The organism is Planctomycetaceae bacterium (assembly GCA_039680605.1).
Taxonomy (GTDB): Bacteria; Planctomycetota; Phycisphaerae; order SM23-33; family SM23-33; genus JAJFUU01.
On sequence record JBDKTA010000063.1, the window covers coordinates 1 to 57,671 of the forward strand.

At 63.6% G+C, this 57,671-nt stretch carries 41 protein-coding genes (1 of these 41 running past the window's edge); 19 read left to right on the forward strand and 22 right to left on the reverse strand.

Translation table 11 applies throughout. The features are described from left to right. The first annotated feature begins 278 nt into the window (after window positions 1–278). Complete coding sequence (locus ABFD92_18510) at window positions 279–1,427, forward strand: prepilin-type N-terminal cleavage/methylation domain-containing protein (protein MEN6506533.1); 1,149 nt, start codon at window positions 279–281, stop codon at window positions 1,425–1,427. 209 nt (window positions 1,428–1,636) lie between these two features. Here ABFD92_18510 and ABFD92_18515 read toward each other — a convergent pair whose 3' ends face one another. Next, on the reverse strand, window positions 1,637–2,257 hold the full coding sequence (locus ABFD92_18515) for a HEAT repeat domain-containing protein (protein MEN6506534.1): 621 nt from the start codon (window positions 2,255–2,257) through the stop codon (window positions 1,637–1,639). Window positions 2,258–2,471: 214 nt separating this feature from the next. Between ABFD92_18515 and ABFD92_18520 the strand changes: the two genes are divergently transcribed. The 7 genes from ABFD92_18520 to ABFD92_18550 all read left to right on the forward strand — a co-directional run bounded on the left by ABFD92_18520 (window position 2,472) and on the right by ABFD92_18550 (window position 15,906). Next, on the forward strand, window positions 2,472–4,574 hold the full coding sequence (locus ABFD92_18520) for a GDSL-type esterase/lipase family protein (protein ID MEN6506535.1): 2,103 nt from the start codon (window positions 2,472–2,474) through the stop codon (window positions 4,572–4,574). 47 nt (window positions 4,575–4,621) lie between these two features. After that, window positions 4,622–6,709, forward strand: coding sequence for a hypothetical protein (locus ABFD92_18525; protein MEN6506536.1), 2,088 nt, complete (start codon window positions 4,622–4,624; stop codon window positions 6,707–6,709). A 343-nt stretch (window positions 6,710–7,052) separates the two neighbouring features. Continuing rightward, window positions 7,053–9,872, forward strand: coding sequence for an ankyrin repeat domain-containing protein (locus tag ABFD92_18530; GenBank protein ID MEN6506537.1), 2,820 nt, complete (start codon window positions 7,053–7,055; stop codon window positions 9,870–9,872). Window positions 9,873–10,492: 620 nt separating this feature from the next. After that, on the forward strand, window positions 10,493–11,668 hold the full coding sequence (locus ABFD92_18535) for a nucleoside-diphosphate kinase (GenBank protein MEN6506538.1): 1,176 nt from the start codon (window positions 10,493–10,495) through the stop codon (window positions 11,666–11,668). 144 nt (window positions 11,669–11,812) lie between these two features. After that, window positions 11,813–12,463, forward strand: a complete 651-nt coding sequence (locus ABFD92_18540) for an MBL fold metallo-hydrolase (protein ID MEN6506539.1) — start codon at window positions 11,813–11,815, stop codon at window positions 12,461–12,463. Window positions 12,464–12,692: 229 nt separating this feature from the next. Continuing rightward, entirely contained in the window at window positions 12,693–14,333 is a 1,641-nt protein-coding gene (locus tag ABFD92_18545) for an ATP-binding protein (protein ID MEN6506540.1), read from the forward strand. A 382-nt stretch (window positions 14,334–14,715) separates the two neighbouring features. Further along, window positions 14,716–15,906, forward strand: coding sequence for an aldo/keto reductase (locus tag ABFD92_18550; protein ID MEN6506541.1), 1,191 nt, complete (start codon window positions 14,716–14,718; stop codon window positions 15,904–15,906). A 72-nt stretch (window positions 15,907–15,978) separates the two neighbouring features. Here the strand turns inward: ABFD92_18550 and ABFD92_18555 are convergent, their stop codons facing one another. Next, complete coding sequence (locus ABFD92_18555) at window positions 15,979–16,881, reverse strand: thioredoxin family protein (protein MEN6506542.1); 903 nt, start codon at window positions 16,879–16,881, stop codon at window positions 15,979–15,981. A gap of 121 nt (window positions 16,882–17,002) precedes the next feature. Between ABFD92_18555 and ABFD92_18560 the strand changes: the two genes are divergently transcribed. After that, window positions 17,003–17,146: a hypothetical protein gene (locus ABFD92_18560; GenBank protein ID MEN6506543.1), complete on the forward strand. Its 144-nt coding sequence runs from the start codon at window positions 17,003–17,005 to the stop codon at window positions 17,144–17,146. A gap of 168 nt (window positions 17,147–17,314) precedes the next feature. Here the strand turns inward: ABFD92_18560 and ABFD92_18565 are convergent, their stop codons facing one another. Beyond that, a complete protein-coding gene (locus ABFD92_18565) occupies window positions 17,315–18,166 on the reverse strand; it encodes a sugar phosphate isomerase/epimerase (protein ID MEN6506544.1) in 852 nt (283 codons plus the stop codon). A gap of 188 nt (window positions 18,167–18,354) precedes the next feature. Between ABFD92_18565 and ABFD92_18570 the strand changes: the two genes are divergently transcribed. From ABFD92_18570 to ABFD92_18585, 4 genes are all read left to right on the forward strand, one after another. Beyond that, the gene (locus ABFD92_18570; protein ID MEN6506545.1) at window positions 18,355–20,667 is read left to right on the forward strand and encodes a HEAT repeat domain-containing protein; all 2,313 of its coding nucleotides are present in this window, start codon (window positions 18,355–18,357) and stop codon (window positions 20,665–20,667) included. 113 nt (window positions 20,668–20,780) lie between these two features. Further along, the gene (locus tag ABFD92_18575; protein ID MEN6506546.1) at window positions 20,781–23,141 is read left to right on the forward strand and encodes a HEAT repeat domain-containing protein; all 2,361 of its coding nucleotides are present in this window, start codon (window positions 20,781–20,783) and stop codon (window positions 23,139–23,141) included. A gap of 55 nt (window positions 23,142–23,196) precedes the next feature. Further along, window positions 23,197–23,544 (forward strand): 4a-hydroxytetrahydrobiopterin dehydratase, encoded by a 348-nt coding sequence (locus tag ABFD92_18580; protein MEN6506547.1) that lies wholly within the window; start codon window positions 23,197–23,199, stop codon window positions 23,542–23,544. Between the two features lie 242 nt (window positions 23,545–23,786). Beyond that, the gene (locus tag ABFD92_18585; protein ID MEN6506548.1) at window positions 23,787–25,112 is read left to right on the forward strand and encodes a 2-isopropylmalate synthase; all 1,326 of its coding nucleotides are present in this window, start codon (window positions 23,787–23,789) and stop codon (window positions 25,110–25,112) included. 51 nt (window positions 25,113–25,163) lie between these two features. On the opposite strand, the gene ABFD92_18590 is transcribed toward ABFD92_18585, so the two are convergent. Beyond that, window positions 25,164–26,231: a metallophosphoesterase gene (locus tag ABFD92_18590; GenBank protein ID MEN6506549.1), complete on the reverse strand. Its 1,068-nt coding sequence runs from the start codon at window positions 26,229–26,231 to the stop codon at window positions 25,164–25,166. Window positions 26,232–26,506: 275 nt separating this feature from the next. Beyond that, window positions 26,507–27,313, reverse strand: a complete 807-nt coding sequence (locus ABFD92_18595; protein ID MEN6506550.1) for a hypothetical protein — start codon at window positions 27,311–27,313, stop codon at window positions 26,507–26,509. Between the two features lie 222 nt (window positions 27,314–27,535). Between ABFD92_18595 and ABFD92_18600 the strand changes: the two genes are divergently transcribed. Next, window positions 27,536–28,792: a diguanylate cyclase gene (locus ABFD92_18600; protein ID MEN6506551.1), complete on the forward strand. Its 1,257-nt coding sequence runs from the start codon at window positions 27,536–27,538 to the stop codon at window positions 28,790–28,792. Window positions 28,793–28,799: 7 nt separating this feature from the next. Here the strand turns inward: ABFD92_18600 and ABFD92_18605 are convergent, their stop codons facing one another. The 4 genes from ABFD92_18605 to ABFD92_18620 form a co-directional block, all read right to left on the reverse strand. After that, the gene (locus ABFD92_18605; protein MEN6506552.1) at window positions 28,800–30,812 is read right to left on the reverse strand and encodes a right-handed parallel beta-helix repeat-containing protein; all 2,013 of its coding nucleotides are present in this window, start codon (window positions 30,810–30,812) and stop codon (window positions 28,800–28,802) included. A gap of 118 nt (window positions 30,813–30,930) precedes the next feature. Continuing rightward, window positions 30,931–33,303: a PQQ-binding-like beta-propeller repeat protein gene (locus ABFD92_18610; protein ID MEN6506553.1), complete on the reverse strand. Its 2,373-nt coding sequence runs from the start codon at window positions 33,301–33,303 to the stop codon at window positions 30,931–30,933. A 69-nt stretch (window positions 33,304–33,372) separates the two neighbouring features. Further along, window positions 33,373–34,809: a PA14 domain-containing protein gene (locus ABFD92_18615; GenBank protein ID MEN6506554.1), complete on the reverse strand. Its 1,437-nt coding sequence runs from the start codon at window positions 34,807–34,809 to the stop codon at window positions 33,373–33,375. Window positions 34,810–35,023: 214 nt separating this feature from the next. Then, window positions 35,024–36,445, reverse strand: a complete 1,422-nt coding sequence (locus ABFD92_18620; GenBank protein ID MEN6506555.1) for an autotransporter-associated beta strand repeat-containing protein — start codon at window positions 36,443–36,445, stop codon at window positions 35,024–35,026. A 437-nt stretch (window positions 36,446–36,882) separates the two neighbouring features. Between ABFD92_18620 and ABFD92_18625 the strand changes: the two genes are divergently transcribed. Then, complete coding sequence (locus ABFD92_18625; GenBank protein MEN6506556.1) at window positions 36,883–37,854, forward strand: substrate-binding domain-containing protein; 972 nt, start codon at window positions 36,883–36,885, stop codon at window positions 37,852–37,854. 11 nt (window positions 37,855–37,865) lie between these two features. On the opposite strand, the gene ABFD92_18630 is transcribed toward ABFD92_18625, so the two are convergent. Beyond that, the gene (locus ABFD92_18630) at window positions 37,866–39,374 is read right to left on the reverse strand and encodes a metallophosphoesterase (GenBank protein MEN6506557.1); all 1,509 of its coding nucleotides are present in this window, start codon (window positions 39,372–39,374) and stop codon (window positions 37,866–37,868) included. A gap of 358 nt (window positions 39,375–39,732) precedes the next feature. Here ABFD92_18630 and ABFD92_18635 point away from each other — a divergent pair, with 358 nt between their 5' ends. Further along, window positions 39,733–41,007: a sialidase family protein gene (locus tag ABFD92_18635; protein ID MEN6506558.1), complete on the forward strand. Its 1,275-nt coding sequence runs from the start codon at window positions 39,733–39,735 to the stop codon at window positions 41,005–41,007. 455 nt (window positions 41,008–41,462) lie between these two features. Then, window positions 41,463–42,929 (forward strand): IMP dehydrogenase, encoded by a 1,467-nt coding sequence (guaB, locus tag ABFD92_18640; protein ID MEN6506559.1) that lies wholly within the window; start codon window positions 41,463–41,465, stop codon window positions 42,927–42,929. Between the two features lie 7 nt (window positions 42,930–42,936). Here guaB and ABFD92_18645 read toward each other — a convergent pair whose 3' ends face one another. The 3 genes from ABFD92_18645 to ABFD92_18655 form a co-directional block, all read right to left on the reverse strand. Further along, complete coding sequence (locus ABFD92_18645; GenBank protein ID MEN6506560.1) at window positions 42,937–43,842, reverse strand: aldo/keto reductase; 906 nt, start codon at window positions 43,840–43,842, stop codon at window positions 42,937–42,939. A gap of 33 nt (window positions 43,843–43,875) precedes the next feature. Then, complete coding sequence (locus tag ABFD92_18650; GenBank protein ID MEN6506561.1) at window positions 43,876–46,062, reverse strand: PAS domain S-box protein; 2,187 nt, start codon at window positions 46,060–46,062, stop codon at window positions 43,876–43,878. Window positions 46,063–46,453: 391 nt separating this feature from the next. Then, window positions 46,454–47,206: a type II secretion system protein gene (locus ABFD92_18655; protein MEN6506562.1), complete on the reverse strand. Its 753-nt coding sequence runs from the start codon at window positions 47,204–47,206 to the stop codon at window positions 46,454–46,456. Between the two features lie 123 nt (window positions 47,207–47,329). Here ABFD92_18655 and ABFD92_18660 point away from each other — a divergent pair, with 123 nt between their 5' ends. After that, window positions 47,330–48,520, forward strand: a complete 1,191-nt coding sequence (locus ABFD92_18660; protein ID MEN6506563.1) for a hypothetical protein — start codon at window positions 47,330–47,332, stop codon at window positions 48,518–48,520. Further along, window positions 48,517–49,791: a phosphoribosylamine--glycine ligase gene (gene purD / locus ABFD92_18665; protein ID MEN6506564.1), complete on the forward strand. Its 1,275-nt coding sequence runs from the start codon at window positions 48,517–48,519 to the stop codon at window positions 49,789–49,791. The genes ABFD92_18660 and purD overlap by 4 nt, the downstream gene beginning before the upstream one ends. Before the next feature lie 191 nt (window positions 49,792–49,982). Here the strand turns inward: purD and ABFD92_18670 are convergent, their stop codons facing one another. From ABFD92_18670 to ABFD92_18710, 9 genes are all read right to left on the reverse strand, one after another. Next, complete coding sequence (locus tag ABFD92_18670) at window positions 49,983–51,209, reverse strand: GNAT family N-acetyltransferase (GenBank protein MEN6506565.1); 1,227 nt, start codon at window positions 51,207–51,209, stop codon at window positions 49,983–49,985. A 10-nt stretch (window positions 51,210–51,219) separates the two neighbouring features. Then, window positions 51,220–52,032, reverse strand: coding sequence for a DUF4886 domain-containing protein (locus ABFD92_18675; protein ID MEN6506566.1), 813 nt, complete (start codon window positions 52,030–52,032; stop codon window positions 51,220–51,222). Window positions 52,033–52,052: 20 nt separating this feature from the next. Beyond that, window positions 52,053–53,273 (reverse strand): 2,3-bisphosphoglycerate-independent phosphoglycerate mutase, encoded by a 1,221-nt coding sequence (locus ABFD92_18680; protein ID MEN6506567.1) that lies wholly within the window; start codon window positions 53,271–53,273, stop codon window positions 52,053–52,055. A 305-nt stretch (window positions 53,274–53,578) separates the two neighbouring features. Next, entirely contained in the window at window positions 53,579–53,959 is a 381-nt protein-coding gene (locus tag ABFD92_18685; protein ID MEN6506568.1) for a response regulator, read from the reverse strand. A 3-nt stretch (window positions 53,960–53,962) separates the two neighbouring features. Beyond that, window positions 53,963–54,481, reverse strand: a complete 519-nt coding sequence (locus tag ABFD92_18690) for a hydrogenase maturation protease (protein ID MEN6506569.1) — start codon at window positions 54,479–54,481, stop codon at window positions 53,963–53,965. Between the two features lie 174 nt (window positions 54,482–54,655). Continuing rightward, on the reverse strand, window positions 54,656–56,092 hold the full coding sequence (locus tag ABFD92_18695) for a Ni/Fe hydrogenase subunit alpha (GenBank protein MEN6506570.1): 1,437 nt from the start codon (window positions 56,090–56,092) through the stop codon (window positions 54,656–54,658). 18 nt (window positions 56,093–56,110) lie between these two features. Then, window positions 56,111–56,656, reverse strand: a complete 546-nt coding sequence (locus tag ABFD92_18700) for an NADP oxidoreductase (GenBank protein MEN6506571.1) — start codon at window positions 56,654–56,656, stop codon at window positions 56,111–56,113. Window positions 56,657–56,675: 19 nt separating this feature from the next. Beyond that, a complete protein-coding gene (locus ABFD92_18705; GenBank protein ID MEN6506572.1) occupies window positions 56,676–57,386 on the reverse strand; it encodes a 2Fe-2S iron-sulfur cluster-binding protein in 711 nt (236 codons plus the stop codon). A gap of 13 nt (window positions 57,387–57,399) precedes the next feature. Then, window positions 57,400–57,671, reverse strand: the final stretch of a protein-coding gene (locus tag ABFD92_18710) for an NAD(P)H-dependent oxidoreductase subunit E (protein ID MEN6506573.1). The gene runs 1,540 nt beyond the window's last position; 272 of the gene's 1,812 nt are visible here — the last part of the coding sequence; its start codon lies beyond the right edge, outside the window; it ends in the stop codon at window positions 57,400–57,402.

Below are 57,671 nucleotides of genomic sequence, written 5' to 3' on the forward strand. Positions count from 1 at the left end.
CAGACCTGCCATCGCGGCCTATCGCCCGGACTTCTCCCGCGGTCTACTCTCAACTTTCTACTCTCTGGCAGTCGTAACAGGTTGCAGATATATAAGCTGCGGTGTGCCAGAAAAGAATGTCGCTCACGAAGCGATCATCTTCTTTCTGCGCTTCTCGTCAGCCTCTTGAAGCCTCCAGCAGGGTCCGATAGAAATATGGGAACGTTTTCAGAAAGTCCAAGACACGGACGCCCGCGAGGCGGATAATACGATAGGTTATCGCCAAAGGAGTTCTCGACATGAGACCCGCACACCGCAGCCCTTCGCAGGGGATGACGTTGACGGAGTTGCTTATCGTAGTGGCCGTCATCGCGATACTGGTGACGCTACTGATTCCCGCCGGCGGGGCGTTCCTGGACCGCGTGGCCGATACGCGGTGCAAGTCCAACCTCAACAATATCTCGCAGGCCCTGCACGTTGGCGCCAAGGGCGTTCCGGCCGTGGCCAACTGGACATCGACCGTGGTGGCCAACGCCACGCCGGCAGTTCTGGCCTGCCCCAAGGGCGGCGACCGCTACACGTTCCAGGCCCCGGGCGAGCCGGGAGCCCCGCCGCCGGCGCAGGTTCCGCTGTCGGTTACCGCCACCGGCGGCACCCAGATGATCGCCACGCAGACCTACCTGAGCACGTACAGCGGCACCAAGTCGTTCATCTTTCCCGAGCGCAAGAACGTGACCCTGGCGGCGAACCTGGCCGTGGCGTTCACCGACGTCGATTTCGAATCGCGGATGGACTACATCCAGGCCAACAAGATCGTGCCGGCCGGCACGAAGGTCGACAGCTACTTCATGTACTACTGCGACCCGTGGGCGCCGTGGGGCCCGCACTGGGCCGACCGCCCGGCGACGATCAAGGTCGCCGGCGGCAAGGTCATTGGGATCATCGCCGGCGATTACGTCGCGGCCGCTCTCTATGCCAGCGATCCCATCGTGGGCAACCCGACGACCAATTACAGTTCCTATTATTGGGGATCGTGGATCAGCCTCAACGGCGACGACGCCCTGCGCCTCAGCAACAGCGGCACTGAACTGGAGATCGTCTCGACGGGCTGCTGGGGCGGATACATCGACAACTGGCGAATTCTGGTGACCGAAGTGCCCGCCAGCGGCGGCGGGGGCGGGCCTGTCATGGTCGATTGGCCCGGCAACTACGGTATGAACAACCAGGTGCCCGAAGGTTCGAGCGTACGCCCGGAACAACTGGTCGTGACCGACTACGACTCGGCCGTCATCGATCCCGACGGCAACCATCAGGACATCCTGAACACGATCGTCGACGAGGAACGCCTGCGTCACAGCGGCAAAATGAACGCCCTGATGGGCTGCGGCGCCGTGCGGGCGGTGACCGTCGAAGAACTTCAAAGCACGTCAGAATTGTGGAAGCCCTGATCGGCTTTGACATAGAAAAAACCGACGACGAGGACGAGGACGACGACGAGGACGAGTCGGGTGGCATGGCGACACGCGTTGTTGTTTCTGGCGGGTCGCCATGTTCGCGAATCACGGTCAGGGACATGGCGGGTGAGAAACGCCCGCCATGGCAACCATCCCTCCCTTCATCCACCCATCCATCCATCCATGCATGCATCCAACCTTCGCTACTCCGTCACCCGTCCGGGGGAAGATCCGATCGGTGGGGCGGGCGTGCGCTCGCCTTTGATCCTGCGGATGGACGCTTGTGCGACTTGGCCGGCCCTGCCGCCTTTTTTGGCGGCCTCTTCAAGCGCCGGCAGTGCCCCCGTGGCGCGAGGCCCCAGGAATCCCAGCAGGAAGGCCGACTGCCCACGGTCGGCCTCGACCGGGCTGGTCAGGGCCTCGGTCAGCGGCGCCAGGTCGGGCACCGCGTCCGGGTCGATCAGCACCTGCGCGAAGGCCGCGGCGATCTGCACCTGGCGGTCGGGGTCTTTCTTGGCGGTCTTGACGTCCTCCAAGACCGGTTTGGCCGCCGGTCCCATCTGCGAGAGCGTGATGGCGATCGCGCGGCGGACCTCCGGCTCGGGGTGCTTCAGAGCCGCGCTCAGTTGAGGCAGCGCCTCGACGGCCAGGCGGTTCTCCGCGATCGCCCGCGCGCCCTTGATCGCCGTCGGGACGTCGCGCGACTGCGTCTGCTCCACCGCCCGGCGAAGCTTGTTGCGCGATACGCGGTCTTCCTTGTTCTCACAGCCGCCGGCAGCGATTGCCAGCAGACTGACCGTCAACATGATCCAGTGCCTGAGCATGCGGCGCCACTCCCGCAGATATCATACGCGTCCGATTGGCCATAGGCGAGCGAGAAGTGACGCCGCATCGAAAACCCTCCCCGCGTGTGGGCTCTGCCCGTGCTCGACCCAGCCTCCGGCACTACTGGTCAGCCCAAGTCCATGCAAGGAATACTCACCCCACCTGGGGAATCCGGGGGTTACACTGGCGAACGCTCATTCCAGGGAGAACCGCGTGATCAAGAAAGCAACGTTGGCGTTGGCGGCTCTTGTGCTGATGTTTTTGTCGGCCTCGCCCGCCAGGGCGGAGAGCTGGACGTTCGTCGTGATGTCCGACAGCCAAGGCTCCGCCGGCGACAGCACCGGCGGCGTAGCGACACGAACGCTGGGCATCGTCATCAATGACATCGTCAAGAACGTCAAGCCCGAGTTGATCATGGTCACGGGCGATCTGGTGCAAGGCGCCGGCACGGCCGCGGAACTCGAGGGGCAGTTGATGCTTTTTCGCAAGACGATGGCGCCGGCGTACGACGCGAAGATTCCCGTGTACGCGATCCGCGGCAGCCACGACACCGGGCCTAACGAGACCCGCCCCTGGGCCGGCGGCGTGTGGAACAAGGTCTTTGCCGGTCCCTATGCCATGCCCGGCAACGGCCCTGCCGACGAGAAGGGTCTGACATATTCCTTCACGCACAAGAACGCGTTCTTTCTATGCATCGACGGGTACAAGACGCCCAACACGATGGATCTGACGATCGACCAGACGTGGGTCGACGCGCAGCTGGCAGCAAATAAGCAGCCGCACGTGCTGGCCTTTCAGCACACGCAGATCAAGAAGGTCACCGTGACTTCAAAGCTCATCGACAAGGAAGGCAAGACGCGCACCGACTATGTGCTGACCTTCACCGCCGGCGCCAAGCCCCAGCCGCAGGCGGCCCCTGCGGCGGCGGCGGCCGATAAGGTTCGCGTGGCGGTCCTGGGCGACAGTCTCTCGACGGACAAGCGTTGGCCCCCGGCGCTGGCCAAACACCTCGGCGAAGGATACGACGTGAAGTGCTTCGCCTCCGGCGGAGCGACGCTGCTGCGGAACATGGATCCGCGGAATGTCTGGCGCCGCCGCGAAGCGTCCCACGCACGGGAGTTCCGCGCGGACGTGGTGCTGATGATGTTCGGCGCGATCGAGGGCAGGCCCAAGGGATGGCCGGGCGATAAGGCGGGCTTCATCGCCGGGTACAAGGACCTGATCAAGATGTTCCAGGACCCCGCCGGCAAGCGGAAGATATACCTGCTGCTGCCCCCGGCGGCAAAACGCGACTCGTTCGGCGGCGACACGGCTTTCTTTCGCAGGGAAGTCGTACCGGTGATCCAGCAGATCGCCAAAGACATGAACGTTGGGTGCATAGATACGCACACGCCCTTCATCGGCCGCAAAGACGCCAACGAAGATTGGGACGGCCTGCATCCAACCGCCGTCGGCAACGAGATCATCGCCCGCACCGTCGCCAATGAGCTCACCGGCAGTACGCTGGCCCTTCCCGAAAGGCCCAAGGAGCCCACCGCGGAGGAACTGGCCGCCGAGCAGGCGCGACTGGCCGTCAAGGCCGCCCACGTGGTGACGCTGAAACCGGGCGATACGGTGGAGTTGACGCCGGCCGCCGTGGCCGACCCCAAGGGCGACGGCCCCGACGGCAAGGGCAACACCGAGGACGACACGTGGGGGTTCTGGTTCGGACTGATCTTCGGCGGCCATCACCGACTGACGCTGCCGACGGCGACGCTGTCTGCCAATCAGCGCGCCAACGGCATCGTCGACCTCAACTCCGCCGCCGGGCACCAGAAGAAAGTCACCGGCCCCGTTGCCGGCGAGCTGCCCAACCCGAATCAGACCAACGGCTGGATCTTCAACACAGACTGGAACGGAAAGTTCGAAGGCTTCTGGGGCGACCTGAAAGCCCCTCAGATCCTCGCCCACCCGTACGTCGAGAAGAGCAGCCACTCCTCAGTGTCGGTGACATTCCGCGTTGCGGCAGAGGGCACGTATGACATCGCCGGCAAGATCACGGACCTGCAGGTTTTCAAGGCGCCCAAGCATGACGGCGTGAGCTGGATCGTCGAGGTGGCGGCAGAACGCGTGGGCCAGTCGGTTCCAGAGCCGCGAGCGGTGCTCGGCAAGGGCGGCCCGGTGGGCGACAAGGTCGGCCCCGACAGCGCCGCGTTCGAAGTCAAAGCCGCTCCGTGCAAAAAGGGCGACCTGATCCGCCTGGTCATCAGCCCCAACGACTGGTGGGGCACGGATCTGACTCGCATCGACTACTTCCGCATCACCCGCGTCAAGTAGCGTCAAGTGGCGGCCTTGGACAGAGGCCATATGGGAAAGGCAAATCGATGAAGACGTACCTGAAAGAGCAACGTGGACGCATGCGCTTGGGCAACGGTAAGGTCGAACTGGTGATCGACCGCGCGAGCGGCTACTTCATAGAAATCCTGAACAGGAAGACCGGCCTGAGCCACAAGCTGCCCGGGACCGGCTCATGGCCTTTCGAGCTGACGCTGGGCCACGACTGGTGCCCGGACTTTCTGCGAGTCAGTATGCCCGTCGGGGGGAAGGGCATGCAGGCCATGCGTTACACGATCATGGGCGCCCGCGGCGGCAAGACGTTGCGGATGACCTACGCGAATCTTGTAACGGTGGCGGGCAACCGCACCGGCGTGCGCCTGGCGGTCCGGATCACGTTGGCCGACGACGCCGAGCATTTCCTCATTCGTGCATGCCTGACCAATGGCTCGCCCTACCGCGTGACAAAGCTGGCCTGCGGCGGCGGCGAGCTTGTAGCGGCCGCATCGCGCGATGCTGAAACGCTGGCCGTGCCGACGTGGTCGTATGGGCAGGTCTGGCCAAATCCACATGGGCATTTCACGCAACCTGCGACGTTCGGGTATCCGCTCTTTGGAACGCACTGCGGGCTGGACTGCGGTTGGATGGACCTCTACGGTCCGGCCGGCGGAATCGGCGTGGGCTACCTGAATCGCCAGGGCATGACCATGCTCTTTAACGTTCAGCAGGCAGGCGGGGGAATGCACGTCAACTGGCAGATGTTCAACCTTGCCGAGCATCCATTGCGGTTTGGTTCTGTGGGATGCGTGTGCGGGCTGGAGTCGGGCGCGTCTTTTGAGACCGACGCGTGGATCGTCGCCCCGCACGAGGGAGACTGGCACCGGATGGCGGACATCTATCGCCGCGAGTATGAGCAGGCCTTCCGCGGCGATTACAGGACCTGGGTGCAGACGTCGCCGGCGGTTCGCAAGATGGATTTCTTCGTGACGTCCGCCCTTGACAAGAAGACCTTCGCCGACGTGCCGCAAGGCATACGGCGCTACGCCAAAGAGATCGGACTTCTACCGGAGAATATGGGCCTGCTGCTGTGGGGCTCCGGTGCGAACTTCCCCAACTTCATGCCCGACCACCTGCCCTGCAAGAAGTCCCTGGGCGGCGACGCCGGGGCCGCCGCCATGTGCAGCGAGCTGCGGGGAATGGGGATGACGGGCATATGCTTCTATGCGCACCTGTTCTACAACCATCCCAAAGCCCGCGACTACGTGGCTCAGGCGGACACCGGCTGCGACACGCAAAACGCCAACTGGCTGGAAATCGGCAATGTGGCCTGCCCCGACTGCAAAGCCTGGCAGAAGCTGTGGGTCGAGAAGTACGCCGCCGGTTATGCAGCCCTTGGCGGCGGCGGGGTGACCCTGGACCAGGGACCGACGCAGTACCTGGTCTGCCCACGGGATGATCACCCGCACGGTTCCGACAGCGTCAAGCGCCTCTGCGCTCACGTCAACGGCATCGACCGGATGATCCGCGAGATTCGCGAGACCTTCGGCCCTGACGGGGGCATGGTAACCACTGAGGTCGGCAGTGACATACAGACACGCAACGCCGACCTCTGGCAGTCGGCCGGGATGGGCTTTTATTCGCCGGGAGGGCTGCCTCGACGCGAGATCGTGCGCTACAGCGTTCCCTACCGCCCTGCGATTCTCGGCGAGGACATCGCACGCCTGCTGGCGCCAGAACTCGTCAACGAGGCCTTGATCAATGGTTTCGTGGCGTATCTGGGCGTCCAGATGCTCACCGAGACGAGTATCGACGGCCGCGGCCGCGGACCGCTTCAGCGCGCCCTGCGGCAGTTTGCCAAGTTGCGCCGTGCCATGCGCGACGGCAGAGCCCCGGGCTATCCTGAGGGTTTTCGCGACAGGGAGGGGCTGAAGATTTCAAACGCCGCCATTGCTGCCCGCAGCTACCGCGGCGCCAAAGGCATAACGGTGGTATACTGCGCCGGCAAAGCGGCAAAAGGCACCATAACGGTCGATCCCTCGGCGCTGGGCTTTCCCCACCTGCCGCGACGGATCATCCGCCTGGATTTGGCCGCCGGCGAGGGCGGCTACGAGGCATTGGGCTGTGATGGCAAGGGATGAGACAAGGGATATTCGCCATGGCGACCGACAAAGTCCGATGGGAAGAGATGCTGCGGGAGGTTGGGTAATGCGGAACTCCGTAGTTGCAGCGACTGCACTTTGGGCTATAGGGCTGACAACATCATTCAGCAACGGGATATCCGCTGCGTCGCCCGCGTCACAGCCGAGTTCCGCTGCGGCTGATCTGGTTAGCTGCAGTTATGACATCTCCGAACTGCTTCAGGAATCGCCGGACTACGCGCTGCAACGGGCGCAGTGGCCGCCACCGAGCACGCAGCCCAAAACTGGGATTTACCTCATCAGCGGCGGGGGATGGGGCTATCGCGGCGAGGAGAGGCCAACCTTGGCCTCCATCATGGCAAAGCGAGCCGCTCCTCTGGTCCAAGAGCTGCGCAGCATCGATGAGTCCTCCTGGATGCCTGGCGGGCGTGGTCAAATCATATACAAAGATTGCACGCTGCAGGTCCTTCAGACAAAGGGAATTCAGGCTTTAATCGCCGCACGTCTCGAGCAATGGTGGGCACAATCGCCCCGTTCTTGCCAGCTCGCCGTTGAAGCTGTCTGGTTTATGGTCCCCGAAAAGGAGGATCAAGTCCTGCGCCGGCAGGCTGCAAAAGCGGCGACATCGCAGCCTGCGGATGTGGCGATGGTGCTAGATACCCAGCCGGCGCGTGAAGCACTGCGGGCGCTTCAGACGGCACAGGAAAGCCGGAAGGTCGGCAGTAGACAAAGGGTCTTCTGGAAGGATCGCTGGGGGAACCTTGACAACACTCTGGGTGTCCGAGCGACTACCTCGGCCGACGGCAAGAGCATCTCGGCCACATTGAACATTCAGCTGCCACTAGATAAGGAAAAGGGATTGCTTCAGCCAGGGGACTTTTGCGAGCGGGCTGAGGCGCCGGACCTGCGAGTGAGCCTTCAATCCGGCCAAAGCATCTACTGGATAGTTCCCGTGACCACATATCGGCTGGAAGCGCCAAAGACGCAGCCGGCATCCACCGGGGCGGTGGCATATTTGAGACCGCTGCCGCAGATCGCTGCGCCCAAACACTACCTGCATGTTCTTGTGCATCTGGAGGCCCTTCCGGCGGCGAAGGAGCATGTGGGGATGGGGGGAATTGCGCCGTACACCATGGATCGGGAGGAAAAGGAGTTCCTTGCTCAAGCGCTGAAAGATCCCAAGCCCGACAAGGGTGATCCCTTGGACAGGTCCAGCCTTCACACCGCCGCCGAACGTGGGTATGTCGGCGTGGTAAAAGCGCTGGCTGACCGCGGCGCGAATATTGACGCAGCACAGCCTTCGATGACGCTGAACTGGGGCGGCTACACGCCGCTATTCCTGGCGGCCCAGAAAGGGCATCTTGAGGTTGCCAAGTTCCTGGTCCGACGCGGCGCTGACGTGGAAGGATATCGGTTGACGCCGCTGTCCGGCGCGGCAGAGTGCGGAAACCTTGAACTGGCACGATACCTCATCCGCCATGGCGCACGGGTGGACAGCGAACATTGTTCCGCCGTTCGCCCTGCCGCGGAACAGGGACACGAGGAAATGGTGAAACTCCTGGTTGAAGCGGGCGCTGCCAGGCTTGACGGCGCTTTGACGGCCGCCCGAGCCAATCCCATCCTCTTTCAGTACCTGTTGGACCATGGAGCCAATATCCGCCAAAGCGATTGCCTGGCAGTCGAACTGTCGCAGGAGAAATACGACCAGGACGTAGTGTTCTTCTTACTCAGCGGAGGAGCCAGACTCACCGAGAGTCAAGCCGGTAAAGTGCTCACAGCGCTGGCCGATGCCGGCAACAGAGATATGATCCAGACGCTTCTGAAGAACGGCGCCAGACTCGATGCCAGGCGCTGGACTGATAGGCCATTGTTAATGTGTGGCACACTCTCGGCTGCCAGACTCCTGGTGGAACTTGGATCAGACATCCACTGTCCTGATGAGAATGGGTGGACGCCGCTGCATCATGCAGTCATGCGACCGACAACCGAACTGGCCGAGTTCTTCATTTCCAAGGGGGCCCGTGTCAACGACATGGATGAAAAAGGGCAGACGCCCCTTTTCTACGTACACCGACGGGAGATGGCCATGCTGCTCATCTCCAAAGGGGCAAAGGTTAACCATCGGGACCACGAAGGGCAAAGTGCCCTTCACGTGCTGGCTCAGAACGTGGCGCGGAAGGAGGATCTTCCTCGCGCCGAGCTCGCCGTCGAGTTGATCAAGGCCGGGGCCGAGGTGAACGCTCTGGACAACGACGGCTGGACGCCGTTGTGCTTCGCCGCCTTTTATGGCAGCTCGCCCATTTCCAAGGCGTTGCTGGCCAAAGGCGCGGATGTACGCTTGGCCCCCAAAGGCGGGGACTACTGCGGCCTGCTTGGACTTGCCGCCCACGGGGATGCACCAGGCCTGATCGAACTGCTGCTTGAGAAAGGCGCCGATCCGTCACGGATTGACAAGAACGGGAAGACGCTGCTGTTTCATGTGCATACAGCCGGCGAGGCCAAACTGCTGCTTGATCGCAGAGTGGACATTAATGCCCGCGATAAGACCGGCGCCACCGCATTGCACGAAGCCAGATTGCCGGTCATGGAGGTGCTGCTGGCGGCAGGGGCCGATCCAAATGCGCGTGACAACCAGAAATGTACACCGATGCATACGGCTGCCGCTTCGCTGTACGATCAACAGCGAGTTTTGACCTTGCACAAGCACGGCGGGAAGTTCGACGTGCGGGAGGAGTCGGGCAAGACGCCCCTGCACCTCGCAGCGGCCGTCATAGACACAGATATTTTCCGGGCTGACAGAAAGCCTGGGCCTGTAGCACAATTACTTTCCGTAGGTGCAGACGTAAACGCACGTGATTCCCTGGGCAGAACGCCGCTGCACTATGCCAGCGCACAAGCAGTGGCCCCGCTGTTGGCCGCCAAGGCTGATATCAACGCTCGCGACAACAACGGCCAGACCCCCCTTCATACTGCTCTTGATCGTTATGATACGATTCAGACGTTGATGGACGCCGGAGCCGACTGGAAACTGAAGGACAATCAGGGCAAGACAGTGCTGGATCTGGCAACCGCCGCCGCCCAGGACGGCAAAGGGCTGGCCAATCTGCCGGATCTGATTCGACTCTGGTCCACCGGCAAGGTGACTCCCTTGCAGCAACGCTAGGAGAGTTGGTTAAGCCCCCACCTTCCGGCGCCGCGCCGACCGGGGTAGAATATGTGGTCTGCGGTCCAGATTTTCTGCACAAATGGTGAATTGTTGAGATGCGACGCGGCGAGGGGCGAGCCCCGCCGCTAACGGATCTGTTGCTGCGTTGGGTTGCGGTGCCTTGGTAGAGTATGTATAACTTATTGTAGAGTAAAGAATTAACACCACGCCAAGCGGAGCTTCGATATAAGCCGTGTTGGCGTAAATGGTTATGTCCGTGGGAGCGACGACTTTATGGCGTGACGGGGGGGGCGGAAGGGTGGCTTCCCCGCAAATCGCTGTGAAAAGTACAACAAAGTGCAAGGAAGTGGAATTGCGGTATGGAGCGTACCGCTTTCGGGCCTGGCAAAGACCCTTGCGACACAGAGACGCAGAGAAAACAGTGACGGGAAAGGCTTTTTAGTTCTTCTTCAATACAGTTGCTTTTCTCTGTTTTCTCTGCGCCTCTGTGTCGCATATTCCCGGGCTTCTGTCCGTGCTGCTGGCGCATGCAAATTTGGAAATTGGAAATCGGATGAGGATTTGTTATCCTTCTGCGCTCGATTGCCCTGACAGCCAGAATCGATGGGAGAGACGCCGTGAGCGATGAACTGACCTACGCCCTGATCACGCCCTACAGCCTGCTCAAGAGCCGCACCGGCGGGATCATCAGCCGCCTGCTGGCCAACGCCCAGCTCGAGCTGGTCGCCACCCGCATGTACGTGTTCTCCGACGCCTTTGTCGACGCGTATAAAGAGATCATCTGTCCCGACGACACGCCGGCGGACTTCGCCCAGGCCTGGCGGCGGTACCTCGACGAAAACCTGCGCCGGCGGAACCAGTGGGGCCACGTGCCCCGCTGCATGCTGCTGCTGTTCCGCGGCGCCAACGCCGTGCGGCACCTCAAGGATGACGTCATCGGCAGCTTCACCGACCAGCCCGTCGGAAACACCATCCGCGGCACGTATGGCGACCTGATCCGCAACAAGGACGGATCGATCCGCCACTTCGAGCCGGCAGTCATCGCCTGCCCTTCGCCGGCGATGGCCGCGGCGCATCTGAAACTGCTGGCCGATTTCGCCGTCAGCGACGGCGGCCTGCTGACCAACCTCATCCAGTATGAACAGCCGCCGCAGGTCTCGCTGGTGATGCTCAAGCCCGACAACTTCTACACCCGCTCGCGCCGCCCGGGATACATCATCGACACGTTCAGCCTGACGGGTCTGCGCATCGTGGCGGCCAAGCTCTTCAACATGACCGTCGCCCAGGGCGAAGAGTTCTACGGGCCTCTCAAGGAGATCTTCGTCAGCAAGCTCAAGTTCCTGGTGACGAGGGCGGTGACGCAGCGCCTGTCCGGGGCGTTCGACTTCGAGGTCACCGAGGCCGACGCCGAGGTGCTGGCCAACCACCTCGCCCAGCGCAACGCCGAAACCGAGTTCAACAAGATCGTCGAGTACATGACCGGCGTGAACCCCATCACGGTCAGTCCGGACGAAAAGGCGGCCGCCAGCCGCACCAAGTGCCTGGCGCTGCTGTACGAAGGACCGCGGGCGATCGATTCGATCCGCGAGGTGCTGGGCTCGACCGATCCGAGCAAGGCCCAGCCGGGAACGGTCCGCAGCGACTTCGGTCGCGACCTGATGCGCAACGGCGCCCACGCCAGCGATTCGCCGGAAAGCGCCCTGCGCGAGCGAAAGATCGTCGGCCTGGCGCAGCGCGACCAGAAAGCCTGCGACGTCAGCGATATCATTAATGCGTATCTTTCGACGAAATAGGCTATAAGTTACAGAGGCCCGTACAACCTGCCACAGAGGCACAGAGGCCACTGAGGTAGAAGCAAGAAGCAACAGGCGTGGAGTTTTGTTTCTTATCTCTGAGCCCTCTGTGCCTCTGTGGTGAGTTTTACTTGGAGCAACGTTGTGAGCCTGCAGATTGAATGCGTCATCCTGGGTCCTCTCAAGACCAACACGTACCTGCTGGAATCGCAGGGGCAGTGGGCGGTGGTGGACCCGGCCATGGGCGCCGGCGGGCTGCCCGCGCTGCTTCAGAAGCGCGGCGCCGACGTGTCGATGATCCTGCTGACGCACGGGCACGGCGACCACATCGGCGGCGTCGGCGAGCTCAAGCAGGTCTGGCCGCGGGCACTGTGCTATTGCCCCGCGGCCGATGCGGACATGCTCGACGACCCGGATCGCAATCTCTCGGGCGTCTTCGGTCTGGCCATTACCTCTCCGCCGGCCGACGAACTTCTGAATGCCCCGGCCGTATTGACTTTGGGCGACACAACCTGGCATGTGCTAGACACTTCGGGGCATTCGCCGGGCGGCGTGTCGTTTTATAATCCCCAGGAGGGGTTGGTGCTGGCGGGCGATTCGTTGTTTTATGACGGGATCGGCCGCACCGGGTTCCGCGGCGGTGACCAGCAGCGGTTGCTGCGGAACGTGCGGGCGCAGTTGATGACGCTGCCGGACGAGACGCGCGTGTTGGCCGGGCATGGTCCGGAGACGACGATCGGGCGCGAGAGGAGCAAGAATCGGTTCCTGTCCGAGGCGGCGGCGGACCGATTGTAGGGATGTGTGGTTGGCCCGCGAGATTCACATTGACAGTGGCAGGCGGCGTCGGTAAAAGAACAGATGAAAGCTAGATGAGATTCGGTCGACCAGCCTTTTCATATATATCATCCAGCGGTCATCTCGGGCAGGTCGGGCGGAGAATCCGTGGTTGCGGCCCCCGCGCAAGGGGGTCCGATCTGGATATCCACCCGGTCCTACGTCTCTCCGGAATGGAGAGGGGCTATTAGTGGCATCCATACAAATTATCCAGGGTCCTGACCGCGGCAAGACACTCGACCTGCGAGAGGGCGAGAACATCCTCGGCCGCCAGAGCGGTTCGCTCGAACTGACCGACAGCACGGTATCGCGCCGGCACTTCATGCTCAGCCGCCAGGCGGGGCGATGGGTGCTGACGGACCTGGGCAGCGCCAACGGAACGTACCTCAACGGCGTCAAGCTCTCCAAGCCTGCGCCGCTCAACCGCGGCGACCAGATCCGCTGCGGCGGGTCGCTGCTGGTGTTCGTCGACGTCGATAGCCGCGTGGCGCGAAGCGGGTCGGTCGTCGACGTGGACGAGAACGGAAATCTCGTCGAGGCCAACATCGTCGCCACGCTGCCCTCGAATGAAGACTCGGTCATCATCCCGACGCCCGAGGCCGGCGCCACCGCCATCGACAACCTGCGGTTCCTCTACGAACTCATTCGCGAGCAGGGGACGGTCTTCGACGTCGACCAGTTGCTCGACCATATCCTCGGCCGAATCTTCGACATCCTGCCCGCCGACCGCGGCTTCACCATGCTGATCTCCGATGAGGGCAAGCTGAACCTCAAGAGTTCCCGCTTCGCCAAAGGCGTGGCCGACGAGACGCCGCCGATCTCGCGCACGATCATCAACGAGGTGCTCAACAATCAACTGGGCGTGCTGAGCACCAACGCGATGTCGGACAAGCGGTTCGCCGCCGGAAAGAGCGTACACAATTATGGCATCCGCTCGGCGGTCTGCGTGCCCATCAAGGGGCGCGACAAGATCCTGGGCATCATCCACCTCGACTGCAGCCTCTCCGAGCACACGTACTCGACCGAGCAGCTCCGCCTGCTGACGGCCATCGGGTACCAGACCGGTCTGGCGGTGGACAACATCCGCCTGCACCTGGCCAACGTGCAGCAGGAGCGGTTGGCCGCCGCCGGCGAGACGGTGGCGGTTTTGAGCCACCACATCAAAAACATCCTGCAGGCGCTGGGGGCCGGCACGGACGTGGTGGAGATGGCGCTGAACGCCAACAACATCGCCAAGGCCAAGAGCGCCTGGCCGATCGTGCAGCGCAATCTAGGGCGTATCAACGGGTTCATCCTGAACATGTTGGCCTTCAGCAAAGACCGCGAGCCGCTGATGGTCAAGACCGACGTCAACGAAGTGCTCGAGGATTGCGTGTCGCTGGTCTCGGCGGCCGCGGACGAGCGCGGCGTGGCGGTGGTGACGGAACTGGGCGAGAACCTGCCGATGATTCCGGCCGACGCCGACGGGCTGCGCCAGGCTCTGCTGAATCTGGTCAACAACGCCATGGACGCCGTCCGCGACAACGCGGGGATCATCACCCTCAAGAGCCGCTACGAAAAGACCGAGGGCAGCGTGATGCTGACGGTGATCGACAACGGCGCGGGCATTTCGCCCGAGCAGATGGACAAGATCTTCAACCCCTTCTACAGCGGCAAAGGGCAGCGCGGCACGGGCCTGGGCCTGGCCGTGGCACGTAAGATCGTCAACGAGCACCACGGAAAGATCGACGTCGATAGCACCCCCGGCGAGGGTACCAGCTTCGCCATCACCTTGCCCGTCAGCCGCCCGGCCATGGAAACCACCTCCGCCCCCGCCATCCCGGGGCGGTAAAACTTACCACAGAGACACAGAGGGCTCTGAGGTAAAACAAGACCGGGGAAAGGACACAAAGGACGGCAAGGACTGCAAAGACAAAAGCTCTTGTCCTGGTTTTTCTTTCTTCTTCCCAATCCTCTTAATCATTTCCCAATCCGGTAATCCCGCACTCCCCGTCCCTGAGCCGGAAAAGAAACAACCGACGACGAGGACGAGGACGACGACGAGGACGAAGAACCCATAGTCCCATGCGTCTCTCTTTCCCAATCCTCTTAATCATTTCCCAATCCGCGTAATCCCGCACTCCCCGTCCCCGTTCGGTTTTTGGTTTTTTCCTCTGCGCCCTCTGTGTCTCTGTGGTAAGTTTTTATCTGTATTCCATCCCGAAAGGACTCCCATGCAGTACCGTCGCTTTGGCCGGACCGAGTTGCAGATGCCGCTGATCACTTGCGGCGGAATGCGGTTTCAATTCCAGTGGCAGGACCTGCCGCTGTCCGACGTCCCCGCCGACAACCAGAACAACATGGCCGCCTGCGTCCAGCGGGCGTTCGAACTGGGTATCAACCACTTCGAGACCGCCCGCGGTTACGGCTCCAGCGAGCGACAGCTCGGGCTGATCCTGCCCAAGCTGCCGCGCGACGCCATTATCGTCCAGACCAAGATCGCCCCCGAGGACGACCCCGCCGTCTTTGTCGCCAACTTCGAGGAATCGCTGCGACGGCTGAACCTCGATTGCGTCGACCTGCTGGCGTTGCACGGGATCAACGACGAACAGGTGCTGCACCAGGCCGTGCGACCCGGCGGGTGCCTGGCGGCCGCCCGGAAGATTCAGGCCGCCGGCAAGGCCAAACACATCGGCTTCTCGACGCACGGGCCTGCCGACGTGATCGTTGCGGCCATCGAGCACGAGGGCGACGGCGGGTTCGACTACGTCAACCTGCACTGGTTCTATATCCAGCAGTGGAACTGGCCGGCGATCGAGGCCGCCACCCGGCGCGACATGGGCGTGTTCGTCATCAGCCCCGTCGACAAGGGCGGCAAGCTCTACGAGCCCCCGCAGCGCCTGGTCGACCTGTGCCAGCCGCTTCACCCGATCGTCTTCAACGACCTGTTCTGCCTGTCGCACCGGCAGGTACACACCCTGAGCATCGGCGTGTCGCGCCCGAGCGACTTCGACCACCACGCCCAGGCCGTCGACCAGCTCGAGCGGGCGCCGGCGCTGCTGGCGCCCATCGTCGCGCGGCTGGAGCAGGCGTACGAAGCGGCGGTCCAGCCGGCGCTGCGAAACCCTATGGCCATGGGCCTGCCCACCTGGAAGGACACCCCCGGCGAGATCAACATTCCCTCGATCGTCTGGCTGCGAAACCTCGCGGCGGCATACGACATGATCGAGTACGGCAAGATGCGCTACAACCTGCTCGGCAGCGGCGGGCACTGGTTCCCCGGAAACCGCGCCGACAAGATGGACGACCTGGACCTGCGCGGCGCCTTGGGGAAACATCCCGCGGCCGAGGCGGTGCTGGCCGCTGTGCGCGAGGCCCACGCCTTGCTCAAAGGCGAAGAAGTCAAGCGGTTGCAGACGGAGTAATGCGGAGCGCGGCAGCAACGGCCGCTTGCTCTGTGAGCTTTGGAAATCCGCAGTGCCGGCTCGCGCCGGGATCTATTCTTCCTTGGCGGGGAACGCTCGCTCGAGCACCGTCTTGATCATCTGGACCTTGTTGCCCTCGGGGGCGATCTTGAGAGCCTCCTGGAGGGTCTTCTTGCTCTCATCGAGTTGCTTGGCGCCGTAGAGCGCCTGGGCCTTGAGGAACAGCAGGTCCTGGGCCAGTTGACCGGTGGCCTTGAGTTTCGTCATCGCCGCGTCGATCTTGGCCAGAGCTTCCTTTATCTTGCCCGCGGACATCTCCTTTTGCACATCCGCCATGACGACGGCAAGTTCGTATTTGCCGCTCAGGCCGGCCTTGTTGCCTTCGTCGAGCTTGACGATCTCGTCGACGGTTGGGCGATAGAAATTGACCGCTACCGCCGGGTCGATTTCCGACAGGGCTTTATCCAGCAGCTTGGCCTTGTCGAGCCCGGAGGCCTTGGCCGCCGCGGCCAGCGCCTCGTCGCGCCGCACGCGGATCTGCCGTTTGGCGTTGAGCGTCTCCATGTACTTCTTGGCGCCGCCTTCCTGGTATCCCAATTCGGCGTAAGGCCTCCCCTGCGCGTCGAGCAGGTAGATCGTGGGGAAACCCTGCACGCCGAGTTTCTGCTGCCACTGGCGGTTCTGGGCCGTCAGCTCGGCCGAAAGCTTCTTGCGGGGGAAATCCAGCGTCACCAGCACGAACAGCTTGGGCGCTTCGGTGACGAAGGGCTCCTGGCTGAAAACTTCCTCGTGCAGCTTGATGCACCAGCCGCACCAGTCCGAGCCGGTGAAATCAAAGAGCAGGTCTTTGCCCTCTTTCTGGGCCTGGGCCATTGCGGCCTTTACGTCAGAACCCCACTTGGCCTCGCCGCGCGCCAGATCGCCAAAAGCCAACGCCACGCAGATCATCGCCGCCGCCGCTATTCGATTCGTCATGTCGCGCCCTTTCTATAAGGTCGGTGCTGCAAGTAACTATAACACGTCGGCAGGCAATACCCATTGCCAAATGATCCGTCCAAGCGTACAATCCCCAGCCCAACCGTTGAAAGGATGTGCCATGGGAGAGCGCAGAGAACGTAAAGATAAGCGTCTGGCCAACCAGAAGGCCACGCGCCTGAAGAACGCCCCTCGCAAAGTCAAAGCCCGCGTACGCAAAGCCGCCCGCGAAGAAGCCAAGACAACGCGCCGAACCGAGAAGTAATCTGTGGAGTGCGGCAGCCAAAGCTGCCGCTTTGGAAGTTTTCCGGCGGGGTGCCATGACGGCCGCTGTGCAGCCGCCATGTCCCTGACCGTTCCCCCACCCATGGCGGCTGAGAGATGGCGCCATGCTCGTCCATCTGTCGTATTCGAAAAACTACCAAAGCGGCAGCTAAGGCTGCCGCAATCCATACGCTGCGCGGAGGTTTTTCAGTCCCGCCGCCAGGCCCTTCAGGCAGTCGTCCGAGCCTTCGTATTCGATGGAGATGAATCCGTTGTATCCGGCGGCCTCTATCGCCGCCACGCAGCCGCGAACGTCCACGCTGCCTTCGCCCACGGCAGTGCCTTCCAGCAGCGCCCCGCCGCGAGAGCGCAGGCCGCCCTTGCCGGCCGACGCCGCCGCTGACGTGACGCGGAAGTCTTTGGCGTGGACATGCACGGCGAAAGGCGCCATCCGCCGCGTGGCGGCCACCGGATCGTCGTCGGCGCAAAGGAAGTTGCCGATGTCGATCAACCAGCCGAAGTTCGGGTCGGCCACCGCGCGGGCGAGTTTCTCGCAGCGGATCGAATCCTGCACGAAGTACCCGTGATTCTCGACGCACGTTCGGATGTTCAATTCCGCCGCAAACTGCGTGATCTGCCGGCAGGCGTCGGCCAGCGCGGGCAACACGGCGTCGAACTCGGCCTCGGATTTGCTCTGATCGGGCCCGCGCCACGCGGCGTCGTGCCGAAGCACGGGAGCCCCCAGGATCGCGGCGATCTGCAGCTCGCGCTTCACGCCCTCGACAGCGGCGGGGGTGTTGTCCAGCAGATTCGCCCCGACCGTGTACGACACGATGGGCAGACCGAACGCCGCGCAAGCGTCTTTGACCCCGGCCGCCAGGTCTTCCGGCGCCTCACCGCCCAGGCCGGTGAATTCCATGCCTTCGAACCCCAGTTCGGCCGCGGTTTCGACCGCCCAGAGCAAGTCCTTGCCCCTGCCCAGATATTGCGAAAAGCTGTAACTGCTGACGGCGGTTTTCATACGGCACTCCTGTTCAGAGCAGAACTGTAGCGGCAGACGGCATGCCCGTCAAGCCACGGCGCATTCGCCCCGCCACCGCCCGCGGTCGCCAGCCCGGCGCCGTGGGCTTCACGGAAAATACCCTACACCCGGTGTTGGCGCATGGGTACAATTTCAGGAGTCGCGGCCACGGTATCTCAAGGTGGAGTATGTGGTTCACCAACAATCGCGCCACGGTCATGGCGGCCGGTCTCGTCCTGTCCACAATGACATCTGCGGCAGTAGCGGCTGAACCGCTCTCACGCCGGCAACTGCTGCTGGCCGGTTCGCGCGATCCCAACGCGAGAATCCGCAAGGCATCCGTCACGGCCTTGGCGGAATTCAAGGATCCCACGATCTCCGATGCCTTGATCGATCTGGCAAACGACCCCGATCCGTCTGTGCGCGAAGCCACGGTCCGGACGCTGGCCGCCGCACCGACCCCCAAGTGCTTTGACATTTTCGTGAAGGTCCTGGCCGATAGAAATCTGCGATGGAAGGCAGCCGCGGTTGAGGGCCTGGCCAAGCTCAAAGACCCCCGCTGTGTTGAGCCGCTGGTGGGGCTGCTCCGTGCGCCCAGCGACTACGACGCCCAACTCGCTCGCCGTGTGATCATCAGCCTCGGCGAGGGCGCGGTTCCCGCAGTGGCCCAGGCGATCAAGAGCCGCGAGTCCCTGCGCAGGGATCTGGTCCAGATCCTGCTGGCCATAGGAACAGCCCAGGCCCGAACCGCGCTGGCCAAGGCCGTCGCCGATGACGATGCGACCGTAAGGCTGGCTGTCGTCCAGGCGTTGGCTGTTCCGGACAAGGCGCCCCTAGCCGAGCCTCTCCTTAAGACGGCAGTGGAAGATTCCGACCCGTCGGTCCGGCTGGCCGCAATGCAGAGCATGGCCGCGCTCTGTGCTACAGGGCACGTGCCTGAGGCACTGGCAAGCAGTGTGCTCAAGGGCCTCTCTCACCCGGACCCGAAGCTGCGAGCGGGAGCCGTGGCACTCTCAACATACGCGCCCAAGGACCAGGTACTCCAGCCCCTGATCAAGCTGCTGCAGGATCCCGAGGTCGCCATTCGGCGCAAGGTTGCCCAAAAACTCTCGTACACGACCGATCCGGTCGTGCTGAGCCCGCTGATCAAGGCGATGGAAGATACGGATCCCGCAGTCAGTCGCGACGCCGCGATAGGGGTAGCGCGTTTCAACCGACCCGAGGCGATCCCATTCCTGAAAAAGCTGGCGATCAAGAGCACCCACAGCGACCGTGAGATATGCCGGATGCTGGCCGGCCTTGGCCCAAAGGGCATCGACGCGCTGCTTGAGATTGTGGCCGCCAACGTCCCCTCCAGCAAAGGGGCCGAGAGAATGCTGATCGACAAGCGAGACGGGCAGGTCTTTGCCGGCGCCAGGGACTTCATCAACAGGGCTGCGACCCCCGAGGGACGACGCCTCTTTGTCAACATCATCGCCTCATTCAAGGACTCCGCGGCCGCCGCGGCCCTGGGCGAGACGCTCAAACACCCGGATCAGACCACGCGCCAAAGCGCAGGCCAAGGCCTCATTCGGATGGAAACGGATCACTCCGCCTCGGTTCTGGCCAAAGCATTCAAGGACCTGGACCCCAAGATCCGTCTGGAACTGGTGAAGTCCATGGGAGATTACTCCGAGGTGAAGCTGGCGCCGGTCATTGATGCGGCGACCCAGGACAGCGAACCTATGGTCCTTGCCGCCACGGCCTATATTCTGACCAAGAAGCGAAACCCACAGACGCTTGCGGTAATGTGTCGCCTGGTGGACCGGGGAGTGCTTAAGGAGTCTTCGCCCCTGCCGGATATGCAGAAGAACATGTTCCTCGATGTCCTGGGCCGCTTTGAAGACACGCGCGCCACCCCCACGTTGTTACGCGCTCTCAAGGACCGCACCATGCCCGTTCAGACCCGCCGCAGCATCGCGTATGCCCTGGGCGCTACGGGCGGACCGGGCGCCGGCGAGGCGCTGTTGGCCTGTGCCGCCGAGAAGGACGAAAACCTGCAGGAGGGCTGCGCCTGGGCGCTGGGCCAACTGCACGTCAAAGCTGCGTCAAAGATCCTTCAGGAACTATCCGCTGACGAAAAGACTTTGCCCTTCAACCGGGCGGCGGTGGCCCTGGCGGCGGTGGATTCCAGGGCTGCCCACAAGCCCTTCCTGGCGCTGCTGCGGCGGAGCCCTGAAGACGCCGAACTGCTCAAGATGATGCAACACGCAAAGGATGGCGACGTCGTGGACGTGCTGGTCGCCGCTCTGGAATCCCGGAAACAGATCTTTCGCGCGGCGCATTGGCTGGGGCAGATCGGCGACGAACGGGCTGTGGCGCCGATGGAAAGACTTGTCTCAACATTGGACAACAAAGACTTGCGCGACACCGTAAGCAACCAGCTCCACTGGGTCAGAATCCGGCTCAAGCGTGCTGCTCGATCCGGCGCGGCTACCCCCCCCGCACAACCCCCGGAATAGCCGGTCCGTTCGACGGATATTTGCGTTGATGGCGGACGGGCCACGGTTGCATAATAACCATCGGCTGCGGCGACCGGCTCGCCGCCGGGGACAACTATAATCGAGGTGGGCGTATGCGAAACTTTCTGACGGGGTTCGGTGCGGCGTTGTGTGCCGCCTTGTGCGCTTTCAGCGGAGCAGCCGCTGACAATCCCCCCTCGCGGCTGGAGGTGCTGCTAGCCGGGTCCAGGGACCCCAACGAATCGCTGCGCAGGTCATCCATCAAGGCGCTGGCGGAAATCAAAGACCCGCGGGTGACCGATGCGCTGATCGAACTCAGCGCCGATACCAACGCCGAGATCCGCGAATTGGCGCTGGAGTCGATGGCCGCCGTGGTCACCCCCAAATGCTTCGACGCCCTGGTTTCGGCGCTGGCCGACAGCAACGACCGCACGCGAATGCACGCCGCTCGCGGCCTGGCGGCGTTGAAAGATCCGCGATCCATCGAACCGCTGATGGAACTGCTGGGCCCGCACCGGTATGACACCTACAGTCGCGGGACCGATGTCGCCGCCATCATCATCGATTTTGGCGACAAAGCCGTCGCCCCCGTCGCAAAGGCTCTCCAAACCCGCAGCGCCCTGCGGGCGTCATTGATCCAGATTCTCGCGGCCATCAACACCAAGGCCGCGAACGCGGAATTGGCCAAGGCCGCCGCCGCCCAGGATTGGCGCATGCGGTTGGCGGTGATCGAGGTCGCGGCCCGCCCCGAGACGCGGGGCAACATGGAAAAGATCGTCGCCCAAGGCCTGAAGGACCCAATCGCATCGGTGCGGTTTGCAGCCATTGCGGCGCTGGACCGCCTGTCCCAGCAGCCCTCGCCGCCGTCGGAGGCGCTGCAGAATGCCATCGTCTCGGCCCTCAACGACAGCAACCCGTCCACGCGCGAGCGGGCCGTGCAACTGGTCAATCGCCTGGATGACGCCCACGCCCTGGCGCCGCTGGCCAGGCTTCTGGCCGAGGGCAACGTCAATGTGCGGCGGCAGGCGGTCGCGAGGCTTTCGAACATGACCGACGAGGCGGCCGCAGCCCCGCTGATCAAGGCGCTGGACGACTCCGACGCCTCCGTCAGCCGCGCCGCCGCGCTGGCCCTGGCCAGGCTCAACCGCCCCGAAGCGATCCCCGCGCTCAAGCGGGCCGCAATGGGCGAAGGCGAAAGCAGCGACTACCAGGCCCTCGACGCCTTGCGCCAGATGGGTCCCAAGGCCGTCGCGGCGCTGCTGGAGATCGCCCGGGCGAAGATTCCCGCCAGCCGCCGCGCCGCCAGAATGCTCATGGACATCAACGACCCTGCCGCCGTCGCCGGCGTCTCCGAGGCCATCAAGAGCGGCGACCCTCAGACTCGCAGGGAACTCATCGCCGCCATGGGCTCCTCGCGACAGCCTTCGGCGATCTCCGTCCTGACCGACGCGATCAAGGACTCCGACGAGGGCGTCAGAATCGCCGCCGTCGCGGCGCTGGGCAACCTTCGCACGCGAGCGGCCGTGGGTGTGCTGGGCACGGCCATGAAGGACCCCAACTCACGCGTGCGTCAGCAGGTGGTTCAGACGCTGGCGAACAACCAGACCAGCGCTTTGGCCGACGACATCGCCATCGCCCTGGCGGACGTGGCCGACGAACCCGACAAACAGATTCAAATGTCCGCCGCGTCGGTTCTGGCTCGCACCGATAGCGCAAAAGTCGTCCCGCTGCTGTGTCGCCTGATTGAAAAAGGAATTCTTGCCGGCTTCGCCAGCCGCGACAGTTTCCGAGTCTCCATCGTGGAGGCCCTGGGTCGCCCGGGCGATACGCGCGCCACGGGCACGCTGGTGGGGCTCTTGAAGGACTCGCCCGACGCGCAGGTGCAATACTCGGCCGCGTATGCCCTGGGGCGCACGGGCGGCCAGGGCGCGGGTGAAGCCCTGATCGCCGCCATGGGCAAAGGCGATGCGCGCGTGCAGGAGATGTGCGTCGTGTCGCTGGGAAAGCTGCGTGAAAAACGGGCGGCCAAGCCTCTACAGGAAATGGCCGCCCAGGAAGGCGGTCCGATGATCCGCTCCATCGCCATTGCCCTGGCCAGGATCGATTCCAAGGCCGCCTGGAAACCCTTCCTGACAATGCTGAACCAGCAAGGCGGCGATGCTGCCGTCCTGGCCAAGGCATTGGAAGAATCCGGCGGCAGTGACGTCGTCGAGGCCTTGATTGCCATGTTGGGCCAGCCGTCTTTGCCAGCCCACATGCAGGTGATCTATTGGCTGGGGCAGGTGGGCGATGCGCGGGCCATCGAGCCGCTGCAGAAACTGACGGCCCTGGGCAGAGGCAGTCTCGCGGGCAACGCCGCATATTCCGCCCTTGAGATGATCGCCCGAGAGGCGCGCACAAAGCCTCCTCGCCCGTCACACGCAAGGCCGAGGTATTCCGCCAGCAGACCCGCATCGAGACCGCGTCCGAAGTGATCGGGCCTTCGGAGCTCCGCGGTGCCTATGATTGCATAGCAATCAGGAGCAGGCTATGGACCAGAATCAAAACGCAATGTGCTCGCTGGCCGATCGTGAATGCGTCCCTTGCAAGGGCGGCACGCCGCCGCTGCAGGGAGAAGAGATCGAGCAGTTTCAGGAGCAGCTCGGCGGCGGCTGGGAGGTCGTCGACAGTCGCTGTCTGTCGAAGGCCTGGAAGTTCAAGAACTTTCGACAGGCCCTGGATTTCACCAACCGCGTCGGCGAACTGGCCGAGCAGACCGGGCATCATCCTGACATCCGCCTGGGCTGGGGCAAGGTGGCGGTGGAGTTGACCACGCACAAGATCGGCGGGCTATCGGTGGCCGACTTCGTCATGGCCGCCAAGATCGACGCCCTGTAATAACCTTCCTTCGAGGCGAAAGAACCGACGACGAGGACGAGAGAACGCATCTCAACGTCTTTGCTTCTTTCTTAATCCTCTTAATCTTTTCCCAATCCCGTCAACCTGCCTGCCGGCAGGCAGGTCCCGCACTCCCCGTCCCCTTGCTCATGCAACAGGTTTGAAATGCGCGGCTGCATGGGTTATAATGCCCAGACTCGAATGGGTTGCGCCGATATGGCGCCTGAAGCAGGAATAGCGACTTGGCTGAAAACAGCAAGAAATACGCGTTGCAGGACATCGACGAGCCTCAGCTCTACCGGGAGCAGTTTCCCTTCGCGAAGCTGCCTCGGGTGATCTTTGACGGCAAAGATGTGCCGATGGCTGCCGCCTCGGAAATCTGGGTGACCGATACCACGTTCCGGGACGGGCAGCAGTCGCGACCTCCTTATACCGTCGAGCAGATCGTCGATCTGTATAAGCTCATGAGCAAACTCGACAATGGCACGGGGACCATCCGCGCCTCCGAGTTTTTCCTGTATTCGCGCAAAGATCGCGAAGCCGTCGACAAGTGCCGCGAGCTGGGCCTGACGTTTCCGGAAGTGACCGGGTGGATCCTCGCCCGCAAGCAGGACTTCAAGATCGTCAAGGAAATGGGCCTGCCCGAGACGGGCATTTTGACCAGTTGCAGCGACTATCATATTTTTCTCAAGCTCAAGAAGTCTCGCAAGCAGGCGATGGACCTGTACCTGGAGATCGCCCGCACGGCGCTGGAAGAAGGCATCCGCATCCGCTGCCACTTCGAGGACATCACGCGCGCGGATATCTACGGATTCGTCATCCCGCTGGCCCAGCAGCTCATGCTCCTGCGCCAGCAGTACAAGCTCGACGTCAAGATCCGCCTTTGCGACACGCTGGGCTTCGGCGTGCCCTGGGCGCAGGCGGCCCTGCCGCGGTCGGTGCCCAAGATCGTCCACGCGATGATCCACGACGCCGGCGTGCCCGGCGAACTGCTGGAATGGCACGGGCACAACGACTTCCACAAGGTCGTGATCAATCCGGTGACGGCGTGGCTCTACGGCTGCGCCGCGTGCAACGCCAGCCTGCTGGGCATCGGCGAGCGCACGGGCAACAGCCCGCTGGAGGCGATGGTGGTCGAGGCCGCCCAGCTTCGCGGGCATGATGATAACGTGAATTACGCCGCCATCACGGAGATCGCCGACTACTACAAGAACCAGATCGGCGACGCGGTGCCGCACGATTATCCGCTGGTCGGGCGCGACTTCAATACCACCCGTGCGGGCATCCACACCGACGGGCTGCTCAAGAGCGAAGAGATCTACAGTTGCTTCGACACCGCCGCCATCCTCAACCGCCCCGCTGGGGTCGTCATCACCGACAAGTGCGGCGCCGCGGGCATCAAGCACTGGATCTCGACGCACTACAAGGTCGACGTCCCCAAGGACGACTCGCGACTGCGGGCGATCTTCGACATCGTCCAGGCCCAGTACGACGACGGCCGCACGACGTCCATCAGCGACGACGAGATGCACGCCTGGTACGCGGAGTTCTTCCAAGGCAAGCGGTAGTTGGACCGAACCCCCAATAGCGCCCCTTCACGAACAGGAGTTGGATAATCCCTATCGGCTTGGCTGCGCTTGTGCATCGGCAGGGGACGCCGGTTGGGCGGCGGCAGGTTGAGTTGTGGGTTTGACTGAGTACTTCACTGCCGGAAGGGGTTCGAATTTGTCGCCGGACTGGAGCATGAACTTGATGTCAACCGCCGGTCCGTCGACGGTCACCACGGTGTAGCCCGGTCGCTTGTGGCGGTTGATGATCAGGTGCGGCTTGAGACCGGGGATGGGGTTGCCGACGTACTTGGCCGGCCAGATATAGAACTTGCGACCGGCCGGCGGGCAGATCACCTGGAAGAAATCGTCATCGAGACTCTTGTTCTGCGGGTCGGCCTGGGTGTCGTTCAGGGCCGTCACGTTGGCCAGGTGCATGTGCCCGCAGAAATACGTCCGGCCCCCAGCCGCGCGGAGCATGGCCACCAGCGGGTTGCGGATCGCCGGCAAGTTGTCCAGCGATTCGGTGTGCTCGACCCGCTTGATCTGCGTGTGCGAGAAGGAGAACACGTGCGGCTGGGTGTTGGTGTCGAGCTGCTTTTTCACCCACGGCAGATTGAGCGTCATCGTGTCCAGCGCCGAGTAGCAGTCCATCCCGATGAACATTGCGTTCTTGTGCTTTACCGAATAGGTGCAGCCCTTCTCGCCGTCGGGCCCGTTGGTGGGCATGGCGTAGCGGCCGGAAAACACCTTGTTCCAGACCGCCAGGCCCCAGGGCCTGTACTCGTTGGGGCCGGTATCGTGGCTGCCTCGGATGGCGTAGACGGGGATGTTGGCGTCATACACCGGCGCCATGGTCTTGCGGAACGTCATCAACTGCGACTCGAGCCCCGCCTCGTCGCCGGCCCCTTGCACCAGGTCGCCGGCGAAGAGGACCAGATCCGGTTTGACGTTGGTCGCCACGTCTTTGGCCACCGCCCCGAGCGTGCGCGTGCCGACGCCGTTGTCGTTATCGTCGCCGCCGGACTGGCTGTCGGCCATCACCACGAACTTCCACGGTTCGGCCCAGGCGTCGCCGGATGCCGCCACCACGGCCGTCAGCATCAACAGACACAGCGGAAGGAGCACCCTTCGGTTCATGATCTATCTCCATACAAGGTATGGCCGTAGCACGGCGTCTCGCCCGTCAGTAGCATGGCCGTCCCGGCCATGAGTGGCATGGGCGTCTCGCCCATGCTCTTTCTGTGTGGCATGGGCGTCTCGCCCATGCTCCCCGACCGTAAGGTCAGGGACACGCACAACGGAGTTGTGCGTGGCACCTGTCCGGCCCATGCTCCCGGCATACATGGGCGAGACGCCCTTGCTACTCATGGGCAAGACCTGCCTGCCGGCAGGCAGGTGCCCATGCTACGGCGTCATTTCACGCGGGTGAGGGTGAGGTTCTCGATCTTGGTCATGTCGGCGCCCCAGTGGGCGACGGGGTCGAGCACCAGGCGGATGAGCTGCCCTTCGGCCACGGTGATGCCCTTGGCCTCGAACTCGATGGAGGCGTCGCCCTTGTCGCCGAAGGCTTTTTCGGCGACGGGGGCGGCAGCTTTTTCGCCGCCTTTGGCCACTTCGACGCGCAGCTTCACGCCGTCGCCGGCGGTGACGGTCATGTCGGTAGCCTTGGCCTTGAGGGTGTACTTGCCGGCGGGGACCTTAAACGTCATCGCCACTGAACCGGCGGCGGCCTTCTCCGTGTAGGGGTGCATGATGATGCAGTTGGCCTTGGTGTCGCCCCAGACGCCTTCGCCACGACCATCCCAGTCGGTGGTGAAGATCCAGCCTTCGGTGTCTTTGGGGTTGGGCAGCCACGCGCCGATGGGGCCGCGCACCTTGCCCTGGTGGCCGCGCTTGGCGCGAGGGTCGCGAATCCCGTTGGCCCGCTGATCGGCGCTCATCGTCGCGGTGTTGAGGCTCAGTCTCATATACGTGCCGGCCGCGTGACCGAGTTCAAACCAGGCGCCCAGCGTGTCGTCGTCGCCGTTGCCCTTGCCGTCGGGGCCATCGCCCTTGGCGTCGGCCACTTCCGCCGGCGTGGGCGAATATGTGTCGCCGGCCTTGGCCAGCTTGGGCGTCTGAGTCTTCTGCTCCTGCGCGTGGGTGACCACGCCCGCGGCCAGAACCACGACCGTCAGGGCGAGTGTGCAGAATACCGACCATCTGATCCGCGTGCTCATAGTGTCTTCCTTTCCGTTTGGTTTTACGTTACCTGCGGCCCAATTGGTACATGTGCCGTTAGTTATACGTGTAACACGCCTTGAGTGGGTGACGTTCCGTTCATTTGTGCAATTAACTCTTGCCGGGGGCTCCGGGCGGCATGACAATAGAAAATCCTGAAAACACAGCGCGGAGAAGGTATGGCACAAACAATGCAACCAGAAACAAGTTATGAGTCCGCCATGCGTCTGAGCATGGAGATTGTGGACCGCATGAACGAAGGCGTCGGGCTTACCCGCTGCCGCGACGGCGTTGTGGTCTATGGCAATCCGGCGATCATCCGCATGTTCGGCTTCGATCCCGAGGAAGTCGTCGGCAACCATTTCACGTGGCTGCTGACGGAGGAAGACAAGGCCCCGGGCGGGCGAGCCGAGCAGGTCGTCGAACATCTCATGAAGTACAAGGCCTGGAAGGGCGAGGTGCGCGGCTTCCGCAAGGACGGCAGCGTGATCTGGGTGAACCTCACCGTCACGACCCTGAACCATCCCGAGCATGGCGAAGTGTGGATGGGAATCTACCAGGACATCACCGAAAAGAAGCAAGCCCAGGATCAACTCCACCAGGAACACAATACCATCCAGGCTATCCTCGACGCCTCCCCCGAGTCGGCCGGCCTGCTCGCCTGCGACGGCACGGTTCTGGCCGCCAATGCCACGATGGCCTCGCGCCTGGGGTCTGGGGTCGATGATCTGGTGGGCAAGTGGATCGGAGGATTCATGCCACCCGAGGTGGCCGCCCGACGCCAGCAGCGCCTGGAGGAGGCTGTCGGGACAGGCAAACCGGTCCGGTTCCGGGACACCCGAGACCAGCGCGTCTTTGACACCACCTTCTGTCCGGTGCTCGATGATGCGGGAAAGGTCCTGCACGTCGCTCTCTTTTCACACGACGTGACCGAGCTGGCGGGGACCATGGCCGACCTGGAACTGGCCAACGAACTGTACCGCAAAGCCGCCCACACTGACCATCTGACGGGCCTGCCTAACCGGCGGTGCTTTATGGACGCCCTCAATCGCGAACTGTACCGCGTCGGGCGCTATGGCGGGCAGGGGATCGTCGGCATTATTGACGTCGACGGATTCAAGGCCCTCAACGACGCCCACGGCCACGCCTTCGGCGACCGGGTGCTGGTCGAGTTGTCGACGGTTCTGCGCGACCAGCTTCGCAACAGCGACGTGGTTGGGCGCTACGCCGGCGACGAGTTCACGCTGCTGATGCCCAACGCTTGCCCCCAAGGCGCGGCGGCGGTTATCGACCGCATTCGGGCGGCCATGATCGCCCTGGCGCCCGCGCCGCACATCGCGCCGATTCCTGTGACCTTCAGCGCCGGTCTGGCGATGACGCTTGCCGGGCAGTCGCCGGAGGACCTGCTGCACAAGGCCGACGGCGCCCTCTACGCCGCCAAAGCCGCCGGACGAAACTGCACGCGCCTGGCGCAATAGCTTCCGCTCATTTTTCGCGGAGGCGCGCGGGGAAGTCTGCCAGCAATCCGATCGCGCTGGTGTCGATCGACTTGATGCCTAACGTCAGTGCCGGCGAGTTGGGCTTGAGGCGGTAATCGTGCGCGGCGGCGTTTTCGAACAGCGGATCGGCCACGATGCTGTGTTTGTCAAAGCCCTTGCCGCCCAGCGCCCTCCAGGCGTCGAGGGTTTTCGCGGGCGTGTCGCCGCCCATGGCGATGCCCTTGCCGGCGTTCCAGAAGACGTTGTGGTCCGAGGCCGCCACGCGGTTGTCGCTCCAGGTCCAGAAGTGGTAGGGGACCGCCTTGGGGTTCTGCAGCACGATGATGTTGTGCGTGTAGGCGTGGTGGTCGCAGCGCTCGTCGGCCATGAACATCGAGCGGATTCCGCAGTCGTTGTTGGCCGCGACGATCAGGACGTTGTTGTCGATCACGTTGCCGATGCCCTTGACGAAGATCGGCTGGCACAGCGTCTTGCCGCCGATGTTGTAGATGATGTTGTTGGTGAGCGTGAAATAATCCGTCGCGTCGTCGAGGTACATCCCGCTCTGCAGGTCGTGGCTGAAGCCGCCGACGCCCACGTCGTGGATCAGGTTGTGGTCGTAGACGTTGTCGCGCCCCGGGCCCCACGACTCCATCGCGCCGGTGTCCTGGCTGTCCTGGTTGACGTGGTGGATGTGGTTGTACGCGATCAGGTTGTTCCGCGAGTGCAGGAACGTGTGGCGGTTCTTGAACGTCACGCCGGCCACCTGCGTCTTGAGCACCTGGTAGCGCGTGCCCTTGATCGTCGTGGCGTAGCGGGGCATGTCGTGAATGTGATTGTGCAGCACCCGGTTGTGCCCGCTCTGGCTGATCGACACGCCGTACCCGTGCCCGATCAGGCGGCCGCAGTGGTGAATGTGATTGTTGACGATCTCATGGTGGTGGTTCACGTCCGCCTGGCCCGCGCGCAGGCCCGAGAGGTTCACGCCGTGTTGGCCGTGGCGGCGGATCTCGTTGCCCCGCACGACGACGCGCTGGGCATAGCCGTGGATGCTGATCCCGCACAGGCCCGCATTCTCAACCCGGCACCGCTGCACCGAGCAGTCCTCGACGCCATCGAACATCATCGCGTGCTCGTTGGCCACGCCGATGTCCAGGTCCGCAAAATGAACGTTGCGAACCGGGGCGCCCTCGCGGCCGCGAACCTCGATCACATGCTTCGCCGTCGGCAGCACCATCGTCTGCTTGTCGATGGGCCCGTCAGCGGGCCAGGCGTAAACGACGCCGGCGGCATGGTCGATCACGCACTCGCCCGGGGCCGTCAGCAGGTCCAGAACGTTGCGGACGAAGAAGCGGTTGTTGCCCGAGATGGTGATCGCCTTGCCCGTCAGCGTGATCTTGTGTTTGGCCGGGTCAATCGACTTGATCGGTTCCTCGCGGCTGAACCAGTCATTCACCGGCCAGAGGAAGACGCGGCCCGGTTTGACGTTCCAGCCGGTCGGGTCGAAATCGCGGGCGTGGTAGATCAGCGACGAGGCCTTGTCGCCGGAGTCGGTATGGAAGTATCCCTTCTTCGGAATCCGCGCCAGCGTCAGTCGTTTGCCGTTCTCAAAAAGCTGCAATGGCACAGGCTGTGCGGTGGGCACAGGCTTTCCAGCCTGTGCATTCACAGCATGGAAAGGCTGTGCCACCGGCAGATCCGCCACGTAGATCTCGCCCTTGTGCTTTCGCCACCCGGTCAGCGGCGCGCCGCCGACGAGGACGGCCGTCTGCCCCTCGACGCTGCGATACGTGATGGAATGCTCCGCCGTGCCGGAATCTTCCGCCCCCAGCGCCAGCCCCTCGCTCAGATAATACGTGCCGCCCGCCAGGTACACTGTGACCGGCGCCCTGAGCCCCGCCGCGACGAGCTTTCGCACCGCATCGCGCGCCCGCGCCGCCGTGGCGAAGGGCTTTTCGCTGGTGCCGGGATTGCTATCGACGCCGGAGGGAGAAACATAGAAATCGGTCGTTGCGGCCATGGAATGTTCTCCGGACATCATGCAGACCATTGCCAGAACTATGGCGGCGATCATGAACACGCTCGCTGGTGGATGCATGATGAGCATGGTACAAGGCCGCACCGCGGCGCGACAAGATTCATCTTTCGCGCGTTGTGGGGGGCTTGTCCTGCGCGGGCGGGCGGCTATTGAGAATGGCGGCGGTGTCGAAGCCGTAAACATAACCGTCGATGGCGGCTACCAGCATCCGCCCGTCGCGCACCACGGGACTGCTGAAATAGCGCCAACGGTTGCGGAGCCGTCGCTGCGTGTACCTCAGAGGAGGCCCGAATTGCCAGACCCCGCCGTCGGGTCGTCCGCTGACCCACGTCAGTTGACGGTCGCTGAAGAGATAACCTTCCCCCAGCACCACGAATTGATCGTCGTGGGGCGGGTGCGAGGGCCCGCGGCCCAGGTACACCTCGCGACGCAGTTTCATGTCGCTCGCGCCGTACACCTGGAGGTAAAGCCCATCGCTTCTCTGCGTCAGCACGCCCAGGGAGTCGCCCAGGCTGCGCATGCTCAGGATGGTAAAGCCGGCAGGGTCCTGCTCCATCAGCGCCACTTTGGGGCACAGGTGCTCGTCGAGCTCATAGATGCCCCCGGTTCCGTAGCCCAGCGGGCCTGATGGCGACATGTGGAGGTGCCACGTGGTGATACCCTTCAGCGGCGAGGACAGATCCGTTCCATGCCCATCCTTGGCAATTCGCACCTTACCCTCTGGCAGGGCGGCGTAGTACTTGCCGCGATAGAACAGGTTGTGGCGGTCAGAGCCGCTACGGACAGCGGCGACCGTCGCATAATCCGCTGGCCCGATGGACGGGCAGATAGAAAAGCTCGAGCTGACTACCAAGGCGTCGATTTCTTTCTCACTGTTCATCACCAGGCGCTTGTCGAGGGTCTCGGGCCAGATCTCCCACAGGTCTCCGTTGACCGTGCCCACGTACAATTCGGGCCCCCCGGCGTGAGCGATCTGCAGCGCCGGCCGGCTGCCCAGAAAAGTCATCCCCAGCAGCCCCCAGGCCCGAAGTTCCGGGCACTTCAACAAGTTCGAAAGCTGGGCATAGCGGCACAGGGAGAAGGACTCTTCGAGCGAGTCCTTTCTCGCGTGGCAGACAGCCGCCCGCGCCTGCCACGCGGCAGCGCAGAGTTCACCTCGCGCCAGCACGTAGTCCAGCGTTGCCATCGCTTCGTCCAGCCGCCCAAGCCCCGTCAGACATCTTGCTTTGCGCACCAGGACTTCGCGCTCGTCCAGACGCTGGCCAGGACGGTTCGTCAGCGTCGCCTTCGGTACGGCCCGCACGCAGCTATGCCCGCAGAAGACCATCAGGTCGCCCACTTCCGCGGGAGTGCAGAGGTGGTTCTCTATCGGCCGGGCGGTCGAAGTGATGGCCCCGCTGGCCGGGTCGAGACAATGCAACGTTCCCCTGCCGTCAATGGCCAGCAGGCGCCGGCCATCGCTGAGGGGCATCAACGGGTTCATGTTGCCCTGGGGGTTGCCGGGCTTGTAGGCCCCATTGGGCACCAGCGTGTTCCAAAGAACCTTTCCCGTACTCCCGCTGAGCCGGACTGCCTGCGCCTTCTGACCGGTGACGCCGGACATCCAGATGACGTCGCCGTCGAAGAACTTCGGCATGGCGCCACCGCGAAACCCCTGCGCCTGATAACTCCATAACTGCGAACCATCGGCGATCCGGCAACAGACAATCTTGTTATCGAAGCCATCGCGGCTACTTGTTTGCATCACGAGGCGGGTCTTTTCATCCGGGCTGAGGACTGCCTGCTGGCCTAAGTCGACACTCACGACAGATCGTAGAGCGGCCGAGAAAAGAAAGCTCCGCTGGCTATTCCACTCGCTTGCCAAACCGGCAGCGGCCGCAAGAACGATCCCCGACTTGCTCAGCAGCCCGATAACTCTGGTGCCTTTCTCCAGCGGATAGACCTGCGGCCCGCCGGCGTCGCTGGGCAGGGCGATTACCGAGACTTGGCCTATCAGGTAGAGCGTGTCGGTCGCCGGATCGACTGCCATTCGGCTCAGGCCTTCCACCGGCCGTGACCAGAGGATCCGCCCCGTCCGCATCTCGACGCACACGACAACGTGAGAGGACGCCGCCGAGCCGCTGGGCTCCACTGAGGCAAGGTTTGTCTTGAGGCCCGGAGCCCCGGCGCGTGAGTTGGGTTTGCAATAGCAGAAGTACAGATGTTCCTTGCCGAAGGCGGCATGATCGACCTCGGAGTTCATGAAGTCGATCTCCCACGCCACCATCCGCAGATCAGATCCGGCGATAACCTCTTTCTGCCACCGCGCGATCAGGGCCAGGCATTGCTCGTATCGTGCACCTTCTATGAGGCCATCCATCTGCGCCGTTACGTCTGCAGCGTCCGAGGCCGCCAGCGCACCGCCCGCCAGGGCCGGCAGTGGGAACAAGACGATCGCTGCAAGAAGCAACCCGATTATGCACGATGCGCGCATGGCCATTATCCCTTTCCCCGCCGCTGAATGTGGGACGCTTGACCTCGGCGATAGTTCCCGCAATGTCGATCAGTTCGGGCTCACCAGCGCCGCGGCGGGGACTGGAGTTTCGGCCGTGGCGTTGGGCGTCTTCCAGGTCACCGAGAGGCTCTCGTCGGCGACGTAGTCGAAGTAGCCCAGCTTCAGCGGGTGCAGACCGGCTTTGAGGGCGATACGGCCCGAGCGGGTCTGCGGGCCGTGGCGGCCGCCGTTGTCGACCACGCAGTCCGAGCCGATCCAGAGCTTCGAGCCGTCGTCGGCGGTGACACTGAAGGTGTACACGCCGTCGGCGCTGATGCGGATGTATCCGCTGAACAACATCGCGAAGTGGTCTTTGCCCTTGCCGGGGCTGATGTCGAACGTGTCGCATCGCCCGGTCTTTTCGGCCTTGAGCGTCTCGAAGTCCGGAACGTCCTTGGCATCCTTGGCGTCGTAGTAGCCGTACTTGAGGCCCGGGGTCACGCCGGTGATCTTGACGGGGTTGAGCCACTCCAGCACGCCTAGGTTCTTGCTGACGACTTTGCCGGGCTCGTCCTTGGCGTTATACGCGACGGCCTTGACGGTCGCGGCCTTGTTCAGCGCGACCGGCTGCGTGTAGCGCAGGGAGTTCTTCGTCGGCTCGGAGCCATCGAGGGTGTAGAAGATCTGCTGGCGCATGCCGGGGGCGACGATCTTGAGCATGCTGGCGCCGACGGTGGTGGGCTCTGCCGGTGCGATGTACGTCGAGCGGGGCGGCAGCATGCCATCGGCGTACATGGGCTTGCGGCCCATGTTGAGATAGCGCGCGACGTGGGGGTGCTTGAGCCCGTAGAAGTGCTTGGAGTTGAGCACATCGAAGAGGAAGACCGTGCCGTCGTCGAGGTGCAGTTCGTTCCAGGCGTGGGCGCCGCCATAGTAGCCGCGCACGATGGCCACGTTCAGCCCCGCCTCGTCGCCGAGCACCTTGAACATCAGCGACTGGTGGCGGCAGACGCCGTCATTGCACAGGTCGCCGACGTCGCCGATCAGCACGCCCTGGCCGCCGTACTTGCCGTCGAGGGCGTCGACGTTGCGCAGCGGGGTCTTGCGGTCCTTGCGTTTGCCCATGATGTAGTGGATGTGCTTCTGCAGGCGCGACGCCCGCTCCTGGGGCTTGAGGGCCTTGAGCTCCGGGCTGCGAGCGAACTTCAGCGACTCCTGCAAACGCTTGTCCTTGACACGGTCGACGACGAGAATCTCGCGGCTGCTGGTGACGCGGCCGCTGGAATGGATGCCCATTCCGCGCCCGCCGTCGACGTAGCCGTCTGGGATCGTCACGCCCGGCGAAATAGCGTGCTCGTACCGGAACAGCGAGACGACCTCGCGAGCCTCAGGCCTCAGAACCGGCGAGCGGTCGATCAGGAACTGTGGCTCCTCCGCAAGGCAGAGCATCGGCAGGGCCAGCATCGCGGCCGTCATCGCCACAAGCATCCAGTTCAATCGTTTCATCACGCGGTAACCTCGTTGAGGAGTAAACGCTCCAAGGGCGAACTATGGAGTGCGGCAGCGCAGCTGCCGCTTTGGCAGTTGTTCGGCGCGCAAAACTTCCAAAGCGGCAGCTGCGCTGCCGCACTCCATATAACCCGCAGGTCGCAAGAAAAGACCGCCGCGATCTGCGAGAACGCGGCGGTCTGATTAAAGCGGCTGCACTCGTTTTGAAACGCTATCTCCTGCGGCGGATCAGGGCAGCCACGCCGCCCAGAACGAGCAAGGTCATCGTTGCCGGCTCGGGGATGACCGTCAGCAGAATGTCCTGGCCGGAACCGTCCAGGCTCAGTGTGGCGTCGAGGCCGCCGATCTTGCCGCTGAGATTCGTCCCCAGCGTGCCGCTGATGGCCGCGCTGGTATTGAACAGCGTGTAGACGGCCGGTCCGGTCGGCGCTCCGGAGAAGACGAAGTCGTCCCACTCGAGCAGGCCGCTGCCGATGGTCAGCACGGATGCCCCGCTCAGGGTCACCGTGTCGCCCAGATCAAAGAGCATGGACCCGGCCGCGCCGCCCAGGGCGGCGGAGATATTCAGGCTGTTATTGATGGTCAGCATCCCCGCTGAGGCCCCTGGCGAGAGCTTGCCGCCGGCGGCCACCGTCACCGGGCCGCCGATAAAGCCGCTGCCGCCGAGGGTGCCGCCGTTGTTGACGGCCACAGCCCCGGTCCCCGTGCCCGATGCGGTGATGTTATTGACCAGCAGCGAGCCACCGTTGACCTGCGTGCCGCCTGTATAGGTGTTGGCGCCGGTGAGAATTTGCGTGCCGGCGCCTGTCTTCCTCAGAATCCCACCCTGAATCCTCCCGGAGAAATCACCGTCGGCGCCATCATTGCCCACGATCAGAGCGTTGCTGCCGCCAGGAGCGTTGACTATGCCGCTGCCATAGAGGCCGTTGATATTTGCGTCGCGAAACGGAGTGAAGGTTCCATTCACAATTACATCGCCCTTGCCTGCGCCATAGGGCATGTAGCAGTAAGTCAGAGACAACGTTGCGCCCGGATCGATGACGGTGTCGCCGGAATAGGCATGCACATGATGATATCCGTTGAGGGGCGTGTACGAATAGCTGACATTGCCCTTGATCGTGACGCCGCCGGCGCCGACGAACTGAGCGGCCACCTCCAACTTGCCTCCCGCGCTGGAGTCCAAGATCACGTCGCCGTCCAGGTACATCTTCTGCAACTCGCGTTTTGCGAGGGAGTCCGACGTGTAGCCCGAGTAGGCGCGAATCTGGGAGGTGCCGGTTGTTGCGCCATTGAGGATCGTGGCGCCGTTGAGATACAGTTTGGGAAGAATAGTCCCGCTATCGTTTGCCCCAAAGGGCACGTTGAAGACGATCAATGTCCCGCCGGGGCCGACGGTCAGAGTGTCGCCCGCGAAGGTCTGCGAGGCCGTTGTCGAGGCGCGCAGCGTGTACGCGCCGGTCAAGTAGTTGTTCCCCGCGCTCGGGGCGGCATCGCCGGTCCAGTTTGCCCCTGTGTTGAAGCTGGAGGCGCCCGCGGCGTCACTGCCGTCCAAGTAGATGTCCGCGGCGTTTGCGGAGGCTGCAAAGACCGCCATCACCGCTGCGGCCAAACCTGCCATCATTGTGTGTTTCATCGTATGATCCTTTCCTACTACCCTTGTTGCCGGGAGCCGACGCCCGTGCCTCACTTTTATCCTCAGAATCCGCTATCTGCCGAGATGTTTAGCCCATGTATCGCGCGTTAACTATACCGCGCGTAGGATAATCAGCACACTCCCATTTTCGTTATAAAAACCGTACATTTTTCGTACCGCAGGGCGGAAGGATGGTATATTCTTTTATAATGGCCCCTCGTAGAAAGCTTTCCCGTGCGTCAAGGGCGGAATCCTCGCCCAGACGCCGTCGCATCCTGGCTCTGCTTAATTGGTCCACTCCTGAGCTGCGCCGCGGCATTCTGGAATATTCGCGGCAGGCGGTATGGCGGCTTGAGGAGGCGTTTGTCGTTTGGTGGGGCACGCCGCCCGAAGCGGTCGCTCCTTCGCCGGACAACCCTTTCGACGGCGTCATTGCGATGCTGGTCAACATGCCCTTGGCGCTGGCTGCGGCCATGCGCAGGTATCCCGTGCCGACAGTGAGCCTCTCCCTGCTATCGCCGCCGGGAGCGCGAACGGTCCTGGTGGACAACAAGGCCGCCGGCAGGATGGCCGCCGAGTCTCTGCTGGGCCGCGGGTTCCGCCACCTGGCGTTTGTCGGGGGTTCAGGACATCCCGAATGCAAGCAGCGGCTGGAGGGATTCCTTCAAGCCGCCCGCAAAGGCGGAGCAGCGGTGATAGAAGATGCCTTCTTATCCTCGCAGCGCCACGATGCCCTGGCCCTGGGGCGGCGAATCGCCGCGCTGCCCCGGCCGCTGGGCATCATGGGATTCAGCGATGGGACAGCTCGCATGGTGGTTGATGCGTGCGGTCTTGCCGGGCTGGCCGTCCCGGAAGAGATCGCCGTGATCGGAATGGGAAACGATCCGGTCATCTGCGAATCGTCGTCTGTCCCACTTTCCAGCGTTTGCGTGGATTACCATCAGTACGGCTACCAGGCCGCCAGGCTGCTCGACGACCTGATGTGCCGCCGGCGCGTGGTGAAAAGACCGGTGCTGATCGAACCTTCCGGCGTGGCCGAGCGTCAGAGCACCGACATCCTGGCCGTGCCGGACGTGCGAGTCGCGCGGGCTTTGAGGCACATCTGGCAAGACTACACCAATCCGCGGCTGGGAGTGGGTGATATCGCCGCGGCGGCGGGGATGTCCGTTTCGGCGTTGAATAACGCTTTCAAGCTGCACCTGGGCACGCCGGTGGGCTGGCAGATCCGCCACAAGCGCTTCTCCCATGCGATGGACCTTCTGGCCGGCAGCCAATACAAGGTCCACGAGATCGCCGCCGCGTGCGGCTACCGTGATGAGCATCACCTGCGATCGACCCTGCAGGCGCAGACGGGCCTGTCGCCGCGGGCCTGGCGGAAGAAGAATCGCGATGACGCCGGCGGTGATTGAGGACCGTTTGGCTACTTCAGGCCGAAGACTTCGGCCTTCTTCACAGTTGCCGCGCCGCCTTCGACGAAGAACGTCACGCTCTCGACAGAGTCCACTTTGAGGGCCTTGGCCAGGTGGTGGCGTTTGTTGGCGTAGAAGTCGATCTTCGATCCGTCGATCAGCACGTTCCACAGCAGGGTCTTGTTGTCGTAGTCTTCCCAGCCAAACGGCACGGGCACGCCCGCTATTTCAATTTGCGTGCCGGTCCAGACGATCTCGATCGGCTTGGGACTGGCGGCGATCTTGATGCCGACTTTGCTCGCGGCGCCGGGCGTCAACTCCATCGCGATGCGCACGCCCTTGGCGCCGGGCGTGGACAGTGGGGCGGCCGCGCCGGAGAGCGTCTTGGCCGCCAGAGTTTGCGGGGCAACTTCGCGGGCCTTGGACGTGCCCAGCACGGCAGGCATCTTCGCCAGCGAGCAGCGCTTGATGTGGTGGTCGGGGCCCTTGTAGCCCAGGCAGAACTCGCCCAGCGTGAAGTCGTTCTCCTGCACGACGATCAGGTTGCCCCCGGCCATGAAGTTGATCGCCGTCACGGCCGGGATCCCGGCGAAATTGTAAAAGCGGTGCTCGTGGTTGTGCCAGCCGAACACGTGATTCACCTTGTACTTGGCGATCAGGTCGTAGTACTTCTGGCAGCCGGTGGGAAAATGCACGAACGCGAAGATGCGCGTGCCCGGCTTGACGGCCGAGAGGTCCTTCTCCAGCCAGTCCGCGGCCACTTGCGGCACCGAGCCGTTGACGTCCTCGGGAATCGAGGGGTCCATCCAGTCCAGGCCGACGAAGTGTACGCCGGCGTAATCGAACGACCAGCGGATGGCGCCGAGATTCTTGGTGTAGCACCCGTTGCCGGCCAGCGGCGTCTGCTCAAGCCGGTGCGCCCCGTGGCCGCCGACGATGTCGTGGTTGCCCGGAACGGACATCACAGGCACAACGAATTTGGCCGCGTTGGCGGCCAGGGTTGCCGCCGAGTCGTCCCCGCCGGCGCTGTCGCCGGTGTTGATGCAGAATCGCAGCAGGGGCTTAAGCCTCCCCGCGGCCGGGCCGATCAGGTTGTACGTGGCGCCGGCGGCGTGGTCGTCGCTGACGTGCAGAAAGGCAAAGGGCAGCGACTGCTTTTCCTGCCGCAGACCGAAGTGTACCTTCGTCGCGTCGGCGATCTGGTCGATCCGCGCCCACCAACGCCCGCTCGGCCACATCTCGCTGGGCCAGTTGATCGCCACCACGCGCGAGCCCGCCTGCGGCGTAGTGGGGTCCGGGGCGATCTTGATCGAGTAGGTTCCGTCTGCCGCCGACGTGACGATGTTTACCCCGTCAGTCACGCGAACGCCGGCCAGGGGCTTCTCGCCCGCGTCGAACTTGCCGTTACCGTTGGCGTCGAGATAGACCGTCCCCGAAACGCTCTGGGGCACGTCCGCAGCGGCGGCGAATTGCACCGCCACAGCCAGGACACACAGCAGGAGCATAAGTCGCCTGATCACGTCCGTCTCCTTCAAAGGCAAGGACGCCGCCCAAAGCGCGGCGGCAAGTCTCAAGTCAGGGCAAGGCTGAACTCTGGAGAGTTTAACACGCAACAGAAGGGGTATTCCCCCGCATTTGCAAGAGAATCCGGCAGTGGCGGAATATTGGAATGACGGAATGATGGGCTAACGGGGGGTATGGCGGATATTCTGATAGGTTCCTGGCGCAGCGGGCTGTTCTTGCCTGAGCTTTCTGTAGAAACGCCGTGGCCGGTTGACTCGCTCTTGCGGGCTTTGTTCAGGCGAAGCATAATCTTCCTGCTGCGACCCGCTGGGGTAGTGCATCGATCTGTCCAGCAGCGGATGAGGAGTGGTTGCTGTGTCACGAACATCGAAGCGATATCATGAGACGCTCAAGTGCAAGGCAGATCCCCGCAATTTCAGGATCAGTTCGCTTCTGCTTTGCGTTCTGGCGGCGGCTCTGGGCTTGGTCAGCCTGACGGCCGTGGCCTCCGATCCATCGCCGGCAGCCAGCGCTCGCCCGCAGAGGCTCAAGAAGGAGACGAGCATGAACAAAGGCAATGACGCCGCACCGCAAACTGACCGCGTGAAGCAGGATGTTCTCTGGACAAGCGGCGAGAACGGCTACCACACGTACCGCATACCGGCCCTTGCCGTAACGCCAAAAGGCACGGTGCTGGCGTTCTGTGAAGGGCGCAAGAGCAGCCGCAGCGACTCGGGCGATATCGATCTGCTCGTGCGGCGTTCGACCGATAACGGCAAGACGTGGTCGGACCAGAAGATCGTCTGGGATGACAAGGGCAACACGTGCGGCAATCCTTGCGCGGTTGTGGACACGGCAACGGGAATCGTATGGCTCATGGCGACCTGGAACCGCGGCGACGATCGCGAAAGCGACATTATTGCCCAGCGCAGCAAGGATACGCGTCGCGTGTTCGTGATGTCATCCGCTGACGAGGGACTATCGTGGTCCAAACCCATGCAGATCACTGCCGACATCAAGCGCCCCGACTGGACATGGTATGCCACCGGACCCGGAAGCGGCATTGAGATCAAGCACGGACCTCATGCCGGCCGCCTGGTGATTCCGTGCGACCACATCGAGGCCAAGACGAAACATTACTACTCGCACATCGCATACAGCGACGATCACGGCAAGACGTGGAGGCTCGGAGGCTCTACGCCGAGCCATCAGGTCAACGAATGTGAGGTCGTCGAACTGTCCGACGGACACCTGATGCTGACCATGCGGAACTACGATCCGGCCAGGAAGAGACGCCAGAGAGCATTCAGCAAGGACGGGGGACTGACCTGGCAAGACCAGGGCTTCGACGAGGCGCTGATCGATCCCATCTGCCAGGCCAGCATCCTGCGGTACTCGTGGCCGGGGGCGGACAAGGAAAACGTCATTCTCTTCGCCAATCCGGCCAGCAACAAACGGGAGAACATGACGGTGCATGTCTCCGTGGACGACGGCAAGACCTGGAAGATAAAATGCCGGTTGTACGCAGGCCCCAGCGCCTATTCAGATCTTGCCGTCATGCCCGACGGCGCGGCGGCGTGTCTGTATGAGCGCGGCAAAGAACACCCTTACGAACAAATCGTATTTGCCCGGTTGGGGGCAGAGAACTGATCTCGCCGCAGAGGTCGCAGAGCTTGTTGCTATGGAGAGACGATGACGGATTAGCTGCGTTGGGTGGCGGCGCCCTGGATCTTGTAGATTATGCATAACTCATGTTAAGCTAATTGCTTATGGCTGCAATAGTGCGGGGTGTCGATATAAGGCATTGCATCATAAAAGTTTATGTTAATTGAGGGCCATGTTTTGTGGCGCGGCGGGGGGCTTCCCTGCAAACCGCTGTGAAAAGTACAACAAAGTGCAAGAAAGTGGAAGCGCTTGGGGGCGCTGCCAAAGACGCCAAGCCGCAAGCCTGTGTCGGGGTCTGGGTGCAAGCACATGGCGAACGTCGTTGAAAGACCGCCCGCCACGGGTAAGTTGCCCGGAAAGTTTTCTCATCTTGACGCCGGCGCGGCGGGGGGGCATAATCTGTCAATGGGACTCCATACTTCGCAATTCAGGGCCAAACCATGAAGACCAAGCTCATTGGCGATGCCATTACCTTTGACGACGTGCTGCTGGTGCCGCGGCGAAGCAGCGTGGTGCTCGACCAGCTCGATACCTCCACGCGCCTGACGCGGAACATCCGTCTGAACATTCCGCTGGTGTCGGCCCCGATGGACACCGTCACCGAGGCGGCGCTGGCGATCGCGTTGGCGCAGGAGGGGGGCATCGGCATCATCCATCGCAACCTCTCGATACACGACCAGGCCCGCGAGGTCGAGAAGGTCAAGCGCAGCGAGCACGGGATCATCGTCGACCCGGTTACGCTGGGGCCCGACGCCTCGACCGCCACGGCGCGAAAGCTGATGGCCGAGCACAACATCGGCAGTTTTCCGATCGTCGACGCGTCCGGCAAGGTGGTGGGCATCCTCACGCGGCGCGACCTGACGTTCCAGAACGAAGACTGCCTCATTGGACAGGTCATGACGCCCCACCCCGTCACCGCGCCGCCGGAGACCACGCTCGACGAGGCCGAGAAAATCCTCAACCGCCACAAGGTCGAGAAGCTCCCGCTGGTCACGCCCGACGGCAAACTCGCCGGCATGATCACCATGCGGGACATCGAGAAGCTGCGGCTGTTCCCCAAGAGCTGCAAGGACTCGCGCGGGCGATTCCGCGTGGGGGCGGCTGTGGGCGTGCTGGACTTCGACCGCGCCGAGCAGCTCATCAAGCGCGACGTGGACGTGATCGTGGTCGACACCTCGCACGGGCACAAGGACGTCGTGCTCGAGACGGTGCGGCAGATCAAGGCCGCTCACAAGATCGACGTGATCGCCGGCAACATCGCCACGGCGGATGCGGCTGAGGACATGATCGCCGCCGGCGCCGACGGGCTTCGGATCGGGATCGGACCCGGCGCCATCTGCACGACGCGGGTGATTACGGGCGTGGGCGTGCCGCAGATCACGGCCGTCAGCGACTGTGCCCGCGTGGGCGACTCCAGCGGCGTGCCGGTGATCGCCGACGGCGGCATTCGCCACAGCGGCGACATCACCAAGGCGATCGCGGCAGGGGCGTCGAGCGTGATGATGGGCAGCATGTTCGCGGGGATGGACGAGAGCCCCGGGCAGACGATCATCTTCAAGGGGCGGCGGTGCAAGGTATATCGCGGGATGGGCTCGATGGACGCGATGCTGGCCGGCAGCGCCGACCGCTACGGGCAAGACGCGCGCACGGCCCCCAACCGCCTGGTGCCCGAGGGCGTGGTGGGGCGCGTGCCGTATCGCGGTCGCCTGGCGGACTTCGTGTTCCAGATGATCGGCGGGCTCAAGAGCGGGATGGACCACTGCGGCACGCCCAGCATCGAGCAGCTTCGGACGGAGGCGCGCTTCATCCGCATCTCGGGCGCGAGCCTCACCGAGAACCACCCCCACGACATCACCATTACGCAGGAATCGCCGAACTATTCCAACTGGAACACCGAGGAGGAATAGCGCGGCGTCATCCGGCCGCATAGGCTGCGATGCGGTTGAGGACCTCCTGGTACAGGTCGTCGTCGAGCGGGCCGCGGTCGGCGGCGGCGACGTTGTCCTTGAGGTGCTCGACGTTGAGCGTTCCGACGATGCACGTGTGGCAGTGCGGGTGCGTCAGCGTGAATCGCAGGAGCAACTCGGCGGGTTTCATTCCATGAGGCAGCAGTTCATTGAGGCCGGCCTGCGCCCATGCGGACAGTCCGGCCTGTTGGGCGCGCTCGGGCAGTTCGCTGTCGGGCCCGCCGACGGCGATTCCCTCGCGGATGATGATCCCCGCGCCGACCTCCGCAGCCATCGAGATCGCGTCGTGGTGCATCGGCGCCAGGGCCGAATAGGGGATCTGGTAGGTCTCGAAGGCGCCCATCTCCAGGAACTGCAGCATGTGCGGCAGGGTCGTCGAGATTCCAATGTGCCGCGTGAGCCCCTGGCTGCGGATGTCTTCCAGCACGCTGACCAGATCGCCCGAGAGCACGTCGTCGGGGCTGGGGTTATGCAACTGCAACACGTCGACGTGGTCGGTGTGCATCCGGTCGAGGCTGGCGTGGATGTTGCGCATCAGCGTGTCGCGCGTCCACGTGTGGTCGCTCTGCATCGTGCCGCCGGCGTCCTTGGGATCGCAACCGCACTTGGTGGCCAGGTAATACTCGTTCCGGCGCGAAGCGATGTACCGCCCGATATACATCTCGCTGCGCCCGTAGTCCACGGCCGTGTCGATGAAGTTGATGCCCGTGTCGAGAACGGCGTTGAGGATCGCGTCGGCTGCGGCGTCGTCGACAGGGCGGCCGGACCATATCTCCGGTCCGCGCAGTTCCATGGCGCCGAACCCCAGTTGCGTGACCCTCAGTCCCGTCTGCCCCAGAAGTCTTGTAATCATTGCCCACCTCCCGTTTGAACTCACACCTCACAACTATGTTTTCAAGCTGGCGACGCTGTCGCGGATGGCGCTGATGAGGTCTTCACTGGGACCGCCCTTGGTCAGATAGGCTGCCGCGCCGGCCTCGCGCATCTCGGCGGCGATGGTGGCGTCTTCGTGCATGGACAGCCCGATGACGGCAGAGGCGGGGGCCTGGCGATGGATGAGTCGTGTGGCCTCGATGCCGTTGAGCACGGGCATGCTGACGTCCATGATGACGACGTCGGGGCGCGTATCGCGCGCGAGGTCCACGGCCATCTGTCCGTCGCTGGCCTCGGCGACGACCTGGATGTCGTCTTCGCCTTCGAGGAGGGTAGCCAGTCCCTGTCGCATGATGGCGTGGTCGTCGGCCAGCAGCACGCGGATCTTTCCGGGCTTGGGCGGGGTGGCGGACAGGACTCGCCGCAGCGAACTGACGCGCTGGTCAGGCGAGCCGAGCATGCCGTCGACGCCGGCCAGGCGGCGGTGAGGGTAGACCGCCCCGCGCAGCGGCGCGGTCACCACCACGCGCGTTCCGTGACCGGGGCGGCTGATCACGTCCATGGCGCCGCCGAGGGCTTCGATGCGTTCTCGGATGCTGAAGAGGCCAAAACCGGTTTCTTCCTGCTCACCGGTTTGGAGCAGCGTGGCGTCGAAGCCCGCCCCGCGGTCTTCCACGGCCAGTTCTACGCGGGCGTCGCGATTAATCGTCAGGCTGACAGTGGCTTGGGAGACCTGGGCGTGCTTGACGACGTTGAAGAGCAGCTCGCGGGCCGATTGGAAGAGGAAGCCCCGGAGGTCTTCGTCCTCGGGCTGGGCTTGCGGGTCGGCCTCGACATGCACGTCCAGGCCGTAACGTTCCTGCATCTGCTGGGTGAGCCATTCCAGCGCCGCCGGCAGGCCCAGTTCGTGGAGGATGGGCGGGTAGAGCTCGACGGCCAGCGTGCGGGAGGTCTCGATCGACTCGCGCAGGATGTCGTGTACGCGCCCCAGCAGATTCTGCTGGTGGGGGCTGGGCCCGCTGCGCAGCAGGTCCTCGACCCGCATGCGTCCCGCCACCAGCAACTGCTGAAGCTGTTCGTGCAGCACGTGGGCCACGCGCCGCCTCTCGTAGTCCTCGGCGCGGGTGATCTCGCTGGCCAGGGCACGAAGCTGCCGGGCCCGCCAGTTCGCCACGGCGGTGCGCTCGCTGACGCGGCGTTCGAGGTTTTCGTTGGCCGCTTCGAGCGTTTCCTGCAGGCGCTTGCGTTCGGTGATGTCGCGAGAGATGCCTCGATATCCCAGGTACTGCCCCTGGGCGTCAGAAAAGGCGGCGCCGCTGGTTTCCAGCACCACACGCTGCCCCTGGCGGTGGAGAAGTTCGCTCTGGGCGTTTTCGATTTTGAGGCGCGAGGCGTTCTGGTGAGCGAAGTGCCGGCGAACGCGAGACGCCTCCTGCGGCGTCATCAGATCGAAAGGCGTCTTGCCGATGAGCTCGGAAGGCTCGTACCCCAGCAGCGTCTTGACCGCCGGACTGGCGTAGGTAAACCGCCCGGCGGTGTCGATTTCCCAGATCCAGTCGGGGCTGCTCTGGGCGAGTGATTCAAATCTCTCCTGGCTGCTGCGCAGCGCCTCCATCACGTCCTGACGCTGGTCCGACATGAGGGCGTTCTTCAGCGCGACGGCCGCCAGCATCGCCAGGACTTTCAGCGCCCGCTGGTCGGTGCGGGTCAGGGGGCGGCAGTTGCGGGTATTGTGCATTTCGAAGCATCCCAGCAAATCGCCCGAAGATGTCAGCACCGGCACCGTGATCAGATTGTAGACGCCAAACTCGGCGCACAGATCCTGGTCCGCGTACGGGTCTTGCTCAATGTTGTTGGAGATATACGTCTTGCCGGTCTGCATGACGTGCCCCGGGACGCCGTGTCCGGGCTCGAACTCCAGATTGATCGCCTCGACCTCGGCGCCGCGGCGATAGTAGTCGCGGAACACGAGCTTGCCCTCGACGAGGCGCCCGCACGTTCCTGCCGTGGCGTCAATCAGCCGCATCGCAGCGTTCATCAACTCCCGCAGAACCTGCCGCGGGTCCAGGTCTTTATTGAGGCTGCGCGCGGCCCGAAGCAGCGTTCGCGTCTGCAACATCTGTCGGCGGAAACGCCGGTCTCTGAGCTCACTCTCAGTGCCGGGACTGTCTCGCCCGTGGAATTCCGCCCCGTCAGCCATGTCTCCCACTCCGATGTAATTGTGGACCGAGTAATTATAGGTAGACCGCATCGGCGGCCTCCGAATTTGTGCCGGGTCAATTGCGGCGCTGCCGCTTGGGTGGAATTGGCGCAGGGACCCATAAAAAAAGGCGGGCTTGTCGCGGGGGGGGACGACAAGCACCGCCACTGCTTCGGACCGGCCGGGGGGGGACCGATCCGAAAACGGGGTCATTTTCAGCGAACCGCAGTGCATGATCTCAAGCACTCTGCGACTCTAAAAGCGGATTATAAGCGGTAAGAAATAGACCGCAAGAGAATTGTACGGGAATAACCTGATGGCTAGTGGGGGAGATGATACAAGCACATACTTTCCAATGGGTTAAACGGCGGCAAAAATTTCAAAATTGTCCCTATGGTATAAGAAATGAGTCGTCAGCGCTGCCGCGTTTGCCCTGGCCTTCGGTGCCATCATCGTTGGCGGCATAGATGTCGTCATCGTTTGTAGGCTCGTTAACCGTGCCGTCTAACCAGACGGCCGAGCCATCATAGCGGCCAACGTTCTGCCCCTTGCCATTGTGGTTGGGCGAGCAGGCGGAGTTGTTGTCGCCGATGGCGGTGGTTCCGGGCGTGCAGCGGGGATTGGCGTCGCCGACGATGACCAGCGTGGATTTGTCGGTTGTGACTTTCGCCGGGAACGCTACCTGCGAGAGATAGCTGTAGGAGACGGTCGCCAGGGTGAACGCCGAGTCGCCGGCAGCGGGTTCATTCTTGCCACGGATGCTTCCGGCTTCAGGGCATAGAAAGATGCCGCGAGGCGAGAAGCCCTTGTCGATGAGCACCCACAGTCCGGCGACATTGCCGTCGGTGAGACTGCCCCAGTTGGCGGAGGTCAACGTCGCGGAAATGGGAAGGGCGTTGGGTTGACCGGTGCGGCCGCGATGCATCTTGGGATCGCGGGCGTATTCCAGGCACGCTGCTCCGATCTGGCGGATATTGCTGGCGCACTTGGCCTGATAGCTCTTGCGGATCAGGATGCCGACCGTGGGGACCAGGATGACGATCAGGACAGCCAGAATCGCCAGTACCACCAGCAGTTCGATCAGGGTGAACGCCTTTTGCCGTCGGGGGGCGGCGGCCCGCTTGAGGGTGGGTGGGATGCTCATGTACATATTGTAGAACCGCACCGCGGGCGAGTCAACGTGGAGCATCGCGCGCAGAAGGCTCTGTCACGCCCTTGCGTTTCATAGGGCGGCGGCGCATAATGGCGGCCTTCAATGGGATAACACATGGCTCAGAACGGAAAATCCAACTCCTTGCCTCCGGCGCCGACGGTCCTGGTGGTGTTCCTGACCGTCCTGGCGATGCTGTCGGTGCTGGCGGGTGGAATTATCTCCTGCGTGTCGCTGTACGATTCCGGCCGCCACGACGGATTGAGCAACGGCGAGATCGTCTCGGCCCTGGTGATCCTGGCCGGGGGCACGGTCGTGGGGTGCCTGCTCTGGGCGCTGGCGTACGTGGTGCGCATTCAATATGAAACCGCCGTGGCGCTGCGGCGACTGGCGTCGCAACGCGCCCCTGTCGCCGCGCCGGCCGACACTCAGCGAGGCCCCGCCGACGCCCAACTGCACCTCCTGCACGAGATGGTGCGGCAGATGGCCCAGCTCAACGCCGCCCAGCAGTCGCGTGCCAGTGCGGCCGCCCGCTCGGTCAAACGCCAAATCCAGCAGGCGCCCCTGGCGCCGCCGCTCGACGAGGCGCAAGACATGCCTACCGCCGAGGCGGTCGACGCCCGCCCGGCGCCGGTAGCGATGAGCGAGCCGCCTCAAAGCCTGGCCGTCACGGAGGAACTGCCCTCCGCTCTCGACGACGACGGGCCTGTCCAGAGTCCCGAGGGCGCCGGCGGCGACGGCGAGCTCGCACAGGATGCCCCCGAGCCCAAGCCCTCGCCCGTCATGGAAGCGGCCAGCCATGAACTCCAAACCTGCCGCACCCGGGCCGAAGACCTGATGGCCCTGGGGCATTTCGATCAGGCCGAAGCGGCCGTGCGCCAACTGCTCCAGGTCCACACCGGCTTTGAACCCGCCGAACGCCTGCTCGAACGCATTAAGCGGGAATCCGACATCTACCACCGCGAGATGCGCCTGCGCATGAAGCGGGAGGTGGAGAAGCAGAGCGAGGCGCGCCAGTGGCGACAGGCGGTTGTGGCTGGGCGAAAGCTCATCGACGCCTATCCCGATTCGCACGAGGCCAGGCAACTGGCCCTGCGGATGGACACGCTGGAAGACAACGCCCGCATCGAAGAGGTGCGCGAGCTGCGAGACCAGATCCGAGACATGCTCGACCGCCGGCGGTACGTCGAGGCCGTCAAGGTCGCCGAGGACGTGATGGAACGCTTCCCCGAAACGCAGGCGGCAGCAGAGCTGCGCGGTCAGATCGGCCGCCTGAGAGGCCTTGCCCGAGGCGAGAACCTGCCATGAATATTCTGCTGGTCGGAACCGGCGGGCGCGAACACGCGCTGGCCTGGAAAATCGTTCAGTCCCCCCTGTGCGAGAAGCTGTATGTCGCCGGGGGCAACCCCGGGATCGCCCAGCACGGCGAGTGCTTCGACGTGCCCGCCTCAGACCACGCTGCCATCGTCTCCCTCGCCCAGCAATACAAGTGCGAGTTGGTCGTCGTCGGACCGGAAGACCCGCTGGCCGAAGGGCTGGGCGACGCCATCCGCGCCGCCGGATTGCTGTGCTTTGGTCCCACCGCCGCCGGCGCCCGGATCGAGGCCGACAAGGCCTACGCCAAGAGCCTCATGCGCAGCGCCGCCATCCCCACCGCCGAGGCGCGAATCTTCACTGATCTGCAGACCGCCAAGGACTACGTCCTCTCGCGAGAGCACGGGGTGGCGGTCAAAGCCGCCGGACTGGCCAAGGGCAAGGGCGTGGTGGTCTGCCCCGAACCGTACATGGCCGTCAAGCCCCTCGAACAGATGATGGAGCAGCGTCTCTTCGGTGACGCGGGCAAGACCGTGCTCATCGAGGAAATGCTCACCGGCCAGGAGGCCACCGTTTTGGCGATGGTCGACGGGCGCACCATCTACACGATGGAAGCGCTGCAGGACCACAAGCCCATCGGCGACGGCGACACGGGCCCCAACACCGGCGGCATGGGCGCGTACAGCCCCGTGCCGTTTATCGACGACAAGACCAGCGCCCGCATCGAGAGGGAAATCCTCGTGCCCATCGTCGATGCCATGCGCCGCGATTTCGGCCGATACGAAGGCGTGCTCTACGCCGGGCTGATGTTCACGGCCGCCGGGCCCAAGGTCATCGAGTTCAACTGCCGCTTCGGCGACCCGGAATGCCAGCCGTTGATGATGCGGCTCAAGAGCGACCTGGTCGAGGCGATGGTCGCGGTGGCTCGGCACCGCCTGGACGAGGTGACGATGGAATGGGACGCCCGCCCCGCGGTCTGCGTCGTCATGTCCAGCGGCGGATACCCCGGCGACTACGCCAAGGGCTTTGAGATCACCGGCGTCGCCGACGCCGACGCGATGGCCGACGTCAAAGTCTTCCACGCCGGAACGGCGATGAAAGACGGCAAGCTCGTCAACACCGGCGGGCGGGTCCTGGGCGTCACCGCCCTGGGCGATACCATCGCCGACGCGCAGCAGCGCGCCTACGCCGCCGCCGAAAAGATCCACTGGCAAGGCTGCTACTACCGCAAAGACATTGCCGCCAAGGCGATCAAGCCCCAGTAACGATTCAGCTCGGATATCTCACCGCGGAGATCGCGGAGATCGCAGAGAAGCAAGGGGCTCAAAGCATAGCTAATCTAACCTCGCGGCACATGAATGTTTGAAGACGCTTCCGCACGGCGCTGTAAATCTCTTTTTATACCTCTGCGGTCTCCGCGATCTCCGCGGTGAAAACTCCCAGCCCGTCGCGGGCGTCAGAAGTGGTCTCGCTGGCTGAGCATCGGGTGCTGGTCGGGAAAGAGCACCGGCAGCAGGCGATTGGCCTCGCCGGTCAGTTTGATGCCAGCCGCGTCGATCGTCTCAAACGGGTCCTGCGTTCCGACGACAAGCTGCACTACGTGCATGCCCCCGCGGATGGCGTTTCGGCACGCCGCCGGTTTGGCCAGGCCCACGCGGCCGCGATCGATCTTCAGCAGCACCTTGCCCGTCTGGTCTTCGATGAGCAGCTCGCCGCGCCACGCGGCTAACTCCGAGTGCTTCAGGCGTCGCGACAACTCGCCGGTCAGCTTGGACATGGTGCTTTCGAGATTCACCATCGCGACCATCTCGCCGCCGTTGCGGGTGTACGTGGTCGAGCAGTTGCACGACACGCGGCGGATGCGGCGGCACAGGTCGCTGTCGTGATGAAGGCACATGAAGTTGATCTTCTTGCAGCCGTTCTGATCGGCCAGCAGCCGCAGGGCGCGCAGCACCTGCTCGGTGTCGCCGGCGAACTCCGCCACGTTGACGTCCTGGCCGCCGAAGGAACAGATGATGTAGCCATCAAGGGTTGGGGCGCCGCGGCCGCGGACCGGCCAGGCAAAGTGCTTGTGGCCCCACTGCAGCATCGGCCCGCGAAACGTCGGGCGCACGGCCGTGCCCGTAAGGCCGGCGTGATAGCGGTTGTAGAGACGGTCGAACGCGTCGCGCGGCGGGTCTTCCAGCAGCACCGGTGCGGCGTGGGGCTTTTCGGCGGGCAGTTCCGAAACGCCGATCGACCAGTGCCGGCCCGGCCACGAGCGCACGTAGCCGTAGCGGTGGTAGAAGTCATGCTTTCCGAAGAGCACGGAGAGGTCGTATCCGCAGCGGCGCATCTGGGCCATGTTCTCGTTGCCGGTGAAGGTCATGAGTCCGCGGCTGCGGTATCGCCCGTCGGTGGCCACGGCCCCGATGCCGCCGCACTTGACTCTCGCGGTGCCGATGCGCATGGCGTAGTTCCACACGCCCCAGTGGGTGACGATGTGCCCGTCCATCAGGCCGATCGTCGAGGCCGACCAGTCGAAGTGGCTGTTGCCGAAGTAATACTCGCGGCAGTACTTCTGCCAGCCGTAGTACTCGTTGCCGCCGGAGAAAACCTTCCCGGTCAGGTCGTAGATTTCATCGGCGTGGATCGTCGGGTCCGGGCAGATCAGCGTCAGCGGGGGGCTTTGCACTTTGCTCATTGATCTTCTTTCATTTATCGGCGGAACTCTTGGGGGCGGGTGCTTCCTGCGTCGTCGGCGACGGCGCCTCGCCTGCAATCTCCCACGCCAGCGCCTGCAGGGCCTGGGCCTGGGGCTCGGCCAGGTTCGCCAGGGTCTTGCCCGCGGCACTGAGTTTTGCGGGAAGGCCTCTGGGATCTGCATTGTACAGCACGCGGTAGAAAATGCATGCCGCCAGGTACGTGCCCGCGACGCTGGGGTGACTGCCGTCGCTGTGGTAAAGGCCGATACCAGGATGTTGCCGTCGGCACGCGGCGAAGGCCTCGCCCACCGGCGCCATCGCTCCGCCGGATGAACGAGCCGCCGCGGCGTACTCGCGCGTCAGGGCTTCCTGCGTCTGTGGGGCGTCTTTGCGCGCCCAGGTCTGGTAGAAGAGGGGCTTGGCGCCGGCTGCGGCGGCTTCCTTGGCCAGCAGCGCCGCGAACTTCTGGAAGACCTCGGCCCGCACGAAGGGCATCTGGCTTTGTTCCTGGAGCACGACGACGTCCCACGTGCCCGCGGCGATCTGCTTGCGAACGCCGGTGCTCTCCCAGTGCCGCTGCAGCGTGCATCCGCCCGGAGCGTTGAGGGTATATTCCAACCGCCGCGACTGACCGGCGGCCGCGGCCATCGCCTGGATCATCGCCGGCAGGTCGTTGACGAAGATGTAGCTGTTGCCCACGAACAGCACGCGCAACGGCGTGGTTTTTCCGGCGGCCATCACAGTGCCTCCCGGCGCGCCGCAGAGCAGGGCGGCGCCCGTCAGAGCGGCAAGAGCCGCCGCTATGGATATTGCTCGCAGCATGTCGGTCGCGTCGCGCGGCGTCAGGCGCCGAACTTCTCGAGCTTTCCGGCGTGGGCCAGCGCCAGCGGGAGCAGCTCGCGGGCGGGGATGGTGCCGATCTGGCCGTGGCGGCAGGCAACCTCGTTAAAGCTGTTGCCGTCGCCGCCGCGCAGGTGCGGGGCCTTCATCAACGCCGGAACGCCGTGCCAGCTATGGGCCTTGAGCGAGGGCGGCGTCGAGTGGTCGCCGGTGACGATCAGGACGTCGGGGTTAGCCGCCAGCAGCGCCGGCAGGGCCGCGTCCATCTCTTCGATGCGGGCGATCTTGCCGGCCAGGTCGCCGTCTTCGCCGGTCTTGTCGGTGTACTTGAAGTGGGCGAAGATGAACGTGTAGTCGCTGCCCTTGATGAGCCTGGCCACTTCGGCGCAGATGTCGGCAGCGGTGGTCGGCGTGGCGACGACGTCCATCCCGACCAGGCGCGCCACGCCGCGATACATTGGGTATCCGGCGACGGCGGCGGCCTTGAGCTTCCATCGCTGGGCGAAGTTGGGCCAGTCCGGAAACTTGGCGAACCCGCGGGCGAGGATCATGTTGGCCTTGGGCTCGTCGGCCAGGATCTTCTGCACCTGCGTGAGGATGTCGTCGACGATCTTTGCGGTGCGCGACGTGTGGTGGGGGGCTCTGACCGGCGAAAGCGGAGCCGCGCCGACGACCTGGGGGTCGGTCTCGCCGACATTCTCGTCCAGATTGTCGCCGCGGAGCACCATCAACGCGCGGTGCTCGGCTTCGGTCTCGAAGAACACTTCCACGCCGGCGGGGACTTTGAGCTTGGCCTTGATCTTCGCCAGGCAGGCGCGGTTGACGTCGTCGCCGATGCGCCCGGCGCGGCGGTCGATCACCTTGCCATCCTTGTCCAGCGTGCAGAAGTTCAGCCGCGCCGCCACGTCGCGCTTCTCCAGCGGGAACTCCAGCCCCAGCGCGCCCAGCACGCCGCGCCCGACCTGGTAGACCAGCGGGTCGTACCCGAATAGGCCCAGGTGCCCCGGACCGCTGCCGGGCGTGACCGCCGTGGCCACCGGCAGCGAAAGCCCCAGCGCGCTGACAGCCGCGAGGGCGTCGAGGTTGGGCGTGCGGGCCTGCTGCAGGGCAGTGCCCTTACCGCCATTGTCGATGTCGCCCAGCCCGTCCATGACGAGCATGACGATGCGCTTGTCGTTCTTGATCGCCAGCGAACTGATCAGGTTTCCGTAAACGTCTTCCATGGTTCTTCCTTCCCAATAAGGCGGGTGATTGTAACAGGGCGGCGGCGGGAAGAAAAGAGAACACGACTCCGTGTCCCGAAGGGACACTTCGGGCATAGCCGGGGGCAAGCGAAGCGCAGCCCCCGGAAGCATGATATAGAAAATAGCTGCCCCGAAGGGGCGACCAGAGTCTTTGGCGGGCTACTGCCCGCCCCTTCGGGGCGGCAGGTCAAACCCTGTGCCGGGGGCTGCGCCTTCGCTCGCGTTGCTCGCTTCGGCTTGCCCCCGGCTTATGTCCTGTGCGTCCCTTCGGGACGCCACCCGGACTACGCGGTGTGCAGCTTCTTTTTCAGCAGCGTGAGGATCTGCGCCTCATTGATGGGCTTCTGCAGCACGCCGTCAAGCCCCATGGCGCTGTAGTCGGCCAGGCGGTTGAAGTCGTCGCCGACGGAGCTGAGCAGCAGGATGGGCGCCGTGTTGTGCAGGGCGCGCAGTTCCTTGACGAAGCTGGTCCCGGCGTCGACTTCTTCCATCATCAAGTCGACGATCACCAGGTCGGGCTTGATGTCTTTGTAGACGCGCAGGCCCTCTTCGGCCGACGCGGCCTCGGCCATGATGTACCCGTTCTTCTCCAGGATCATCCGCATGACATCCAGGAAGTCTTTGTCGTCGTCGATGTACAGGATCACGTGCTTGTTGTCTTGCATGCTCTAAATCCTATTTACAGCAGTGGCAGAGGAAGCCGGTTCTTCGCAGCGCCACGGGCGCACCTGCGCCCAGTCGCCGCCGCTCAGCAATGTCCGGGCAAACGCCGTCGCCGCGGCCAGGTTGTCCATGGCGGCCGCACTGAGACGCTCGCCGAACTCGTTGAAATCATACCCTCGAACGGCCAGGATGTAACCTTCGGCCTTGGCGGCAAAGAGTTCCCCGGCCAGGCTCATCGCCGCCGCCGGGGAGAGACTGTGGCTGGAAAAGCTCAGATGCTCGGCGGGCTCGATCCGCGTGAAGGAGAACGGCTCGGGGCAGTCGGTGGAGGCATCGGCGAAAACCACGCGGTCGCAGCCGGCGATCGCCTGGGCGTGCTCCACGCTGACCTGGTAGTCGATGTCGACGGTGACGTTGGGCAGGGCCATCTCTTCGATCGCCTGCGCCAACGCCGGACCCAGGCCGTCGTCAAGACGGCCGGGGTTGCCGAAACCGATTAGCAGGATCTTTTGCGGATCAGACATCTTTTCTATCCCAACAACTTAAAAACCGACGACGAGGACGAGGACGACGACGAGGACGAAAAACATTCATCCATCCACTCATCCACTCATCCATCCATCCATCCATCCATCCGCTTCCCATGGCGACCCGCTTCGCGTGCCTGCCTGCCGGCAGGCAGGTCGCCATGCCACCCTTTACTTTGTTCTCGTGTCGAGTAGCGTGCCGTTGCTGTCGTAGAGTTCGACGAGCAGGGGCATCTTGCCCATGGCGTGCGTTGCGCAGGACAGGCAGGGATCGTACGCCCGGATCGCCACTTCGATGTGGTTGAGCAGGCCTTCAGTGATCTCCTTGCCGCTGAGATAATCGCGGGCGACGCCCTGGACGGCGCGGTTCATCGGCTCGTTGTTGCTGGTGGTCGAGACGATCAGGTTGCACATGGTGACCTGGTCGTCGTCGTTGACCTTGTAGTGATGGAACAGCGTCCCGCGCGGGGCCTCGATGATGCCCACGGCCTCATTGCGCCGCTGGCCGCGGACGATCAGGTCCGTGCCCTGCAGGTCCTTGTCGTGCAGCAACTCGGCGATCTTCTCGATCGAGTGCAGGTTCTCAATCATCCGCGCCCAGTGGTACGCCATCGTGATGTTGTTGGGCTTGCCGTTGGTGACGGCCATGAACTCTTTGCGGGCCGCCTCGGCCTCGGGGGTGGCGATCGAGTCGCAGGCGTTGATGCGTGCCAGCGGGCCGACGCGGTACCAGCCTTTTTCCGGACCGAGGCTCTTGATGAAGGGAAACTTCATGTAGGACCAGTTCTTCACTTCCTCAGCGATGTACTTGGCGTAGTCCTGGTTGTCGACCTGGTCGAAGATCTTCTTTCCCTGGGCGTCGATGGCCCGCAGGTTGCCGTCATACAAATCCATGCACCCGTTCTTCTTGACGATGGACAGGTGGTTGGACTCGAAGGAGCCGAAGTCTTTGACCTTGTCGAGATTCTCGACGGTGTAATCCTTGGCGACCTTCAGCGCCCCGCGGCCCCACGCGAGCATCTGGTCGAGGTCCTTGAGAAAGAAATCCCGCTCGGCGATCGACAGGTTCTTGTTGATGCCGCCCGGGATCGCGCCGGTGCCGTGGATCTTCTTGCCGGCGGTGGCCTTGATGATCTCCTGCCCGTACTTGCGCATCATCACGCCCTGGACGGCCAAGTCGGGGAATTTGGCCGCCACGGCGATCACGTTGCGCAGCGCCACATCGGCCCCGAACCCGAACAGCAGATCCGGGCTGGCCAGGTGGAAGAAGTGCAGGCTGTGCGACTGGAACATCTGTCCGTAGTGCATGAGCCGGCGCATCTTCTCGGCGGTGGGGGTGAGCTTCTCGCCGCCGACGATGCGGTCCATGGCCTTGGCGGCCGCCAGATGATGGCTCACCGGGCAGATGCCGCAGAGGCGCTGGATCATGACGGGGATTTCCCAGAAGGGCCTGCCCTGGACGAATCGCTCGAAGCCGCGGAACTCGACGATGTGGAGCCGGGCCTGCGAGACCTTGTTCTGGTCGTCCAGGATCAGGGTGACCTTGCCGTGCCCCTCGACGCGGGTGACCGGCTCGATGACTATCCGATTTTTGTTGGCAGAGACCACGCGTTATTCTCCAGTGACTTAGTCGTACTTGACCAGTTCGTAGGGCAGATCCAGGGGCTTGTTGGTCAGCAGGGCCACCAGGGCCTGCCAGATGGTGTCGGCCTTGGGAGGGCACCCGGGCAGGAAGTAGTCCATCTTGACCACCTCGTGGCAGGGATAGACCTTGTTGAGCAGCAGGGGGATCTCCGGATCGTTGGGGATCTGGCCTGAGGGGTTGTGGACGGTGGGGCCGTTGAGGTAGGCCTCGTCGAGGCACTCCTTGAGCGGGATCCAGTTGCGCAGGGCGGGGATGTCGCCCATCAGCGCGCACTCGCCGACGGTGACGAGGATCTTGCAGTGCTTGCGGAACTCTTCCAGCGTGTGGACGTTTTCCTCGTTGCAGCATCCGCCCTCGATCAAGCCGATGTCCACCGGTCCGGTGATGTGCTTGATGTCGTCGATGGGCGAGCGGTCGAAGTCGACCAGCTCCGCCAGTTGCAGGATCCGCTCGTCGATGTCCAGGATCGACATGTGGCAGCCGAAGCATCCGGCCAGAGAGCATGTTGCGATTTTGGGTTTTGCCATGGTTTATTTGCCTCGGGGCTTACTGGGGCTTGGTGGCCTCGATTTCCGATCCGATGGGTTGAGCGTCGTACTTGCGCTGACCGTAAGGCACGCGGAAGGCGGTGTCTTTCTTGAGGATGGTGCCGACGGGGCAGGCCTCGGCGGCCTTGTCGTCGACAGAGGCTTCCGTGCCGGCCAGACCCTCGGCGGAGTTGAAGGCGATCTTCTTGCTCGGTCCGCGCCCGACGAACCCGTAGGCGTTCTTGCCGTCGAGTTCTTTGCTCGAGCGGATGCAGCGGGCGCAGAGCACGCAGCGGCTGCGGTCGATGAACAGGTCCGGGTGCGAGGCGTCAATCTCGCGGTCGGGATACTGGAAGGGGTACTTGGGCACCATCATCTTGAAGCGGTAGCCCAGGGCCTGCAGTTCGCACTTTCCGCTGACTTCGCAGAACATGCAGAAGTGGTTGCCCTCGACGTAGAGCATCTCGACGATGCTGCGGCGGACTTCCAGCAGCGCAGCGGTGTCGTTCTCGACGACCATGTCATTAGCGATGGGCTGCGTGCAGGCCGTCTGCGGGCGCCCGTTGACCATCACCGTGCAGACGCGGCAGGCGCCGTAGGGGCTCAGCCCCTTGAGGAAGCACAGGCGGGGGATGTAGATCCCGGCCGCGTCGGCGGCCTGCATGATCGTCTGGCCCGTCTGGCCGGTCACCTCGACGCCGTCAATCGTGAACTGGATCATCTGGCTCATAAGTGGGTTCCTGTTAATACAGCGTGGACTGGCGGCCGGTGATGGCCTTGGCATCGCTGAGGGCTTCGTGAATATTGAAGCGGCGGATCATCTCGCCTTCGGGTTTTTTCAGCCGCTTTTCGTATTCGCCGCGGAAGTTCTTGATGGTCGTCAGGATCGGGTTGGGCGAGGTCTGGCCCAGGCCGCAGCGGCTGGCGAGTTTGACGGTCTTGCCGAGGTCTTCGAGGTACTCGATGTCGCCGGGTTCGCCTTTTCCGTCGAGGATGGCGTTGAGGCGCTGCTCGA

What these genes read in the sequence shown, in the direction of transcription:
- ABFD92_18575 (MEN6506546.1), top strand. Translation starts at nt 20,781, where the DNA reads ATGCGAAACTTTCTGACGGGGTTCGGTGCGGCGTTGTGTGCCGCCTTG.
- ABFD92_18555 (MEN6506542.1), bottom strand. Translation starts at nt 16,881, where the DNA reads ATGACGAATCGAATAGCGGCGGCGGCGATGATCTGCGTGGCGTTGGCT.
- ABFD92_18590 (MEN6506549.1), bottom strand. Translation starts at nt 26,231, where the DNA reads ATGAACCGAAGGGTGCTCCTTCCGCTGTGTCTGTTGATGCTGACGGCC.
- ABFD92_18700 (MEN6506571.1), bottom strand. Translation starts at nt 56,656, where the DNA reads ATGGCAAAACCCAAAATCGCAACATGCTCTCTGGCCGGATGCTTCGGC.
- ABFD92_18660 (MEN6506563.1), top strand. Translation starts at nt 47,330, where the DNA reads ATGGCTCAGAACGGAAAATCCAACTCCTTGCCTCCGGCGCCGACGGTC.
- ABFD92_18605 (MEN6506552.1), bottom strand. Translation starts at nt 30,812, where the DNA reads ATGGCCGCAACGACCGATTTCTATGTTTCTCCCTCCGGCGTCGATAGC.
- ABFD92_18645 (MEN6506560.1), bottom strand. Translation starts at nt 43,842, where the DNA reads ATGATTACAAGACTTCTGGGGCAGACGGGACTGAGGGTCACGCAACTG.
- ABFD92_18680 (MEN6506567.1), bottom strand. Translation starts at nt 53,273, where the DNA reads ATGGAAGACGTTTACGGAAACCTGATCAGTTCGCTGGCGATCAAGAAC.
- ABFD92_18580 (MEN6506547.1), top strand. Translation starts at nt 23,197, where the DNA reads ATGGACCAGAATCAAAACGCAATGTGCTCGCTGGCCGATCGTGAATGC.
- ABFD92_18655 (MEN6506562.1), bottom strand. Translation starts at nt 47,206, where the DNA reads ATGAGCATCCCACCCACCCTCAAGCGGGCCGCCGCCCCCCGACGGCAA.
- ABFD92_18690 (MEN6506569.1), bottom strand. Translation starts at nt 54,481, where the DNA reads ATGTCTGATCCGCAAAAGATCCTGCTAATCGGTTTCGGCAACCCCGGC.
- guaB (MEN6506559.1), top strand. Translation starts at nt 41,463, where the DNA reads ATGAAGACCAAGCTCATTGGCGATGCCATTACCTTTGACGACGTGCTG.
- ABFD92_18670 (MEN6506565.1), bottom strand. Translation starts at nt 51,209, where the DNA reads ATGAGCAAAGTGCAAAGCCCCCCGCTGACGCTGATCTGCCCGGACCCG.
- ABFD92_18595 (MEN6506550.1), bottom strand. Translation starts at nt 27,313, where the DNA reads ATGAGCACGCGGATCAGATGGTCGGTATTCTGCACACTCGCCCTGACG.
- ABFD92_18685 (MEN6506568.1), bottom strand. Translation starts at nt 53,959, where the DNA reads ATGCAAGACAACAAGCACGTGATCCTGTACATCGACGACGACAAAGAC.
- ABFD92_18565 (MEN6506544.1), bottom strand. Translation starts at nt 18,166, where the DNA reads ATGAAAACCGCCGTCAGCAGTTACAGCTTTTCGCAATATCTGGGCAGG.
- ABFD92_18600 (MEN6506551.1), top strand. Translation starts at nt 27,536, where the DNA reads ATGCGTCTGAGCATGGAGATTGTGGACCGCATGAACGAAGGCGTCGGG.
- purD (MEN6506564.1), top strand. Translation starts at nt 48,517, where the DNA reads ATGAATATTCTGCTGGTCGGAACCGGCGGGCGCGAACACGCGCTGGCC.
- ABFD92_18615 (MEN6506554.1), bottom strand. Translation starts at nt 34,809, where the DNA reads ATGAAACGATTGAACTGGATGCTTGTGGCGATGACGGCCGCGATGCTG.
- ABFD92_18705 (MEN6506572.1), bottom strand. Translation starts at nt 57,386, where the DNA reads ATGAGCCAGATGATCCAGTTCACGATTGACGGCGTCGAGGTGACCGGC.
- ABFD92_18675 (MEN6506566.1), bottom strand. Translation starts at nt 52,032, where the DNA reads ATGCTGCGAGCAATATCCATAGCGGCGGCTCTTGCCGCTCTGACGGGC.
- ABFD92_18610 (MEN6506553.1), bottom strand. Translation starts at nt 33,303, where the DNA reads ATGCGCGCATCGTGCATAATCGGGTTGCTTCTTGCAGCGATCGTCTTG.
- ABFD92_18515 (MEN6506534.1), bottom strand. Translation starts at nt 2,257, where the DNA reads ATGCTCAGGCACTGGATCATGTTGACGGTCAGTCTGCTGGCAATCGCT.
- ABFD92_18560 (MEN6506543.1), top strand. Translation starts at nt 17,003, where the DNA reads ATGGGAGAGCGCAGAGAACGTAAAGATAAGCGTCTGGCCAACCAGAAG.
- ABFD92_18650 (MEN6506561.1), bottom strand. Translation starts at nt 46,062, where the DNA reads ATGGCTGACGGGGCGGAATTCCACGGGCGAGACAGTCCCGGCACTGAG.
- ABFD92_18570 (MEN6506545.1), top strand. Translation starts at nt 18,355, where the DNA reads ATGTGGTTCACCAACAATCGCGCCACGGTCATGGCGGCCGGTCTCGTC.
- ABFD92_18550 (MEN6506541.1), top strand. Translation starts at nt 14,716, where the DNA reads ATGCAGTACCGTCGCTTTGGCCGGACCGAGTTGCAGATGCCGCTGATC.
- ABFD92_18620 (MEN6506555.1), bottom strand. Translation starts at nt 36,445, where the DNA reads ATGAAACACACAATGATGGCAGGTTTGGCCGCAGCGGTGATGGCGGTC.
- ABFD92_18525 (MEN6506536.1), top strand. Translation starts at nt 4,622, where the DNA reads ATGAAGACGTACCTGAAAGAGCAACGTGGACGCATGCGCTTGGGCAAC.
- ABFD92_18510 (MEN6506533.1), top strand. Translation starts at nt 279, where the DNA reads ATGAGACCCGCACACCGCAGCCCTTCGCAGGGGATGACGTTGACGGAG.
- ABFD92_18625 (MEN6506556.1), top strand. Translation starts at nt 36,883, where the DNA reads ATGCTGGTCAACATGCCCTTGGCGCTGGCTGCGGCCATGCGCAGGTAT.